Origin of the sequence: Micrococcoides hystricis, from assembly GCF_042434215.1 — a bacterium.
In the GTDB taxonomy this organism is placed as follows: domain Bacteria; phylum Actinomycetota; class Actinomycetes; order Actinomycetales; family Micrococcaceae; genus Micrococcoides; species Micrococcoides hystricis.
The window spans coordinates 1-57,671 of the sequence record NZ_JBHLUB010000028.1; the positions used below are offsets into that span (position 1 = coordinate 1).

Sequence of the window (57,671 nt, forward strand, 5' to 3'; positions counted from 1 at the left end):
ACCGCACACCAGCCGAAGTCGAGACCGACTACTGGCAGCAACACCAGCTGTCAGCAACAATAGAAATCAGGGTAAACGCCTAGGAAGAAAACCCGGACCATTTCAGTGCGAAGAACGCGCTATTGAGGTCTTCTTGCGTTGCCTGACCGATGCCGGCTTGTTTTTCCATATCAAGGTGCATTGCAGAACCGCCCATGATCGTAAACCAAGCGAAGAAAAAGAAGCTAGGGACGAGCATGACACCCGCAACGAATTGACGAACCGTTCTTCCGCGAGAGATTTTTGCGAGGAAGATCCCGACAAATGCTGACCAGCTAAGCCACCAAGCCATCATGAAATAGGTCCACCACTGCATCCACTCCATGTCGGCGCTCGTCAATGGGGTCATGAGGGAGATCATCAAGAAATCAGAGGAGTATTGTCCCACTGAACGAACAAATAGGTTGGAAATGAATCCTGTAGGACCAAGCAGGAAGATGAAGAGCCCAAACAGGGTGGCAAGTGTCAGAGTGATCTGAGAGATATATCGAATGCCACGGCTAACTCCAGTTAGCGCAGAACCTGTGAATAGCAAAGTCACTACCGCAATGACCATAATCTGAATCGCCAACGTAGGCTCAATGCCGATGACAGTGTTGAGACCCTGACTAATTTGAGCAGCGCCCAAACCAAGAGATGTGGTGGTGCCGAACAATGTAGCCAGAATTGTCAGAATGTCGACGAGTTTTCCAGGCCATCCATCGACCGCTTTGCCAAGAACCGGACGCAACATCACAGAAACCAGTGCAGGGCGTCCTTTTCTGTGCGTTGAATATCCAATTGCTAGACCAAAGATCCCGAAGACGGCCCAAGCATGCATGCCCCAGTCCAGGTACGCAAACTCCAACGCGCGAATAGCAGCATCCATGGTTTCTGGTTCGGCTAAACCATGAGGTGGAGCGAGAAAATGTGACATGGGTTCAGCTACGCCGTAGCTGACTAATCCGATACCCATAACGGCAGCCAGAATCATCGCCAACCAAGAAAAAGTGCTGTATTCCGGTCGACACTCTTGGCTGCCTAATCGCAATTTACCGAACCTACTGATAGCCAACCAAGCCATCAAGAAGACACAGAGAAGTGGGACAACCAAATAAGACCAGCCGATAGTGCCAGCCACTGCGTTCATTGCACCACCCATTGCCTCACCTATCGCGGCAGGTGATAGGGCGGTAACGACAACGAATACTATGACAAGGCCGACTGAAACAAGAAAGACAGTACTTAGCTTTCTGCTACCTGAGGATGAATCATTCTGATCGTTCCTATCAAGGAGTACTTCGGGGCCTGAACGTATTTGGGACATTGGATCGGTTCCTGTCAATAGGCGACCTTGAGGTTTGGTCGTGTCTTATTTCGAACCCCAAGCATCGTCTTCTGCTAGGGATTGGTTTGGTTGGAGTCGCGAATTTTCTAATGGCGAAGCAAACTAGTCAGCGAATTCCGGCAAGGGCTCCAACCGCCCGCCGTCGTAGAACTTTCCAGCCTTATAAACGATTGGAGTCTTATCTGTGGAATTCGCGTGGGTTACTTTTCCAATGAAGAGCGTGTGGGTTTTAACTTGGACTCGCTCGACTACTTCAACCTCAAGAGCAGCGGCCGCTTGTGAAAGCAGCGGGCTACCTTTCGGGCCATGCTCCCAGTCGACGCCTTCAAACTTATTTTTGGACTTCGATGCAAATGAGGCGAGGACATCCGACTGATCTGTTGCGAGAATATTGATTCCAATATGGTCGGACTTAAACATCGATGGGTATGTCGATGAGGATTTCTGGACACAGACGATAACCAAGGGTGGGTCGAAAGACACAGAGGCGTAGGAGTTCACAGCAAGACCACGCGGGACATCACCATCGAGCGTCGTAACGACCGTCACGCCGGTTACGAATTGTCGATTAAAGCTACGCACGTGGTCGTAGAAACGGCTATCGTCAGATTGAGTTCCGGTGTCTTGTTGATCGAGCTCGAACGCAGCGCGGAGAGAGTTGACTCCCAAATCTGCAAGCAGTTCACCGGCATCCCAAGTTACTTTTTCTTTGACGATCATTCCGTCTTGGATGGTCATGAGATTGGTCCCAGCCGTTTCAACCCTCCGGCCAGTCGGAGGTACGTCATTGAGCGGTTTCGAGAAGGTTCCGCTGGATTTCCAGAACACTGCAACGGAATCAGCGTCAACTAGGATCTTCTCGATAGAAGTCTTCAAATCTGGGAAGGCTTCCCGAATGATTCTGATTTCTTGTTTCAGATCCTCGTAGCTCATTTCTTGCTCTGAATTGGCGCCCTCGCGGGAGTAATCAGGTGCGACCAGCTTGTCAAAGTTGCTGAAATTGCCCTGATCCCAGGCGGCGGACCAGGCTTCTTGGATTTGGGTAACAATATTATGTTGCATGGTACAGAGCATAGATTTGTGACTGACATCTCGTCAAGGGGGCCACTCGTGAGCCGCTTTAGGTCATTTTTGTGAGTTGCTTGACACAACCTTGTATGGAACATAGCCTCATAGTCATGTCAGCGATTCCCCCAAGCCAAGACACTCGAGCCGAGTCGTTAGCAAACGCTCCGCTCATCGAGCGAGTCCGTCATTTCGTGCTTTACGGAGGCCACCCAGTGGAAGCTTCGTTATCTGAGTTGGCCCTCTCGCAGAGATTTAGTGTCAGCAGGACTCCGATCCGCGAGGTGCTCAAACAACTTGAGAATGAAGGATTGGTGGAGGTTCGTCCGAAAGTTGGAACTTTCATTAAGGTTCCAACACGGAGTGAGATAGTTGATCTATTCCAGTTGAAAGAATCGATGGAAGGTCTGGGCGCGTCACTCATGGCGCGTTCTCCGAGTAAATCCGCGCTAGACACGCTGAAGCGGAATGTCGATGCCTCACGACGCATTGTGTCCACGAATGAAGCATCCGTGTACGCGAATCTAGTTCATGAATTCCACTGGACGATCATTCTGGACTCAGGAAATTCAAAACTCGTTGACCATTATTCTCGCTTGATGAATCAACTGGCTTATCAGTCAATAGTCGTGGAAACCGTGAGTAACCCTGGGCGGCTTTCGACCTCGATTAATGAACATCAAAGCGTCTTGGAAGCAATCGAAGCCAAAGATTCGATCGAAGCTGAGCTTGCAATGAGGAATCATGTCCACGCATCGAGCAATGCTGCCCTGATGATGCCGGGGCTAGTGGAGCGAATGCGTAGAAACGGGTCTTAGCTCTCAGGCTGGAAGTTTATTCTGAAAGGATTTGTATGTCTGATGACCCCCTGCGCCCAAAAACGAATCTCTACGACAGCGATACACGCTACAACTACGAGAGAATCGCTCACCAAATTGGCGTAAGAAAAATAGTCACAATTGTCGATGAAACTTTTATCGAGGGAAAAACTGGTCTTCACACACCGGTGAAACAGGCGGCCGTCTCCATTGTGCTGAAGAACCCATGGGTAGGTGGAACTTCTGCTCAAGACCTTCAACCTGAGACGGAGAGAATCGCGCCCATAATCGCCAAGATCGCGGTGGATCGATTAATCGCACACCTAGGTTCGGTTCAGGAAATCGAAGCGTTCGGTAAAGCGGCAATTGTTGGGCTAGACGGGGAGATAGAGCATGCCGGCGCTCTCATCCATACTCCGTTTTTCGGCAACATCGTTCGAGAACTTCTAGAAGGTTCCTCAATCATGTGTTTTTCAGACCAGAGGTCCGCCCCGGGTACTCAAATTCGTATTCCGATGTGGCACAAGTCAGCAGCGGCAACTCGCAGCTACTACCAGTCCATGTCGGTTGAAATAGCCGATTCACCCCAAAGAGATGAACTCGTGATCATCGTGGCTAGCTCTAACGGGCCACGACCGAATCACAGAATTGGTGATCGAACTACCGATCAACCCGTAACAAAAGAGCTACTGAAAGGAATTGAACTGTGAATGTTCGCAAAATTGTGACCCACGTTGAAGATGTACTGATCGAAGGCGGACGCCAGGTTGACCCAGTGACAAGAGTTGCTTTCGTTGGAGCGGTAATCCCGAACCCGTGGGCGGGTCAAGGATTCGTAGAAGACTTGTCGCACGGGATTGACTCGGTTGCCTCAGATCTAGGTGCGTTGTTAGCCTCTCGTGTTATCGAAGCCCTCGAAACCGAATTGGAGGCTTACGGGAAGGCTGCCATCGTAGGGCTGAATGGAGAAATTGAGCATGGTTCCGCTCTTATTCACACGTTGAAATTTGGTGATCACTTCCGTCAGGCTGCCAAGGCCACAACCTTGCTTCCAGCCGTCGAGAAACGGTCCGCTGCCGGACGCCCATTCGATGTCCCACTGAAGCATTTCACAGATGCAACTATTCGTTCCCACCACCAGAGTATCGAACTGTGTTTCGCGGACATTCCGCATCCTGATGAAATCCTGATCGGATTAGCTGCAGCATCTCACGGACGCCCTCAACAACGGCTAGCGCCTTTGTCGACTGAGCAGTGACCTGAAGCCATGGTCTCAACGAATCCAGAGGTGGTGCCTCAAGCTAACGAGGGTAAACCTCTCGTTTTCTTGCACGGAGTTGGACTCGACCGATCTATGTGGCGGGAGGTGGAGCTCGGTATTAAGAATCCGACCCTGAGCTTGGACTTACCCGGTCATGGAAACCAACCTCCTTTGACGCTAAGTTCTTCACTCGAAGAGTTGGCTAAAGATGTCAAAGCGAGGATTCCCTACGACAACTATTATCTGGTTGGTTTTTCTCTGGGTGCATTAGTTGCTCAACAAATCGCAAGTAGTTCTGACAATGGGGTATGCGGACTGGTCTCTGTTAGTTCAGTCTGTAACCGAACAGAGTCGGAGAAGACTGCGGTGCGTGAGCGCTTGGCAACTGCAGAACGAGACTTCGAAAGCAGTATTGAGGCTTCGATTGACAGGTGGTATCCCCAAGGAAGTTCCGTAGCTCCGTCCATCGTCGAAGCAACACGAGAAACTCTGAGACGCAATAACGTTGAATCGTTTCTCCATGCTTACCGAGTTTTTGCAACTGGAGATGCTGAAGTATTCAATCAGCTTTCCCAGATCAAGGTTCCTGTCCTTGCCGTGACAGGGGAACAAGATCCAGGTTCCTCGCCTGCTATGACACATAGGCTTGTCGCTGCGTTGCCGAATGCAGAAGCGGTAATTGTGCCGAATGCAAGGCATATGTTCCCAGTAACGCACCCTAACGTTCTTATCGAATTAGTTGAATCCTTTATTTCTAAGGTGGAGAGCACACCATGACACTTCGTCTTGATCACTACATCAATGGCAAATACGAACGACCCGCTGCAGAGGAGTATTTCGAAAGCTACAACCCTGCAACTTTGGAATTGCTTTACGAGGCCGCACGCGGCGACAAAGATGACGTTGAGAAAGCAGTAGACGCAGCAAGCATGGCCTTCAAATCGGCGTCTTGGAAAAATCTTTCAGCAACTCAACGGGGACACTTGCTACGACGTCTCGGTGACTTGGTAGTTCAACATGCCGACGAACTGGCCATGTTGGAAAGTCAGGACAACGGCAAATTGCTCAGAGAAATGAAAGGGCAGCTACAGACGCTTCCAGAGTATCTTTACTATTACGCGGGACTAGCTGACAAAGTACAGGGAGCGGTAGTCCCCAGCTCGAACATCGCCATAGTGAACTTTACGGAACGGGAGCCACTAGGCGTAGTAGGGGCGATCACCCCCTGGAACTCACCTCTGACCTTGACTGTTTCCAAGCTTGCTCCCGCATTGGCTGCAGGCAACACATTGGTCATCAAACCAAGCGAATATACCTCGCGGACAGTGCTTCGCTTGGCGGAATTGGCAACAGAAGCGGGTTTCCCTCAGGGCGTCATTAACGTAGTCACGGGTTATGGAGCTGAGGCTGGTGCAGCCTTAGTGGAATCAAGAGAACTAGCAAAAATCTCCTTTACCGGTTCCACTCAGACAGGGTCACGTATTGCCTCTCAAACCGCCGCGCGCTTCGTAGGAAGCACCCTCGAACTCGGCGGGAAGAGCCCCAATATCGTATTTGAGGATGCAAATATTCATAACGCATCTATGGGAGTTGTCGCGGGCATATTCGCTGCAGCAGGACAAACTTGCATCGCTGGTAGCCGTGTCTTTGCTCACCGATCTGTGTATGAAGAACTGGTGGACAAGGTAAGCGAGCGCGCCCAGACAATTAAGATTGGGAATCCTCTCGAAGAGACAACTGAACTTGGACCACTTGCCTTCCAAGACCAGCTTGAAAAAGTTGAATCATATGTGAATATCGGCCGTGAGGAAGGTGCGACCGTGGTAACCGGTGGTACCAGACCGGATACTGAATTGCCTGGCTATTTCTTCAGCCCGACTGTGCTGACTGATGTCAACAACGACATGAAAGTTGTGCGTGAAGAGATCTTCGGGCCAGTTGCGGCAATCATGCCTTTTGATACAGAGGAAGAAGTACTCGCACTCGCTAATGACACAGAGTATGGCCTGGCGGCGGGAGTTTGGACGCAGAATCTTGCCAGAGCTCACCGGATGGCGAAGAAGCTGGAAGCAGGGACCATTTGGGTAAATACCTATAGAGCAATGTCGCCCATGTCTCCACGGCAGGGATTTAAGTCTTCCGGCGTTGGTATCGAACATGGCATCGAGTCTATGTATGAGTACACCCGGCTTAAGAGCATCTGGATTAATACCGATGAAGATGCGGTGGCCGATCCGTTTGTAATGCGTAGCTAAGAAAGAAATAACTCATGCCACTTTTTGATATCTCAATCGCCAAGGGCCGTACCCGAGAAGAGCTAAGAAACCTCATCAGCGCTGTCCACCGAGCAGCGGAAGAGACGGTAAATGCTACGCCGGAAAATACCACCGTCATCATTCGTGAAGTTGAGCCTGAAAACTGGTCTAAAGCCAATCAGACTATTGCAGAACGTAACCAGGCAAAGAGTTAAGGAGTAGTCATGGATTTCTCACTATTTATACACATGGAACGGTGGGATGATGAAATCACTCACCAACAAGCTTGGGAGAACTTAGTCGAACTCACCCTCATGGCTGAAGCTGGGGGATTTCGAACCGTTTGGATTGGTGAGCACCACTCAATGGAGTACACAATTTCTCCCAATCCGATGAGTCAGTTGGCCTATTTGGCGGGGAAAACTGAAAAAATTCGGCTTGGTGCTGGAACCATTATCGCTCCGTTCTGGAATCCTCTACGTGCAGCGGGAGAAGGTCCACTATTAGACGTCATTTCTGGTGGACGAGCGGAGATGGGAGTCGCACGAGGTGCCTACCAGTTTGAGTTTGACCGGATGGCGGATGGTCTGCCTGCCACAGATGGCGGACAGCATTTGAGGGAACTCGTGCCGGCCATGAAGAAGCTGTGGGAAGGCGACTATGCTCACGAGGGGAAGATCTGGAAATTCCCAGTTTCTACGAGTGTGCCGAAGCCAGTTCAAACACCTGGACCACCTGTATGGGTGGCTGCACGTGACATCAATTCTCATGAATTTGCTGTTGAGAATGGTTGCAATGTAATGGTGACACCGTTGATGAAAGATGACGACGAAGTCGTCGATCTATTGAGTAAGTTCAATTCGGCGGTTGACAAGTTTAAACCTGCTGACAAACCAAAAATCATGGTGCTGCGCCACACTTTCGTCCATGATGAAAATGCCCCTGACCATTGGAAGGTTGGAGCTGCTGGTGTCAACAAGTTCTATCGCACTTTTGACGCATGGTTCGGAAACAAGACCGATCCAGTCAACGGATTCCTAGAACCGAGCCCGGAATCAAAATTCGCTGACAGGCCGGAATTTTCGCTCGACTCGTTGCGCCGGAGTGCCATGATTGGAACTCCAAGCGAAGTCATCGAACGAGTGCGACAGTACAAGGAATGGGGAGTCGATGAATATAGCTTCTGGTGCGACAACAGCCTGTCTCATGAGGAAAAGAAGCAGTCACTAAAGCTGTTTATCGATGAGGTCGTCCCTGCCATCAACAAATAGAAATTCAAAGGCTAAGTGTGCCGCTCGAAGATATTTCTTCGGGTGGCACACTGTCTGTAACAGGGCGAAGAACCTGTTTCCATTGGAAATGCTATGGGTGGTTCTTATTTGGAACTAATCCCTCTGCGGTAAGAACCCACGATGTGGGTGTCTACCATCCCAATTGCTTCCATCATGGCGAAAATCAGGGTCGGTCCCACGAAGGTGAAACCGCGCTTCTTTAGCTCCTTGGCCAAAGCGATGGACTCCGCTGACTGGCTAGGCACTTCGGCGGCCGTGCGCGGTGCGAATTCCTGCTCGGGCCGGTAACTCCAGATCAACTCAGCCAGACCCGCATTGTCTCTAAGCTTGATGGTCGCAGCTGCGTTCTGCACCACCGCATTAATCTTGCGCCGGTTCCGAATCATGGTTGGATCCGCCAAGAGAGCTTCTATTTCATCTTCATCCATGCCGACGACCTTGTCCGGCACGAAGTTGTGAAACGCGGTCCGAAGTCTGTCCCGCCGACGCAAAACCGTCAGCCACGACAGGCCAGCTTGAAATCCTTCAAGACTGAGTCGTTCAAACAACCCTTGTTCGTCCCTGACGGGCACGCCCCATTCCTGATCGTAGTAATCCAGCAGGAGCGGGTCCGCAAGAGCCCAAGCCGAGCGGAGTTTCCCATCCGGTCCTGGCTGCAAGTCTGGGGGGTTCGAAGCTCGAGTTTCCATGTGTCGATCATAGAGACGTTCGGACACCTGCAAAATAGCCGAGGTAAGCGGCAGGCTGATCTGGGGTGCAACGGTTGCCTGTGGAGGAAGTGGCTCGGGCAGCTTCAGTGTCTTAGTGTGGAAGCCATGGGATCTAAGTCACAACGTGAACGCATGGAAGCTGGCGAGCTGTACAACGCCAACGATCCCGAGTTGCACCGCCTGACGGAGAATGCTCGGCTGATCTGTGGCGAATTCAACGAACACTACGCAGAGAACAGTATGGCCGCCCAAACCATTGTTGGCGAGCTCTTGGGTGGTTTTGGTGCCGACTCACATATCCGCGCCCCACTGTGTGTGGACTACGGTATCAACATCTTTGTGGGGGAGCGGACCTTCATCAACTTCAACTTGACCGCTTTGGATGTTGCCCGGATAGAGATTGGAAATGACTGCCAAATCGGGCCCAACGTCCAGTTGCTGACACCAACCCACCCGCTGGACCCGCAGCTGCGTTTGCAGAAGTTGGAGGCCGGCGAACCGATTGTGCTGGAAGACAATGTGTGGCTTGGCGGTGGGGTGATCGTCTGCCCAGGAGTGCGGATCGGTGAAAACTCGGTGATCGGCGCCGGTGCGGTGGTCCTGCATGACGTCCCACCAAACTCAGTGGCGGTCGGCAACCCGGCACGGGTGATCAAACGAACCGATGGGACCGTGCCGGAAGAGCTGGACTAGAACCGCTTACAGGTAGAGGCCGGTGACGATGTCAGCGGAGTCAGGTTCCGCGACGGCGTGGATGTCTCGTTCGCGCAGCAGAATGTAGCTTTGAGCGGAAATTTCGACTTCGTGACGGTCTTCGGGGTCGAAAAGAACCTTGTCGCCGTTGCTGACCTGTCGAACGTTCGGGCCGGTCGCGACCACATCTGCCCATGCAAGCCGCTTGCCCATCTGCGCGGTGGCGGGGATGACAATGCCGGAGGCGGAACGGCGTTCAGCGGCCTCATCATCGAGCTTGACCAAGATACGGTCATGCAGCATTTTCACCGGTAATGACTGTTCAATCTCATCCACGAGAACTAAGTGTAGCTGGCATGAAGACGGTAAGCTGGATATCAGGAACCTGAACCCGAAAGCGGAGAACATCTTCCTCATGGCAAAAAACCCAGTTTTTAACTCTAAAAACTTCAAATCACAACTCCAAACACAGCCACCTGCAGGCTACGGCACCACTCAACAGGGCTACGGCCAGCCGATGTCACCAGAGCAATTGCAGGACATGTACAACGCTCCGGCAGCCACTGCGGCCCAAACCGGTCGCGTTACCTACAGCGATGTCATTAACAAGACCCTGATCTCGCTGGCCCTCGTGCTGGCGGGTGCAGTGCTGGGTTGGAACGTTACCGGCCTGCTGCTGATCGGCATCGTCGCCGGCGTGGTCTTGGGTCTGGTCAACTCCTTTAAGAAGAAGCCATCCCCGCCACTGATCTTGGCCTACTCCTTCTCCCAAGGTGTGGTTCTGGGTGCCATCTCCGGCATCCTGGAGTACTACTACCCAGGTATCGCCATTCAGGCAGTGGTGGCCACGCTGTCCGTCTTCGCAGGTGTGTTGGCGCTGTTCAAGTCCGGCAAGATTCGGACCTCGCCAAAGCTGACGAAGATCTTCTACGCAGCCATGCTGGGTTACCTGCTCTTCTCCTTGGTGAACTTCGGTCTGGTGCTGTTCGGTGCCACCGATTCGATGTTCGGTTTGCGCTCTGGCTGGTTGGGTCTAGCGATCGGTCTGTTCGCTGTGGCGCTGGCTTCCTACTCGCTTGTGATGGACTTTGAAGACATCGCCCGCGCGGTGAACACGGGTGCTCCGAAGATCGTCGCATGGATCGGCGCTTTCGGCCTGACCGTTACCTTGGTCTGGTTGTACATCGAGATCATCCGGATCATCGCCATCCTGCGTGGCAGTGACTAACTAGATTCCCATGATGGATTCGTAAAGTGACCTAACGGTCGGAGAGGGCAGGGGAGACTCTGCCCTCTTCTTATTTTGTAGCGGAAAGTGATACAGAAACGTGCGAAATCTTTTCTCACCGGGAGCCCGTCAACCCAACCCGGACCGGCGTCCGCTGGCGCAGCGAACCGATGACCAAGCCTTCAAAGAGGTTCCTTACGGTCTACGCGTCGCCTCCGAATGGGGTCTTCGGTTCATCATCGTTGTGGTGGCTACAGGTGTGCTGCTGTGGCTCATGAGCTTCCTGACGCTGCTGATCATTCCGCTGATGGCAGCCGCGTTGCTGGCCACGCTGCTCTCCCCGCTACATCACCGGATGCGTTCGTGGGGCGTGCCCAATGGGTTGTCCGTCCTGATCACTATTTTGGCCTTCCTCGGGTTCCTAGCCGGCTCCATTGCCATGGTGGGCCAGCAGCTGGTGACTGGTTTCGCTGAGATGTGGGGGCAGGTCGTCGACGGCTGGAACAAGATCATGATCTGGTTGGCCGATGGCCCATTGCATGTCTCATCTGCCCAGATCGAAAACGCTATTAGCGACTTTTTCGAAGTCATCCAATCCAACTCCAACACCATCATTTCCGGTGCCATGAGCTTTGGCTCCACCGCCGGAAACTTTGCCGCCGGAAGCATCTTGGCGCTTTTCGCACTGGTGTTCTTCCTCCTGGACGGCAAGGGCATCTGGCGGTTCCTGCTGAACTTCACGCCCCGCCGCGACCGACAAGCCATTGAGGGCGCTGGCTACGCGGGATGGGATTCGCTGGGCTCATACGTGCGCGTGCAGGTCTTCGTGGCTGCCGTGGACGCCGTGGGTATCGGTTTGGGTGCGCTGTTGCTTGGCGTTCCGTTTGCCTTGCCGCTGGGCGTGTTGGTCTTCCTAGGTTCCTTCATTCCGATCGTCGGTGCAGTGCTGACCGGCGCGATCGCAGTACTGCTGGCACTGATCGCCAACGGATGGCTCAATGCCTTGATCATGCTGGGTGTCGTCTTGCTTGTGCAGCAGGTTGAATCCAACATTCTGCAGCCACTGGTCATGGGTAAAGCCGTCCAATTGCACCCACTGGCAGTTGTGCTGGCCGTGACCGGCGGAACCACGCTAGCCGGTATCGTCGGTGCGGTCTTCGCAGTGCCACTGCTGGCCTTGGTCAATCGGATGGTCCAGTACTTAGCCAAACGGGAATGGATCTCTGATCCCCGAATACAACCGGCGACACAGATCCCGTCCGTCAGACCCTAACTGGCGAGGCCTTTTTCAGGCGCATGGTCGCTGGTGCCGGAGTAACGGCGGCGCATCGAGAACGGAAGCGACGTAAACTAGATCAAGACCCCACGTAGAAGGCTGACCACATCGATGAGTACCGACCAAACCATGTCCACAACCGCCCTGACCTCTAAGGTGACCCTGGCTGATATTGAATCCGCGGCCAAACTCTTAGACGGCGTGATTGTGAAGACCCCGGTCGATCACTCGCGGGCACTCGGTCGCCTAACCGGTTCCTCGGTGTATCTGAAATGCGAGAACCTGCAGCGTGCCGGGTCCTTCAAGGTGCGCGGCGCTTACGTTCGGATGGCGCGCCTCTCGGATGAAGAGAAGGCCTGCGGTGTGGTCGCCGCATCTGCTGGCAACCACGCCCAAGGCGTTGCCCTTGCCGCCTCCAAACTCGGTATTAAGGCCCGCATCTACATGCCATTGGGCGTCGCGTTGCCGAAGCTGGCCGCCACCAAAGACCACGGTGCGGAAGTTGTGCTCCACGGCGAAAACGTGGATGAGGCGTTGGCCGAAGCGCAACGCTATGCAGAAGAATCTGGCGCGATCTTCATTCACCCCTTCGACAACCCCGATGTGATCGCCGGTCAAGGCACGATTGGGCTCGAAATTCTTGAGCAACTTCCTGAAGTCGACACCATCGTCATGGGTGTCGGGGGCGGCGGATTGCTGTCCGGTGTTGCCACCGCGGTCAAGGCCAGAGCCAAACAAATGGGCCGGGACATCAAGGTCATCGGTGTGCAGGCAGAAAACGCCGCAGCATACCCGCCCTCGCTCGCCGCAGATGCCGTGGTGCCGCTGGATCGAGTCTCCACCATCGCGGACGGCATTGCCGTGGGAAAACCAGGGGCATTGCCCTTCAAGATCATCCGAGAGCTGGTTGATGAAGTCGTCACGGTTTCTGAAGACGGCCTAGCCCAAGCCCTGATCTTCTTGCTCGAACGCTCCAAAATGGTCGTCGAGCCCGCCGGTGCCTCCGGCGTGGCCGCCTTGTTGGAGAACAAACTCAAAGAAATCGGTATCGAGTCCAAGAACACCGTCGTGGTGCTCTCCGGCGGTAACATCGACCCGATGCTGATGCTCAAAGTCATTCAGCGTGGTCTCTCCGCCGCCAGTAGGTTCCTCACCGTGAAGATCATGCTGCATGACCGCGCCGGTGAGCTGGCGACCATCTCCCGTATCATCGCCGAAGCCGACGCGAACGTCACCGGTGTGGATCACACCCGCATTGGCGGTTCGCTGTCCATGGGGGACGTGTCCATCACGATCGACATGGAGACTAAGGGCGAAGAGCATTCCGAAGAAGTACTCAACGCGCTGCGCTCCGCCGGTTATCAGCCGATTACGGTCAACTAGCCATGAAACTCAGTGCCTTCGCCGACGTTTGCCTCAGAGTCATGATGTTCACGGGCGCTGAGAACCGGGAGTCGGGCGCTCAGGCACTGACCACCACGCAAGAGCTGGCCGATGCTATCCAAGTCCCTTACAACCACGTGGCCAAAGCGGTGCTGCAGTTGCGCAAACTCGGGGTGCTGGAAGTAACTCGCGGACGCAGCGGGGGAACACGGATCTCCCCGGACGGGATGGACACCTCGGTGGGTGCGATCCTGAGACAACTGGACACTCGGGAGGACGTGGTCGACTGCGAGACCACGAATCACACCTGCCCGCTGGCTTCACGCTGCCGGTTACGCCGGGCCCTGCGGGACGCGCGGGAAGCGTTCTATGCGACGCTCGATCCGCTGACCGTGGCAGACCTTGTCGATGAGAGCCGCACATTCGTGCCGATGCCCACCATCCCCGAACAGAAATAGGGCCCAGTCTACACAGGGCTTTTCGCGCATAAAAAAGGTCTTCGTCGGTTTCTTCTGTGAAACCAACGAAGACCTTTTCTAGACGGGGAAGTCTTAGCCCTTGAAAGGCGTGACTTTGACGATCTCCACGGCGATATCTTTACCGTTTGGAGCCTCGTAGCTGAGCTTGTCACCCTCTTTGTGACCCTGAATCGCGGAACCGATTGGGGACTTCTCCGAATAAACGGTCAGATCCGAATCGCCGGCGATCTCGCGATTGCCAAACAGGAAGGTCATTTCCTTGTTCGCAACCTTGGCGGTCACAACCATGCCCGGCTCGACCACGCCATCATCCTTCGGGGCATGCCCGACAGTGGCGGTTTCGAGCAGCTGGGTGAGCTCGCGAATACGTGCTTCAATCTTGCCCTGCTCATCCTTGGCTGCATGGTAGCCACCATTTTCTTTGAGGTCGCCCTCTTCACGGGCAGCCTCGATACGAGCAACAACTTCTGTGCGGGCCGGTCCACTCAGGTGCTCCAGTTCCGCGCTGAGGCGGTCGTAGGCTTCCTGAGTGAGCCAAGCGCCAGTGTGTTCCGATGTGGGTGACACGTGTACTCCTACAAAATAAAGGCCCCGCCGGAAGGTGCGAAACGAAGAGGCTCGCTTCCCGTCGGGGCAATGCCTTATTCGAACAATGCTACGGGTTTGATGATTCGCTTCACAAGTAAGCAGGGCTTGCTGAGTCGAACATGACTCGAAAAAAGCTCCGGAAAGGCCGTCCTAGCTGGTCGGGACGACCCAGCAGGAGTCGACAACGCCGGTGACTCCTTCTGAATCAGTCCGAAGCTCCATGACGTAATACCGATCCGCCGAGGTGGAGCGGCCGACTTCTGTCGCCCCAGTCACCGTTGACTGCGGAGAATCAGCCGTGTCTTTGGCCGTATCGGGGCCAATTGTGACGGTCTTCTGACCGACCACCGCATAAACCTCGTTCAAGACCTGGACGGCGCATTGGACGGTATCTGCTGGCTTTTTGGAAACCTGGAACTCAACTTTGGCTTCGGTCGGCGAAACAATCTGATAGCCAACTTCTTTGTAGGTGTACGGCTTCAAAAAACCAGCGAACGTGAACCACACGGAGACGGCGACGAGAACACCCAGCACGCCAGCAATCAGCCAGTTGCGCTGCTTCTTGGAGAGCTTAGAGAGCTTACCTTCTAGCGTCTTTGCTTTGCCGTAGCGGTCCGTAGGCTGGGGATCAGATTGTGGAGACATCGGTTTCTATTCTAGCCGGGCACGGGAATTTCTGCTTACCGGCACAAAGTTGAGATAATAGCAGGGCGCGTGTGCACCGCCATTACTTTTCTAGGGAGGATGAGAGCTCTGAGTCAGCTCCGTGAGGACTACACCGGGTACCGGTTGTTAGCGATTCATGCCCACCCTGACGATGAGTCGTCTAAGGGTGCAGCCATGATGGCTGATTACGCCGACCGGGGTGCCGACGTCATGGTCCTGAGCTGCACCGGCGGCGAACGTGGAGATGTGCTCAACGCTGAAGCCGCCTCCAACCCGAGAACCGAATGGGACTTGACCGGGGTGCGCTGGCAAGAAATGGCCGAAGCCACCGAGATCCTGGGTATTCACCACCGTTGGCTGGGCTTCGTAGACTCCGGTCTACCGGAAGGAGATCCCCTGCCGGCGCTACCGGCAGGCTCGTTCGCCACACTGCCTCTAGAGCAGGTCGCGGCACCGATTGTGAAACTCGTCCGGGATTTCAAACCCCACGTCATCATTTCCTACGACGAAATCGGCGGCTACCCGCACCCCGACCACATCCAAAGCCACAAGGTCTCGGTAGAAGCATTCACCAAGGCGGGGGACCCGAACGCTTACCCGGATGCCGGCGAGCCGTGGGAGCCGCTGAAGCTCTACTACGATCGGGCCTTCAACCCGGACAAATTCCTCACCCTCCACGAATACCTGCTCGAAAGCACAGGAGAATCTCCGTACACTTCGCGTATAGCCCGGTATGAGGAAGGCATCCGCACCAAAGCCGACTGGATGACCCATCACAAGGTCACCACACAGGTGAATTCGGCGCATCTGCTGGACCGTCGCGACGCTGCGCTGCGAGCCCACCGGACCCAAGTAGAACCTTACGGTTTCTTCTTCATGGTCAATAACGACATTCTGACCGAAAAATGGCCGTGGGAAGACTACGTCCTGATCGACTCTAAGGTCGACACCGAACTCCCCGAGACCTGTTTATTCGCCGGAATCACCCCGGCAGCGACCCTCTAAAATCAAGAAAGATTCACTCCGTGATTTTCACTCAATTCACCACCGACCTGCTGGTAGCCCTGTTCTTGGGCACCCGAGAATCCGAAATCGGACCGGGCATTGCAGGTTTCGTAGCAACCTTCGTCATGGTCGCCGCGACCATCTTCTTAATCCGTGACATGGCCAAACGCATTCGCCGTGTCCGCCACCGCGCCATGCTGGAACACGGCATCGAAGAGAACGCCTTCCCAGAAATGACCGTCGAAGAACAGCGCGCTAAGGCCGTCCACCCGGAAGAGAAACCAGAGAGCTAAATGAATCGTCTGAAGGAATCCGCGTCCGCCTACCTAAAACAACACGCCCAGGACCCTGTCCACTGGCAACAATGGGGCGCTGAAGCCTTCGACCAAGCTCGAGCCGAAAACAAGCCGGTCTTCATCTCGATCGGCTACGCCGCGTGCCATTGGTGTCACGTGATGGCTCGCGAATCCTTCCGAGATCTGGATGTGGCCCAGATCCTGAACGAACACTTTGTGTCCATCAAAGTTGACAGGGAAGAACACCCGCAGGTGGACGAACGATACATGTCCGCCACCCAACTCATGACGGGCCAAGGCGGGTGGCCGATGACCGTCTTCGCGCTGCCTGACGGGCAAGTGTTTTACGCCGGGACGTACTTCCCGCCCGAACCACGCAACAACCAACCCTCCTTCTCCCAGCTGCTCGCATCCATCATTCACGTGTGGGACAACCGTCGAGAACAGCTGGAAGAATCAGCCGCGAAAATCACGGCGGCCCTCAAAGAAGAGAACCAACTCAACCAGAACATCCTGACCGCAGAGCTGCCAGGACCCAACGTTGAAGAGCTTTTCGGCGAGAACTTGGGCTGGCAACAGCTGGCCCAGATCGTCCCGACACTGGCCAAGGGTGAAGAAAAAGAACACGGCGGCTTCGGTTCCGCCAACGGACCCAAGTTCCCACCCCACCCGGCGTTGAACTTTCTCAACACCTACACTGCTGCAGAGTTCGGCATTGACGAAGACGGCGACCAGACCCTAGCGCAGGCCTTCAGCGACGCCCGCAGCATCGCTAGCGGACTACAGCAACGCCTGCTTGATGCAATGGGCTCTGGCGCACTCTTTGACCACGGCAACGGTGGGTTCTTCCGCTACACCGTCGACGGAGCATGGCAGCTACCGCACTTCGAAAAGATGCTCTTCGACAACGCCTACCTCCTGCAGGCCTATGCCGAAGCTGCGCTTCGGTCCGATAACCACTTTTGGACGTGGATTACCCGCACCACGGCCGCCTGGTTGATCAAAGACCTCCAGCTAGCCCACGGCGGTTTCGCCTCCTCACTGGAAGCAGACTCCGAGGTAGCCGGCTACAAAGTCGAAGGCGGCTACTACATTTACAGCGACGAACAGCTGGCAGAAGCTATCGCTGCGCTGAACCTACCGGCTGAGCTCTTTGAAGTCCGTGCCGGTGTGCCCGTGCCGGAAGCAGCCAATTTCGCCAGCGAGCTGACTGGTGCCAAAACCCTTGCGCTGAAGTCGATCCCCGACCAGAATCAACTGACCCAGTGGGCCCAGTTGATGAAGCATCTGGCGGCAGAACGCGAAGATGACCCCACCTTCTTGCTGCCTGACCGCGATGAGAAAATCGTCGCAGCTTGGAACGGGCAAGCCATCATTGCCCTGACCCAGGCGCACCTCTTGGCCCCTGAAGATAGTTTCCTCCAGGCCGCAGCGGCGGCCGGAGACTACCTCTGGAACTCCCATGTGCTCGAAGACCGGCTGGCACGCACCAGCTTCGACGGCAGCGCCTCCGACGTTGAAGGGATCCTGGCAGATTACACCCAAACCATCCGAGCCTTCGCCGCCTTGTACCGCAGCACGGGAGACAACCAGTGGTTCAGTCGCGCCAGCAAGGTCGAAGAGCTGCTGAATGCTCGTCTGGTTGATGACTCCGTCATTCGTGAAGTCGCCTCCGGGGATGTGCAGGTCAAGCACCTTGGCGCCCTGATCGAAGGTGAATACTGGGCGAGCCCTCTAGATGACACCGAGCCATCCGGTGCCTCCAGATACGTGCTGGCACGCCATGAAATGAACGTGTTGCGCGGTGACAGTAGCGCCGAGGATGAGCACACCACTCGACTAATTTCGTTCGGTCTGACGTCCGGCACCCAAGTTCCCACCCACCTTGGCGGGATGCTGGAAGCAGCCGTGCACAAACTCAGGGCTCCGAAGACCCTGCTGATCCGTGACGTGGACGCCGCTGAACAGATTGCTGCTCAGCGCTGGGCCTGCACACACGGGTACGTGCCCATTGTTGTGACGGAGGCCGACCAAGCGGCGCCAGTTGCTCAACAAGCCGCTGCGGTTGAAGCCGGACCGCTGCTACTGCGGTGTACCGGCATGATGTGTTTAGCTCCGGTCAGCTCAGTATCGGAGCTAAACTGAGTCGTCTTAAGGCCTTAGGCCAGCACGGCGAAGAACACGGCCACGAGGTGGCAAATAAATCCGACGACCGTCAGCGCGTGGAAAAGTTCGTGAAAGCCGAACCAGGTCGGTGAAATGTTTGGCCGTTTCAGCGCGTAGAACACCGCACCGGCAATATAGGCTGCGCCGCCGGCACAGATCAGAATGGCGGCCGGCAAGTTCGCGGCAAAGAAGGACGGCAGGAACAGTGTCGCGGCCAGTCCCAGCACCACGTAGATCGGGGTGTAAAGCATCCGTGGCGCGTTGAGCCAGAAGATCCTGAAGAACGTGGCCATGAAAGCGCCCGCCCAGACCAAGGACAGCAACAGGATCGCTTCCGGCTGGGGCAGCAGCAACCAAGAGATCGGGGTATAGGTACCCGCGATCAGGAACAGAATGTTGGTGTGGTCTATGCGGCGCAAAATGGCGCCTGTCCGAGGTGACCAACTGCCGAGGTGATACACGGCAGAAACCGTGAAAAGTTGCAGTGCCGAGGCCATAAAGACAAGCGTCGTCAGCCGCGCCGCCAACGACGGTGCCAAGACTAAGAGAACGATGGCCACAATCAGCACCAACGGGGCCGTCACGAGATGGATCCAGCCACGTAAACGAGGCTTGACCTGTTGGAGGAGATCTTGTGCGGCGACAGCAGTGTTCATTACTCAAGAGTAGGGCACGAAGCTGTGCGTTCGCCGGGTGCGGCCGAATATGACGGGCCTGAAGGTGTGGTGCGCATCGCACCGGAAGGATGCTGAACGCTCGGGTGGGTCAAGTAAACTATCTTCAAATCACCCACAGGAGGGCCACTTGATCGCTAAAGCACTTTACCCGCTGTATGAGCGGCGGTTGTTGCGTAGCTTGGATCAAGATCAATTTCCCGGACACATCGGTGTCGTTGTCGATGGCAACCGTCGCTGGGCGAAGGCAACGGGGGAGACCACAGCATTTGGGCATCAAGCTGGCGCGGCCAAAATCATTGAATTTTTGGGCTGGTGCCACGAACTCGGTATTCACACCGTGACCCTGTACATGCTCTCGACGGACAATCTGAAGCGCCCAGCGCAAGAGCTGCAGCAGTTGATCAACATCATCTCCGACACGGTCGCCAAGATCGGAGCGGGGCTTCCGGACGGCACCCAGGTGCAATTGCAATGTGTCGGACAACTCCAACTGCTACCGGCGCAGCTGCGGGAACGGCTGACCGAGATCAGCGATCAGACCGCCAGCAATGAGGGTATTCACGTCAACGTAGCCATTGGTTACGGCGGCCGCCAAGAAATCGTTGATGCCGTCCGCGACTTACTGCTGGCGGAAGAGGCTGCCGGGCGGGCCTGCAAGGACATTGCCGAAGATCTGAGCGCCGCTAAGATTTCTCAGTACCTCTATACCCGCGGGCAGCCAGATCCAGATCTTGTCATTCGTACTTCCGGGGAGCAGCGGCTCTCTGGTTTCCTCCTTTGGCAGGCTGCGTACTCCGAACTGTACTTCTGTGAGGCGCTCTGGCCTGATTTCCGCAAGACGGATTTTTTGCGGGCTTTGCGCGACTATACGAAACGTCAGCGTCGCTTCGGCATTTAGAACTACACATTTGTAATTTTCCTCACAGTTTTTAGCCTCCGTTAGCGTTTTGTTTACCGGCTACAGACCTTCGTGCTCCTAGGCTGAAAGTGAAGCCACCGGCTTTGGTGGCTCCACCCAAAACGAGGAGACCCCATGAGTACGTCCGCACCAGAATACGCACAGGCGGGTAGCAGCACGGACCGATTGGCTACTTCGGTCAAGAGTTACGTGTTGGACACTTCTGTCTTGTTGGCGGACCCGAAAGCCCTATTCCGCTTCGCAGAGCATCAAGTGATCATCCCGATCGTCGTGATTAGCGAGTTGGAGAAAAAGCGTCATGATCCCGAGCTCGGCTACTTTGCCCGACAAGCGCTGCGCTTGCTCGATGAGCTCCGCTCCGAACATGGCGACCTGTCCCGGCCCATCCCGTTAGAAAAGAGCTCAGCGGGACAGGGCACCTTGATGGTGGAACTGAACCACATCAGCCTTGATGTGTTGCCGCTAGGATTCCGCAGTCAAGATAACGACACCCGCATCTTGGCGGTGTCACATAATCTTGCCCAAGAAGGCAAGGACATTGTGCTGGTCACTAAGGACGTCCCGCTGCGTGTGAAAGCGGCAGCTCTGGGACTCGCCGCGGAGGCTTACCGACATGAACTAGTGCCAGATACCGGCTACACCGGGTGCACCAAGATCATGGTTTCTGACGAGGCCAAGGACGAGCTGTACCGGAACGGTGGCATGGACGCCACCGAGCTGCGTAGCGGTAACCGGCCACTGATCGTCAATGAAGGCGTTGTGGTGCACTCACCATCTGGTGGAAGCGCGCTGGCTCGTTGCGTGAACGGAGTTTCGGGGAAGGAACTCCGTTTGGTGCGCGAACAGGATGTCTTCGGTGTGCAGGGCCGGTCAGCGGAACAACGCCTCGCCATTGACTTGCTCTTGGACGACTCAGTCGGGATCGTCTCTCTCGGCGGCCGGGCCGGAACCGGTAAGTCTGCGCTCGCGCTCTGTGCCGGTCTGGAAGCCGTCATGGAGCGTCGCCTCCACCGTAAGATCACTGTGTTCCGTCCGCTCTACGCCGTGGGCGGCCAAGAGCTCGGGTACCTGCCAGGTACTGAAGAGGAGAAAATGAACCCGTGGGGTCAGGCTGTGTACGACACACTGGGAGCCCTAGTCAGCGAGAACGTGCTTGACGAGGTTACCGATCGTGGACTCCTAGAGGTCTTGCCGCTGACGCATATTCGCGGCCGCAGCCTGCACGACTCCTACGTGATCGTTGACGAGGCCCAGTCGCTGGAAAAGAACGTCCTGCTGACGGTGTTGTCCCGCATCGGACAGAACTCCAAGGTAGTCCTGACCCACGACGTGGCCCAACGCGACAACCTGCGTGTCGGTCGCCACGACGGCATCACCGCTGTGGTCGAGACCCTCAAGGGGCAGGGGCTGTTCGGGCATATGACGTTGCAGCGTTCCGAACGCAGCGCGATCGCCGCACTGGTCACTGAACTACTCGATGAGTTCTAGCCTGCCGCTGAGCTAGAACAACAAAGTGGGGCCCGGAAGAATTCTTCCGGGCCCCTCTCTTGCTGGGTGTCAACTAGTGTGCAGTGATTACTTCTGCAGGTCCTCGATGACCTTGTTGAAGGTCTCGGATGGGCGCATGACTGCTTCAGCCTTGTCGTTGTCTGGGGCGTAGTAGCCACCGATTTCGACGGCCTTGCCCTGAGCGTCCAACAGATCCTTCACGATCGTGTCTTCATTCTCGGCTAGGGCTGCGGCCACATCCTTGAAGGCTGCTGCCAGTTCAGAGTCCTGATCCTGCTTGGCGAGTTCCTCAGCCCAGTAACGAGCCAAGAAGTAGTGCGAGCCGCGGTTGTCCAGTTCACCGGTCTTACGGGATGGGGACTTGCCCTCATTCAGCAGGGTTTCGGTGGCTTGATCCAAGGCATCGGCCAAGACGGCGGCCTTAGCGTTGTCCTCGCTGCGGGACAGGTGGCGGAAGGACTCGGCCAGCGCCAAGAACTCACCGAGGGAGTCCCAACGCAGGTGGTTCTCGTTCACCAGCTGTTCCACGTGCTTCGGAGCGGAGCCACCGGCGCCGGTCTCGAACAGGCCACCACCGGCCATCAGTGGAACCACTGAGAGCATCTTGGCGGAGGTACCCAGTTCCAGAATTGGGAACAGGTCGGTCAGGTAGTCACGCAGAACGTTACCGGTGACGGAAATGGTGTCCTCACCCTTACGGATGCGGTCGATCGAGAACTGGGTAGCTTCCACCGGGGCCAAGACGCGGATGTCCAAGCCTTCGGTGTCGTGTTCAGGTAGGTACTTGTTGACCTTTTCGATCAGCGCGGCGTCGTGGGCGCGATTCTCATCCAACCAGAACACAGCCGGGGTGTCAGAGACACGGGCACGGGTGACAGCCAGTTTGACCCAGTCGCGGATTGGGGCGTCCTTGGTTTGGCAAGCACGCCAGATGTCGCCAGCCTCAACGTCGTGCTCGAGCAGAACATCGCCAGCGGAGTTCAGAACCTGGACCTTGCCGTCGGCAGGAACCTTGAAGGTTTTGTCGTGGGAGCCATACTCTTCAGCCTTCTGAGCCATCAGACCCACGTTCGGCACGGTACCCATGGTGGTTGGGTCGTAAGCACCGTTGGCGCGGCAGTCGTCAACCACGGTCTGGTAAACGCGGGCGTAGGAGGAGTCTGGCAGCACTGCCAGGGTGTCATCCTCTTCACCGTTGGCATCCCACATGTGACCGGAGGTGCGGATCATGGCTGGCATGGAAGCATCCACGATCACATCCGATGGCACGTGCAGGTTGGTGATGCCTTTATCCGAGTTCACCATGGCAAGGCGTGGGCCTTCCTCAATGGCCTTGTCGATGAGCTTCTTGGCGCCTTCGGCAACATCAGCTGGGAGCTTGTCCAGTCCGTTGAGGATGGCAGCCAGGCCGTTGTCTGGGTTCAGGCCGGCCTCGGCGAGCTCCTTGCCGTAAGTCTCGAACAGTTCGGAAAAGAATGCGCGAACGACGTGACCGAAAATGATGGGGTCAGAGACCTTCATCATGGTGGCCTTCAGGTGCACGGAGAACAGGACGTTCTCGTTCTTGGCCCGGGTGATCTGGTTCTGCAGGAACTCATCCAGTGCCTTGGCGGACATGAAGGTCGCGTCAACCACTTCGCCGGCCAGAACAGGGGTGGATTCCTTCAGCACAGTTACGGTGCCGTCGGCACCTACGTGCTGGATCTTCAGGTCATCGTCCTGTTCCAGAACAACGGTCTTCTCGTTGGAGAAGAAGTCGTTTTGGCCCATGGTGGCGACGTTGGTCTTGGAGTCTTTGGACCAGGCGCCCATGGAGTGTGGGTGCTTCTTGGCGAAGTTCTTCACGGCCTGCGGGGCGCGGCGATCGGAGTTGCCTTCACGCAGCACTGGGTTCACGGCGGAGCCTAGAACCTTGCCGTACAGGTCGCGGATTTTCTGTTCTTCATCATTGGCTGGCTCGTCCGGGAAGTCTGGGAGCTTGTAGCCTTCTTCCTGCAGCTCCGCGATAGCGGCTTTCAGCTGTGGGATGGAAGCCGAGATGTTCGGCAGCTTGATGATGTTGGCTTCTGGGGTTTTGGCCAGTTCGCCCAGCTCAGTCAGGGCGTCAACGGCCTGCTGCTCTGCTGGCAGGTATTCGGAGAATACGGCGATAATACGACCGGCCAGTGAAATGTCCCGGGTTTCTACGTCAACGTTGGCGTTAGAAGCGAAAGCTTTGACGATCGGCAGGAAAGAGTAGGTTGCCAATAGAGGGGCTTCATCGGTCCGGGTGTAAAAGATTTTGGCCATAAGATATGACATCTCCAAGACTGGTGGTAAATGGTCAGGGTCGAGCCCGGTGAGGCTGCACTTTCATTCTAGCGCCGCAGCCGGAAAGGGCAGACTTTACGACAGCCCTTGTCCACACTTAGCGGAAGTGAGCGCCAAAAGGTGAAGCATCTCACCTAATCTGGGGACATGTTCGTTGTTCTTGCATGGGTTCTGTTCGTCGGCGCCTCCGGCTGGCTGATCGTGCACGACATCGAAGAGCACAAGCTGCCCAACCGCATCATCTATCCGTGGTTTCTTGCAACGGTGGCCGTCCTTGTGCTCGCGGCCTTGAGCTCAGCCGGATGGGCGAACTTCGGTAACGCGCTCCTGGGAGCATTGGCACACCTGCTGATCTATCTGGTGCTGCGACTGATCAGCAAACGGGCAGTCGGGATGGGAGATGTGAAACTGGCAGCCGTGTTGGGCCTCTATTTGGGGTGGCACAGTCTCATCTTGGTGCCGGTTGCCGTGTTTGGCGCGTTCTTGCTCGGCACCCTCTTTTCGCTCGCTGGCATGGTGGCCGGCAAACTGACACTCAAGAGCCGCATACCCTTTGGGCCGATGATGATTGTGGCGACAGCCGCTGTGACGCTCGCGTGGCATTTAGGGGTGGCGTGACTTCTTCGTGTTGTGCATCGATAGCGATGGATTCGTCCTAAGATAACCTCTGGCGATTGTTTCCAGTGAAGAGGCTGGTATCGGCCAAAGAGGGATCTGCGCACATGAATAAGGTTTGGTCTAAGACCGGTGCTGCTGCACTAGGCGCCATCGCACTGGTGCTAGCAGTGGCAGTAGGCGCCGTTGGGTTTGTGGCCACGTACAAGAAACCCGCCACCGTTACCAAGATCATTGACGGTGACACGATTGACGTCAGCCTCGGCGGCAAGACTGAACGCATCAGATTACTCAACGTTGATACCCCTGAGATGGATCAACCAGAATGTCTGTCGCTGGAAGCGAAAGAGTTCTTGGAGAGCAAGATACCGGTCGGCACAGAGATCCGTCTGGGTTACGACGCCGAGCGCACGGACCGTTATGGTCGCACTCTTGCAGCCGTGTTTTTGGGTGACGAACTGATCAACAGTTCGCTCGCTCGTGCCGGATTAGGTAAAGCCGTAGTTTTCGGGAAGAACTCAAAGTACTTCGCGGATGTGCAGCAAGCCGAGGCGGAAGCCAAGGGCAAGCATGTGGGAATCCACGGGAAAGTGCCTGATTACTGTGCTCTAGCCAAAGAGCTTTCGTCCGCAATCCAAGGCCTAACAGAGGCACAAAGTGAGCCTGGTACCGGGATCAAAGCGATCGATTCGACGGTGGCGGAAATCGTTGCGGCAGTTGCTGTAGCCGATCAAGTGAGTTCCAAGATCGCAAAGCTGGGAGCGGCCGAACGAAAAGCTGTGAGTCATATGCTCCGCGGCACAGGCCACGTAATATCCGATCTCGCCTCTGCTCGGCGGAAGGCCACCAATACTCAGTCCGACCTGAACAAGAAACGTTCAGCTCTGGTGAAAGCCCAAAAAGAGGCTGAACGGAAGAAGAAAGAGGCCGAGCGCAAAAAAGCCGAAGCGGCCAAACGTGAGGCCGCTCGTAAGAAACAAGCTGCCGAACAGAAGCGTCTTGCTGAACTCCAACGACAACAGCGGGCCGTTTCGCCACCACAACAGTACCGGCCGAAACCGTCCCCTCCTCCGGCTCCCGCACCGGCACAGCAATACAAGCCCAAACCGCCTCCACCGCCGCAACAATACCGACCACAGCCAGCGCCGCCGCCAGCTAACCCCTACCCGGGGTACAACGGTCCACGCTGCTACGCGCCCGGCGGAAAGACTTGGAAACCCTGCCCGAAAAAGGGCTGAGGGCAGAAGCGGCGCCACAAGACGTCACGTTCCATCGAAAAATCCGCATCTGTTGCTATGGTCGAGTCATCTAGTTTGAGGGGCATGAACACTAGGAGACACCCTTGTCCCCAGAATGGGTAACGGCCCTCGCTACAGTCGCCATGCTCATCATCGCGATTGCTGCCGCTTGGTACGCCCGATCTCAATGGCAAGAATCCCAAAGCATGCGAAAACATGCCCAAGACGAGGCGGCGCGACTCCGTGCAGCAGGACTGAACGCATGGTGGTTGAGCATCGAAGAGACGCCAGGATCAAAGAAGTGGGGAGTTGTGGTCGACAACTCGTCCAATGCGGCCTTCTACGATCTCGAACTGCAATGCAGGTCTAAACAAGATAGCCGTCACCTCAGAATGCGCATTGCGCCTCCGGGAACCTATTTTATTGAGTCCACTTATCAGCAAAGTAACGACGGCTGGGGATACCCGGAATACTTACCTCAAAGCTCTGTGCGCCAGTCACCGATTCTCAATGCTCGGGACAGGAACTTCATGATCGAGAGTTTGATCTTCACCGATTCTGCCGCTGTCAGGTGGGAAGTCACCCCCGAAGAAGGACTGAAGAAGCTCTCCTAAGGAGAAGCAAGTTCATCGGTCTAGAGGAAACAATCTGTCTGCTCTTTCGCGCCTCTTGCTAGCGCGCTTTCTCTCCGACCCCTTAGGGTGAAACCTGTGGTGTGTCCTACACCACAGTTCTATCGAGGTGGCGACCACGTTGTCACCGAGGGAGGAAAATTCATATGCAGAATCCAGAGAACACTCGCATTCGTCGAGGAAAGCGAGTGGCAGCCTTGTCCCTGGCCCTAGGTCTAGGCCTTTCAGGTGTGGCAGCGGTTCCCGCCATAGGCGTCGGGAATGGGCCCAACGATAACGGTCATGAATCAGTCAATACTTCCATCTTGAGAACCTACGACCAGCTGGTCGCAGAACTAAAGAAGCTCGATGCCAAGCAGTCCGCAATGGAACTGGAAGTGATTGGCCAGACCGTCAAAGGTCGAGACATCCATCTGGTGAAGTACATCAGTAATCCAGACAATCCCACGATTCTGTATTTGACCCAGCAGCATGGCAATGAACAGTTGACCACCGAAGGCGCCATGGACTTCATCAAGGCCCTTGGCACCGGCAAGATGAAGGGCGTTCTCGATAACGTCAACATCATGCTCATTCCGATGTTCAACGCGGATGGGGCGATGGGGGACGTGAACTTCAGCCTAGATCACTATGTTGCGAAGGGAGACCGTCACCTCACGCGGTACAACGCCAACGAAGTCGACTTGAACCGCGACCATGTCGCGAAAGTTGAACCCGAAACGAAAGCGTTGCATAACAACGTTTTGGCCAAGTACGACATTGACTATCTCATTGACCTGCACCATCAAGGCCCCAATTCTGAGGTCGATGGGAAGCTCGTATCTGGTTCGATCTTGTACCCAACCTCTCCCAACGCAGATGCGGAGGTTGTCGAAGGGTCCAAACGACTTGGGTCTGTCGTGAATGACGCGATCTCAGCCAAAGGGTGGGGACATCTCGGCAAGTACAACGGTGGCACCGCCGAGACGATCGGGCGGAACGGAATCGCATCCCAATACGGGATCTCCACGCTTCTGTTCGAAATGCGTGGCATGAGCGATCACGCAAACCGTAATTATGTGCTCGGCCAGAAGTCGAACGGTTACCTCATCAAACAGACCTTCACGACCCTGGAATCCACTGCGCGGGCGATCGCCGATGGCTCTATAGAAACGGCAGACACGTCCTTCTGGGACACCTTGCCGTACCAGCAAACTCGTCGATAGACGCAGACACACATTAATCGGTGAGGGGAGTTCTTCATCCCTCACCGATTTTTGTTGCTGTAAAGAGCGGAATAAGTCGAATGGAGTTTCTGCAACGCGCGAGCTCCGTATCTGCAGCTATCAAAGGCTGCTATCTTTCCCAGAGCAAGTGCTGATAGTAATCTGAGGCAGACGTGACAGCGGATGGAAAGGTCATTGTGAGCGTACGATTTCCCGAGGTGAATACCCCGGCAACTCTGGTGGACCGACAACGATTACAACGGAATATCGATGCCATGGCCGAGTATGCTCGCGCCCATGAATTGCGCCTCCGTCCACACGCCAAAACGCACAAGATCGTGGAGATAACCAGAATCCAATTACAGGCAGGTGCGGTTGGTCTCTCGGTCGCGACCCTTGGTGAGGCGAAAGTCTTTGTCGAGTCAGGGGTAGAGGATATCTTTGTCGCCTACCCGGTGTGGGCGAGCCAAGAGCAGGCAGCTGAACTTCTCCGTTTAGCCAATAAGGCACGACTCAGCATTGGAGCCGACTCGGTCGAGGCGATTCACAACTTAGCGCAAAGAATCCCTGAGCAGCGAGAGCGGATCGGGATACTGATCGAAGTCAACAGTGGCCACAACCGCAGTGGCAGGATGCCACCAGATGTTGTTCCAGTGGCTCAGGCCGTAGTTGATGCAGGCTTCTCATTCCGTGGCGTCTTCACTTTCCCTGGCCATAGCTACGGTCCCGACCAGGCCAAGCCAGCGGTTTCCGATGAAGAACAAGCACTTGCTTCTGCAAAGGAAGCGTTGGTTGCAGCTGGCATCCCTACGGAAGTTCTTAGCGGCGGTTCCAGCCCGACGGCAACCTTGATGCACGGTGGTGTTGTGACAGAAATGCGCCCGGGCGTATACGTCTTTGGCGATGCTCAGCAACTGGAACTAGACAGGATTGGCTGGGACGACATTGCGCTGACCATCCTCACCACCGTTGTGAGCCGTGACGATGGATCGTCTGGTTCGACACGACGCATAGTGGTTGATGCCGGCAGCAAGGTCATGGGTGGTGATCGTCCTGCCTGGACTACGGGCTTTGGCCGCGTGATGGGTGAACCAGATGCCCGGATCACCGCTTTGTCTGAACACCACGGAACGATCATCTGGCCGGAGGAACAGGATCTACCGGAGATCGGGTCACGTCTGCAAGTGATTCCGAATCACGTGTGTGTAGCAGTCAACCTTGTGGACTACCTTTACGTGACTGACGGGAATGAGCCGTTGGAAAAATGGCAGGTCGCCGCTCGTGGCTTGAACTGCTAAAGGAAGCAAGCTCCCGCGAACTCGGGCCTATGGTAGCTGAATGGTGGGGAAGTCCGGTCCGGTGGCTGTCTCGCCGCGATGCTCCAATACTTCCCAGATAAGCGGGGTGTATTCGACATCGTCGTAACGTACTTGGACATCTTCAAACCGGGTGCCGTCTGCCAAGGTCAGATCAGCTCGAGCCCAAGAGCCATTCCAGTCGCGAAGCTCCACGTCTTGAGCCTCATAGTACTGCTCAATGTTGTGGGTGAGATTTTCCATCGACTTGTTGTAGAGGAACAAGGAGAGCAACGGTGTCAGGAGGCCAAGGATAAACAGGGATCCGGCGATTGAGAGTTCTAGTCGGATGTCTCGCTGTTCGGGCCAGGTTTGATGGACTTCCCGTTTGCGCCAATATTTGCGGCGGCGGTACAAACCGTGGGCTCCAAGGGCGAGCCCGATGACTGCAAGCGCGAGTGCCACCCAGAGCAAGAAGCCCGGGGTGACAAAATCAACGCGAAAAAGGTTCGTTGCTTCCAGGCACTCAATCTACCCCTAGTGCTCTAGCTGAGCTAGCTTCTCCACACGTTCGACTGACAGTGGGCCGGTGAAATTCTTCACCGGCCCACTGATGTAAATCGTCGTGGTGTCGAAGCTCGAGCAACTACTCGTTGTACTTCACACCGTCTTTGAGCATCTTCACGGCCTCTTCTCGCTCGTCAGACTCTACGAATTTGCGAACGTCTTTGAGTTGGTCACTGAGTTGGCCCTCGGGAGAAAGAGAAGCGTACTCGATCGCAATGCGAGCCTGCTGGTCATCGTCCGCCCGGAACAAGTGATTATCTTCAGCCTTGTCACCTTCCGGGACGGTCACAATTTCGAGGACATACTTGGTGTTTGAGGAGCTGGAATCGGCCGGGACAACAATATATTCGGAGATGTATCCCTTGCCCTGCTCGGAGTCGAAAGCAGGCAGTTCTTCCTGAGACAGAACCTCTTTGATCTCTTCCACGTCATCTGTGAGGGGTGGGTCAACATCTTTACCGATCATGATGTTTCCGACAAGGCCTGCTCCTGAAGCGTGAACCAAGCTCAAAGAGTTGATGTCGATTCCGTCTTCTTCAAAGCCGCTGTTCAGATCTTCATCCAATTCAGCAGACCAACCTCCGAGGGGAGAGACGGTAAACATCCCGTCTCCGAAATCCATGGTGCTGCCTGACTTCCATTTTTTGGTGAAGTCTGCGGAAGGATCCCCAGAGTTCTTGGTGGAGTCAGTCCCACCGACGGCCGTAGGGGAAGTTGAAACGGTGGGGCTGTGCTTTCCTGAAGGCGAAGCAGACTGAGCCGACTGTTTACTGGCCCCGTCAGAGTTGGCTTCATCGGAAGAACTGGTGCAGGCCACCAAGGAAGTGCCTGCGAGGAATAATGCAGCAACGGACGCTGCAGCGCGAGTGATTTTCATGTTCAGTTATTCCTTTCTCATCTGACGATGAGAATCTGCTCCAGCGGACAAAGAGAAGAACCGCTTTAGTGGGGAAGATTTCGGGTCGATTTACGGCCCTTCGAGACTTCGATAGGGGCAAGTCTATGGTCGGTACGGGCCGGAAAAAATAGGCAAAAACGAAAAACATGAATATGGCGGTATGCCGCAGGAGCACGCATAATTCACGCGGCGGGAGCGTACTTCAATCCAAGGGAGATTCCAGAATTACGGGAACAGGAGTATAAGGACAGAGGTCAATCCTCAACGGCTCTTTAGGACAAGGAACAGGACGGACCTGCCACCGGTGGTGCCGGCCCCCAACCATTCCCCAATGAACAAGTTTCTTGTAGCGTTGATGAAATCTACGAGCCTTGTGTATGGAGACGATCAGCATGCCAACCTCTACTACGGATAAAATTCGAAAGCTCGCTACAACGGTGTGCGTTACCGCGCTGCTTGCTGTCACCTCATGTGCTGCGCCGGATGAACCTGAGAATCAGGACTCGGCAAGTCGCTTGGCACAAATCAAAGAGCGTGGTGAATTAGTTGCCTGCACAACTGGTGACTATCCGCCTTTCACAGTGCAGGAAAATGAAGAGGACGATTTCGAAGGCATCGACATTGAAATGGTCAGGGACCTAGCAGAAACGATGGATGTTGAACTCCGCATCGAGAAATCATCTTGGGGATCTCTCATGGATGATTTTCTGCAAAAATGCGATATCGCCGTTGGTGGGATTTCTATGAACCCAGAACGGGCAGAACAGGTCTTCTTTACGGAACCGATTCTCGAAGACGGGAAGACCCCCATAACGCGGTGCGAGAACGTCGATAAGTACAAGACAATTGACGACATCAATCAGCCCTCAGTGACGTCAATCTTCCTCGAGGGAGGGACCAACGAGAAGTTCGCTAGAGCCAATTATCCTGAAGGTGAGCTGGTGACCCATGACAATCTGACTATCTTCGATCAGTTGGTGGACAAGAAGGCGGACGTCATGACCACCGATAGGGCTGAGGCCTTGTACATTGCCCATGAATACGACGAACTCTGTGTGGTTCATGAGAATGAAACTTTTGATTACTCAGTCATGGGCTACATGCTTCCGCAGAGTGACATGGTGTTCAAGGAGTACGTTGATCAGTGGCTCCAAATTGCGCTCAATGATGGTACCTACGATGAAATCTCAAAAGAATGGGTGGGTGACATCGATTTGAACGGCTGACATTCCGCTAAACCCTCCGTTAGACATCGGTGTAGCCAGCCTTTGATTTTCGGTAGTCTCGACGATCTTCTGCGATGGTTCTGCCATCTGGCATACGCCAGAATAACCAGGGCGTTTGGTGACGGCCCAGCACATATCGTACGGCGGGTGAAGGGGACCGAAATTTCTTTCCGTCAATTTCTAGCATTCCGTCGGGCAGAACTGTCGCCGTCGCGCCCTGAGCTTTTGGATGACGTGTTACTAACTCAGTCCCGGGCGCGATCAGTCCTGCATCAACGAGATCCTTGATCCAAACGAACCTTGCGGAAATTTCGTGATCTGCAATCTGCCCGGTATGTCCCTTCGGTACTGGCCATATTCTGAGAAGTCGATTGATCATGGAATCGGTACGTGAATCAATTGCATTTTCGTTCCATCCTGACTCGCCATATTCCTCGACGACTCTTCCAGTCATTTTGATGGTGTTGTGGTGCAATAACTCAATTCGTTTTTCGTCCCATGCTTTGTTCGACAGCGAAGAATTTAGGGAACTAGTGAGGAGCGTGAGATTGCCAAGACGATGGACTCTACTTTGTCTTTTTATTTGGCCTTGGACGTCTTCCACCGGCCAGTGCATTTGCCATCCCTGAGGAAGGATGTGTTCGATGGGTAGGTGACCTCGTTCGACCTGCGGTTGACTGGTTTCCGCGCGAATATCATTCTCTAACGCCTCGAGGATCGTCCTCAGGCGGGCACGCCTGTATCTGGTATAGGCAGGAACTCTTCGAAGCTCTTCTCTAACGGCTTCGTCACTGGGCCAATAGGTAGCCACGGAATCTAGTCCTGACAAATGATTTTGAATTCCTTGGACAAGTTCGTTGTGGTGTGACTGGTCAAATGCGGTGATAACGTCGGAAACGACACGAGGCATATTTGATGTACTTAGTCGCAAAATTAGTCTGCGATATAGCCAGCTTTCGAACACTGTGACGACTTGATCTTGGACTTGTTGAGGAACTGATCGATCTGGATCCGCCACCCAGATCAATATTGGTTTCAGGAACTCGAAGCGTCCAGCTTGGAGTCGGTAAAAGGCTTGTTCGATGGTCGTAAGATTTCCATCACGACGCATTGCATTTGTCATCCATTGCTCATATTGATCAGCTTGGACCCGAAGCTTTGGCAGCAGTTGGCTCATGGACATGTTGCTGTCTTGCTCCACAAAACGTTTGAAACGAGAAAAAGTTTGCCCCGTACTGATGTCTTCCCCCGTTTTAGCAACAAGCCATTGATGCAAGAATAGGGCGTTTCTGCTGACTTTCTGAGAGCCAACTCTCGTTTCTTGGGACCAAAATTCTTTCTCAAACGGCCACTGTTCTTTGTAAGCAACCTCGCGATCAGCATCTTCTTGTGCAAGCCGTTGAAAGACATAATTCCGAACTAGATCTGCAGCACCAAGGGGAGTACCCCGGGCATTTAAGGTCTCAAAAATTTCCTGTGAATCCTCGTAAGGCTCTAGTTCAATGACGACTAGAATCAGTCCATTGTGCAGGGCCGATGCCAGGTGTTCTGCTTTATCTTGTTGGGGTGCACCCTCGGTGGACTCGAGCCAGTCCGCGATCGTCTGACTGAAATACGAATGGGCTTGAGCAAAAGTAGAGTTCGGTGTTGAAAGTACTCCGTAGTGCTCGTCTGGCAGTAGGTCCATGACTTCGTGAAAGCTATCGCGATCCTTGTTCTCGTGAACGAGCTTCAGAGCAGACTCGTCAGGTTTGAGATAGGTCGGGGAGTTGTGGGTAAGCTCGCGAACCTGTTCTGCTTGCCGTTCGTAACCGGTCCGTGAGAGCACGCGGTGTGCGGCTGAGGCCAGCAGATGCACTGTAGTCAGTCGTTGCTGGCCATCAATGATTTCAGATGCAGGTTTGGAGCCGCCTTGAACCGAGCGTTTTTGTAGGACGATTGCACCGAAAAAGTGATCTGTATTTTGAAAAGGATTTTGTATCCGTTGCTCAATCACATGCCGAAGGTCTCTCCAAAGCGGAGCCCACTGATCGTCTTCGGACCACACATATCGTCTTTGAAAGAGTGGCACGATGATGTTTTGAGGCAAATGAAATAACTCGAGGGGAGTTCTTTTAAAGGTCTCCATGCTTTACATTCTAGGAAAACTGATCTTCCGAACAGACAAAAGCGGGTTGTCCCGAGCGATGGGGACAACCCGCTTAGAGCCGTAATAAGCTATCTTTACTTACGCGCCTTCCGGGCTGGTCATGGACATGACGTTCAATGCCTCATCCAGCTGAGCTTCGGTAACTTCACCGCGCTCGAGGTAGCCCAAGTCGATGACGGCCTCGCGGACGGTCATCTTGTTTTCGACAGAGTGCTTGGCGATCTTGGCGGCGGCCTCGTAACCGATGACCTTGTTCAGCGGGGTCACGATCGATGGGGAGGCTTCGGCGAAGAAGCGGCAGCGGTCTTCGTTGGCTTCTAGACCGTCGATCATCTTCTCGGCCATGACCCGGGAGGTGTTGGCCAGCAGGCGGATGGATTCGAGCAGGTTGGAGGCCATCACCGGGATGCCGACGTTCAGTTCGAAGGCGCCGTTGGTGGAGGACAGGGCCACGGTGGTGTCGTTACCGATGACCTGGGCGCAGACCATGATGGCTGCTTCACAGATCACTGGGTTGACCTTGCCCGGCATGATGGAGGAGCCTGGCTGCAGGTCAGGAATGTGGATCTCGCCCAGACCGGTGTTCGGGCCGGAGCCCATCCAGCGCAGATCGTTGTTGATCTTCATCAGGGAGTAGGCGATGTTGCGCAGCTGGCCGGAGGCTTCGATCAAGCCGTCACGGTTAGCCTGGGCTTCGAAGTGGTTGCGTGCCTCGGTGATCGGCAGCCCGGTCTCTTCGGCCAGTACCTCGATCACGCGGGCGGAGAAGCCCAGCGGGGTGTTGATGCCGGTACCCACGGCGGTTCCGCCCAAGGGGACTTCGGCAACGCGTGGCAGGGAAGCGTCAACGCGTTCAATGCCGTAGCGAACCTGTGCCGCGTAGCCGCCGAATTCCTGACCCAAGGTCACCGGGGTGGCGTCCATCAGGTGGGTGCGACCGGACTTCACGATGTTCTTGTATTCCTCGGCCTTGGCTTCCAGCGACTTAGCCAACTGATCCAACGCTGGCTTCAGGTCGTTGATCAGCGCGCCGGTGACGGCAACGTGGACGGAGGTTGGGAAGACGTCGTTGGAGGACTGGGAGGCGTTGACGTGGTCGTTCGGGTGCACCTCGGTCTCGGAGCCAGCTTCCTTGAGCGCCTTGTTTGCCAAGGTGGCCAGAACCTCGTTGGTGTTCATGTTGGAGGAGGTTCCGGAGCCGGTCTGGAAGACGTCGATCGGGAAGTGGTTGTTGTATTCGCCGGTGGCTACCTTGTCAGCGGCATCCTGGATGGCTTTGGCGCGCTCTTCGTTGAGAACACCGAGCTCCATGTTGGCCTGTGCGCAAGCTTTTTTCACCTGGGCGAGGGCTTGGATGTGTGCAGCTTCGAGGGTCTTGCCGGAAATCGGGAAGTTTTCTACGGCGCGCTGGGTCTGTGCGCGGTAGAGAGCGTCGATGGGTACGCGGACCTCACCCATCGTGTCATGTTCAATACGGAACTGCTGGTTATCAGAAACAGAGGACTCAGTCATACCTCTATTTTGTCCCGCTGGCCCGGCGGCCACCAAATTATTCGGCTGTTTTACAGGCTAATCTGTCTGCCAGCATAATCCGGTCCGATGTCCCCGTGAACCGAGACGACTTCGGCTTTACCGTCGTTGAGGTGGTAGGTCACACCGACTACGGCAGTGCGGCCTTCTTTGACGGCTTCGTAGATCACGCGGGAGGCTTCAATGAGGCGTCCACCGGTCTGCTTGGTGTGCTCGGCAACTGTGCCGTTGACGTCGTAGACGCCCTGCTGTTGGGCGGCCAATACGGAAGGGGAGATGCGTTCGACTAGGTCGCGCATGAAACCGTGCGGCATGGCACCGGTTTTGAATGCGTCGACGGTGGCTGTGACGGCGCCGCAGTTGTCGTGGCCCAGCACCACGATTAGCGGGATCTGGAGTTCGTCAATGGAAAAGTCCAGTGAGCCCAGCACGGCATTGTCTATCACCTGGCCGGCGGTCCGGACAACGAACATGTCACCGAGTCCAACGTCGAAAATGATCTCCGCGGCCAACCGGGAGTCGGAGCAACCGAAGATGACCGCGAACGGGTTTTGGGCCTCCAACAAAGAGGTGCGGCGAGCTGCATCTTGGTTGGGGTGATTAGAGGTGCCCTGATAGAAGCGCATATTGCCTTCTCGCAGGACGTTCCACGCTTGTTCTGGGGTGCGGGTAGTGGGCACGGGGAGGCCAATCAGTCGTTTTTCTTCAGCTCGGCCACGGTCGCTTCGGCCAGCTTGGTCAATTCTTCCGCGGAGCCGGAACTTGTCAAAATGACGGTCTGCGGTTCACCATCTTTGGTGCCAGCAAGATCGGTGCCCTTGGTGTCCAACAACCAGTAGGTGTTGTCTTCGGCTTTCCGCTCCTGCCAGGTGTAGCCGGCGGAGTTGACGGTGCCGGACTCTTCCGACTTCTGTGTTTTCTCGCTGACCCAGTATGGGTTCGCCCCGACAGCCTGGGTCAGGCCGGCGAATTCTTTAGCATCGGTGACGTATCCGACTTCCCAGTAGTCGACCTGGGCTTGCCCGTCCTGCTTCCACCGTGCGAAGGTCGCGTGCCATTCGTCCGGGACGGCCGGGGACGCCAACCGGATGGGGGTCGCGGTCGAGCCTTCGGCGGCCAGCTGGGTGACGTCGATTTGCGGATCGTACTCGTTCTTTTTGGACATTGGGTTGATCAGCATCAGTGGAAGAACGATTGCCAAGGTCACCACCATGGTCAGAAGCATGGCCATCGCCGGTTGAGTGATCCGATCGATTTGCTTCTTTGTTAACTGTGGTTTGGGCTGCTCTACATCTTCTACTGGTTCAGTCACGAGTCTTATTGTCCCAGAAAAGTGCCTAAATGCGACTATGATCGGTAGTGTTAGCCATCACCTCAGCACCCAAGCACTAAGGACCGGTGAGTGACCTCGTGTCAGAGCAGAACAACCAAGACTTTGCCGAACTAAGCCCGCGATTGAACGTCTCCGATTCGGAACCGGACCGTAACCTCGCGTTGGAACTGGTGCGCGTGACCGAAGCTGCCGCGATCGCCGGCGGTAACTGGGTCGGTTACGGTGACAAGAACCGGGCTGACGGTGCTGCCGTGGATGCGATGCGTGCGTTGCTGGACACCGTGCACTTCAACGGTGTTGTGGTCATTGGTGAAGGAGAGAAAGACGAAGCCCCCATGCTGTTCAACGGTGAACGAGTAGGAGATGGCTCCGGTCCGGTCGTAGATGTTGCGGTCGACCCGATTGACGGCACCCGCTTGACCGCCATGGGCTACAACAACGCGTTGTCCGTTTTGGCTGTCGCTGAAGGCGGCACCATGTTCGACCCTTCGGCCGTGTTCTACATGGACAAGCTGGTCACCGGTCCGGAAGCCGCAGACGTGGTAGATCTGCGCCTGCCGGTGAAGGACAACCTGCGTCGCATCGCCAAAGCACTGAACAAGGACATCCAGCAGGTCACTGTCTGTGTGCTGGACCGACCGCGGCACGAAACGTTGGTCAAGGAGATTCGTGAGACCGGCGCTCGCGTCCGCTTCATCATGGACGGTGACGTGGCCGGCGCGATCGCAGCCGCCCGCCCGGGGACCGGCGTGGACGTGCTGATGGGTATCGGTGGCACCCCGGAAGGCATTGTCACCGCTTGCGCTATCAAAGCCACCGGCGGTGTCATTCAGGGCCGACTGGCGCCAGTTGATGATGACGAGCGCCAAGCTGCCATCGATGCAGGTCTTGATCTGGATCAGGTGCTCACGACCGATGATCTGGTCACCAGCGACAACTGCTACTTCGCTGCCACCGGCATCACCGACGGTGACCTGCTACGCGGAGTCCGTTACTCCAAGGACCACATCTCCACCCAGTCGATCGTGATGCGTTCCAAGTCCGGCACCGTCCGCATCGTCGAAGCTGAGCACCAGGTCGACAAGTGGCGTCACTACACGGAGAAGACTCCGAAGAACTAGTCGTTCAGAACTCTTTCAGTAAAAGCCCGTCGCAGACTGCGGCGGGCTTTTCTGTGCCATCAGCGGAGCAGACCGAATCCGAGCACCATTGGACTGCTGTGAGCTAGGTCTCTGTGGCAGGATGGAAACAACCGATAACTGAGACCGTCTCGTCGAGTTCACAGGAGATAGACATGTCCGAGCAAGCACACCTTCTTGATGATGACCGATGGCAAGGAAACCTCTTCGACGGAACCTGGCGCAAGGCTAGCCAAACCCAAGACGTGAACGAGCCAGCCACCGGTCAGAGTCTGGGTACCGCCGGCGTCGCAACAGCAGACGAAGCGAAAGAAGCTGCGAAGAAAGCGGCGGCTGCACAACGAGATTGGGCAAAGACTTCGCCTCGTGAGCGTGCGGCGGTGCTACGCAGGGCGGGGCTCTTGTTCGAAGAGCACGCAGAACACATCAGCGAATGGATCATCCGGGAAGCTGGCTCAATACCACCCAAAGCCGGACTGGAAGCCCAAATTGCGGCGGACGAGTGTTTCGAAGCATCAGCCCTACCGACGCTGGCACAGGGGGAAGTGCTGGCCAGTAACGAAGACCGTTGGTCGTTCGCACGGCACAAACCGATTGGCGTCGTCTCGGTCATTGCACCCTTCAACTTCCCGCTGATTCTCTCCATTCGCGCGGTTGCGCCGGCCCTGGCTCTCGGCAATGCGGTGTTGCTGAAACCAGACCCCCGTACCGCCGTCAGCGGTGGCGTGGTGCTGGCTCGGATCTTCGAGGAGGCCGGCCTCCCAGCGGGGCTACTACACCTGCTACCCGGAGACCACACGGTTGGGGCAGCAGTGGTGGAAGCACCGGAGGTCGGCTGTGTGGCATTTACCGGCTCCACCGGGGCCGGGCGCAAAATCGGCGAGACCTGTGGACGCCTGCTCAAGCGGGCCCACCTTGAACTGGGCGGCAACAACGCGATGATCGTGCTGCCCGGTGCCGACCTAGCGAAAGCCGCCTCTGCGGCCGCGTTCGGTTCCTTCCTGCATCAGGGCCAGATCTGCATGACCACGGGACGGCATTTGGTCCACGAAGACATCTACGATCAGTACGTGGACGCGCTCGCGGAGAAAGCGAAGAACCTGCCGGTCGGTGACCCGTTCAAAGAACAAGTGGCCCTGGGGCCCATCATCGACGATCGGCAGCTGTCGAACATCTCTCAGTTGGTCGAGGACAGCATCTCGGCGGGCGCTACGGCAGCAGCCGGCGGCAAGGCCGACGGCCCGTTCTTTGCACCAACGGTGCTGACCGATCTGAAGCCGGACCATCCGGCATGGCAGCAAGAGATCTTCGGGCCGGTGGCCCCGGTGATGCGCTTTGCCTCCGTGGAGGAAGCGATCGAACTGGCCAACGCCAGCGAGTTCGGTCTGTCGATCTCCATCTTGGGAGATGTCGGCCAAGCGATGGCCATCGCGGATCAGCTCGATTCGGGCAAGATCCACATCAACGAGCAGACCGTCTCCGATGAGGCAAACGCTCCGTTCGGTGGGACCAAGGATTCCGGCAACGGTAGCCGGGTGGGCGGTGTCCGACACAATATCGAGTCGTTCACCGAGACCCAGTGGGTGACCATGCGCGGAGACATTGCCCCGTACCCGTTCTAAAGCGGACAGCACCTACAGGCCGGATTGCCCACTCGTCACTGATACGGCGAGTGGGCTTTCTTGGCTTTCGTTGTCTTCTGGGTGGAAGCTGATGTGCGGCTCGGTGTCCTCCGCCGGGATATATACGGCTTGGCCCGGTTCAAGGGTCAGCTCTTCGGTTCCGGCTCCGACCGTGATGGTTCCGGAAACGCACAGCACAATGTGAGGGCCGGGTTGGCTGAGAGGTTGGCGTTGGCCGCCCCGGAAAGTCTGGAGCTGGAATTCGCTCACATCGGGTGCGAAAGTGCTCACGTGCTCGTTGACTTTGGTGGGGGAGAGCAGCGGATCCGTGGAGGGCTCGAAACAGGAAACTGCCACGAGTTCGTCAACGTCAATGTGTTTGTCAGTTAGTCCGCCGCGCAACACGTTGTCGGAGCAGGCCATGACCTCAACACCGACGCCATGCAAATAGGCGTGAATGATCCCCGCGGAGAGGTAGATGGCTTGGCCAGGCACCAAATCAATGCGGTGCAGGAGCAAGGCCATGAGCACCCCGGGATCAGCTGGGAAGGCCCGACTGATCTGCAGAGCTGTCTCAAGCGCAAGATCATGAGAAACAAAATCAGGGTTGGCCGCGGCCGCCTGTTCCAAGGCAGATGTCAGCGCGGAGCTCGCGGCACGCTCACCCAAAATAGCGTGCACGGCAGCCGCGTAGTCTTGGGTTTCTAGTGCGTAGTTCACTTGGTGCAGGACGCGGGCGGCCCCGGCGGCATGCTCACCTTGCAGATAGCTGGAACTGAGCTCAATCAATCGTTGCCAGCTGCGTTGCGAATCTTCCCACGCGCGGAATCCACACAGGGCGGAGAAATCGGTCAACGCCAATAACAGTTCCGGTTTGTGATTGGGGTCCTTGTAGGACCGTTCCGGGTGATCCAGATCTAGACCTAGGGCGTTCTCCCGTTCGAAGCCCGCACGCGCTTGGGACGGGCAGGGGTGAGCCTGAATCGATAATGGCTTTTCAGCCGCGAGCACCTTGAGCAGATAAGGCAGCTCGACGAGCTCGTTCAAGCAACGTCCATCCGCTAGGTAGCTAGGATCTGCCGGGTGGGTGCCGAACCAGAGTTCGGCTTCTGGCTGTGTGGATGGTTCCGTATCGAACAGTTGCGAAAATGCGGTCCGTGAACCCCATGCGTAATGACGCACGGTGTGTTCCAAACGGTACATTTAACGCTCCTGGATCGGGGACAAGGTCAAAGTTTCAGTTATGACAGCGGCTTGCACTTGTGATTGTTTTCGGAAGCCTGCTCTAAGATACCGTACTGCCCAATACGTTCCATCTCGACTAAGTAGCTCTCATCGATGGGCGAGCCGTCGGGCTTGGTCAGTTCGAAATACATCAAGCCAGATGGCTTGCTGAAGCCAAGCACGGGACGGGGTGAAGCGAAAACTTCGGCTTCGCCGCGGGCCTGCTCTTCAGCCTCTTCGTTGCTGAATGTTTCTTGCACCCGCGTGTGAATCTGATCAAAGTCGGGGTAGGTGGAGAACTTGTCACCTGGTTCCCCGAAGTCCGGTGCACCGATGGTGAGCTTCTGTACTTTCTGGGCGCGCGCCTTTTCCGCTAGCGAGACGAAAGAGCCCAGTTGGCCCTGCGGCAGGTCTGTTTCCACGACCCGTTCACCGGCCGACATGATTTGGGTGAAGTTCGCCAGCACGTTCTGCGGGTTGAACTGTTGGATCATGGCCTGCTGAATGCACTGCTGACGCCGGACGCGACTGTAGTCGGTGGAGTACTTACGGGACCGGGCGAACGAGAGAGCGTCGGCGCCGTTGAAGTGGTGTTTTCCGGGACCCCACCAAGCATTGCCCCACGTGCCGTCAGGTTGCTTGCCGCGGTAGGTCACCCAGCCTTCGGTCTCAACCTTGACGCCGCCAAGAGCGTCGATCATCTCGGCGAAACCTTGCATGTCGATCATGGCGTAGCCCTGGACGGTGATACCGAGGATCCCGGAGGTCGCATCCATCATGGCCTGTGCGCCAGGGTCTTTCACGGAATCGTCGTAGACGTCCCGATGATTATTCATCACGTCCGTGTATAGGGAGTTGATGATGCAGGCGTCACCACAGCTATACCCGTCGGGGTAGACCTGTTTCAGCGGGGAGTCATCGGGGAAAGGTGCGTTTTGGAAGTCACGAGGAATGGAGAAGATCGCGGACTGGCCGGTCTTCGCGTTGACCGATACCACCGAGATTGAGTCCGGACGCAACCCCATCCGGCCCTCACCGGCGTCAGCGCCCAGCAACAGGAAGTTGTAACGTCCATCCACCAGATCAATGGCGGGTTTCGTTTCGAAGATGCTACCCAAGGCGCTGCGCCCGGCATTGACGACGTAGGCCCCATACAGCGGAATACCGGTAGCCAGGAGGGCGAGCACGCACATGGCGCCCACGATCCGTTTGTGGTTGGGCTCCAAAGAACTGAGTTTCAACACGCGGATGGTGTTCAGTTGTACGAGGAACCACCACAGGGCCAGACCAAGTAATGCGATGATAGCGGCCCACTGGGCGATCGGGTTGGCCAAGAGTCCAATGAGCAGTCCGCGGTTGAGGATTGCTAGGACAATGACAGCGGCCAGCCCCGCCCACAGCAAAACGGTGATGCGTAGGAACCGGCGCCCGGCGGCTTTGTCACCTGCGACGATCTGGGCTGTGCCGGGGGCGATCAAGCTAGCAAGCAGGAGCAGTACTGCGCGTTTGAAACGCGGCTGTTCATCCAAATGCTCTGGATGCCGAAACGGGTCGGTGAGCCGGCCCGGTGTGGCATTGAGATGCGAACGGGCGGCGGCTGGTTTCGTACTGCTGAATTGGGTCACAGAAAGCTTCCGGGTGGGAGAAGGATTAGTTTAGCGCGCTAGCGCCGGGAACATCCTGAATCTTGGCTTTCAAAGCCGCACCTTTGGCTGCGGCTGCGTCTTTGAGATCAGCTGCAAAGTCTACCAATTTGTTCCGCAGTTCGGCTCCAAACTCACTTTGATCGGTGGCCAACATGCGGACGGCCAGAAGACCGGCATTACGTGCCCCGTTGATGGACACGGTTGCCACTGGAACGCCAGCGGGCATTTGCACGATCGATAGCAGCGAGTCCATCCCGTCTAGTGTCTTCAGCTGCACGGGGACACCGATCACGGGCAGGGGGGTCACGGAGGCGAGCATGCCCGGCAGGTGGGCGGCGCCGCCGGCACCAGCAATGATGACGCGGATGCCGCGTTCATGGGCGCTCTTGCCGTACTCGATCATGTCGGTTGGCATCCGGTGGGCGGACACCACGCCGGCCTCATACGGGATGCCGAACTCGGATAGAGCCTGGCCGGCTGCTTCCATGGTGGGCCAATCGGAGTCCGAGCCCATGACCAAGCCGACGAGGGGCTGTTCGGAGGAAACGGTGCTCATGGTTAGTCCTTTTCTAGTGCGCCGTCACGGATGATTGCGGCTGCTTCATGTGCGGCGGCGCGAGCGGCAGCTAAGTCAGCTTCGGTGTGCGCGATCGTGTTGACGTGTCCGATCTTCCGGCCCGGACGCACAGATTTACCGTAGGCGTGGATTTTCGCAGCGGGGGCGTGAGCCATGGCGGCCGGATAAGCCGCGTAGAGGTCTTCATTCTTCCCGCCCAAGTAGTTCTTCATGATCACGTAGGCGCCCAGCGGGGTGGTCTCACCCAGTGGTAGATCCAAGATGGCCCGCAGATGCTGTTCGAACTGGCTGGTGATGGACCCGTCGATGCTCCAGTGCCCGGAGTTGTGTGGGCGCATCGCCAGTTCGTTGATGAGGAACCCTTCACCGACGCCCGGGGTCTCGAACAATTCGACGGCCAACATGCCGGTGACATCGAGCGCCTCTGCGACGTCCATGGCGCACTTTTGCGCGGCTTCGGCTACCTTGGGATCGATGTTTGGCGCTGGCGCGATGACTTCGTCACAGATGCCGTCAACTTGGGTGGATTCGACCACCGGGTAGCACTTCATCGTGCCCGAAGGGGTGCGGGCAACTTGGGCGGACAGCTCCCGAGAGAAGGGGACCATGGCTTCTGCCAGAAGGTGAGGGAAGTCTTTGCCGAACCAATCGGCGGCGTCGTGCGCGGCCTGCTGGTCGGCGATGACCCGCACGCCTTTACCGTCGTAGCCGCCGCGAGGTGTCTTCAAAATGACTGGCCAGCCGATGCGGTCACCGAACTCAACCAGTTCTTCGGGGGTGGCGACGGCAGCCCATTCGGGGACCGGAAGGCCGCGGGAACCCAGGCCCTCACGCATGACCAGTTTGTCTTGGGCGTAACGCAGGGCTTCTGGGCCTGGTTGCACATTGACGCCAAGTTCTTGGAGCGCGACCAAATGCTCGTACGGGACGTGTTCGTGATCGAAGGTAAGAACATCAACGTTTTGGGCGAACGCGCTCAGCGCGGCGTAGTCACGATAGTCGCCGACAGGAGCGGTGGGAATAGCTGTGCGGGCACAGCCATCCTCACTTTCGGCTAGAACAGTGATCTGGCAGCCAAGAGCTACAGCTGCCGGGGCCATCATGCGGGCCAACTGCCCGCCACCTACAACACCAATAACAGGGAAACTCACATGAACAGACTACTTGTTTTGCCGCAACTGTCGTGAATTTGAGCTGGGAAGACACTGAAAGCGATTACGCAACGCAATGTTGCGCACTTTGACGGCTCAATGTGTCATAGATCGCAAGTCTTTGACCTGAAATGCAACTGCGGTGCTACTCTTAGGCGATAGGGGATAAGTTAATTAGGGGGAATTCCAATGGAAGCCATGGTTGTTTCCGTCGGTCGATCTGACGTGCACGAAGTTGAAGACGTAGCTCGCGTTTTCAAAGCATTGGGGGATCCGAATAGGGTCCGGATGGTTCAGATGGTGACGGCTGCAGGAGAAGTCTGTGTGCGGGACTTCCGCGCTAAACCTGAGTCAGTCCACGATTTCGCACCACTTGAAGCTACTGGTTGATGCCGGTCTTTTGCTGCGCGAACAGCGTGGAACGTGGGGCTTCTACCGACTCTCTGAGGCAGTGGCCGAGAAAACCGATCACTACCTGCGGGCAGTATTTAACATGCAAGAAGCCTGAACGCCGCTAACTAGGTAAGCAGACTCCACCCGGGTAATATTGTGGTGTTTTACCGTGCCCTGAGTTGGAGTTAATTTCATCGTGCGTTACCGCTTCGTTTCCTTCGCGTCCCGTATTCGGGCGCTGGTCAAGCTGCTCTGGCGCGAAGTGGCCAAGTTCGGCACGGTAGGTGGACTCGCGTTCATCATCGACTCGGGGATCTACGTGTGGCTGCTATCCGGGCCCATGTCCGACTCTGCCGCAAAGGCAAAAGTCGTGGCTGGAATCATCGCCACTATCTTCTCGTGGGTCGCAAACCGCTACTGGACTTTCCGTGACCGCCGCCAAGCCAACCCCGTTAAAGAAGCGGTGTTGTTCGGCATCATGAACGTGATCGGCATTGGCATCCAAGTCGGTTGCGTTTTGGTCGCGAAATACCTGCTGGACATCAACTCGGTGACGGGTCTGTTCATCGCAGGTAACGTGGTTGGCCTCATACTGGGCACAATCTTCCGCTTCTTCGCCTACCGCTTCTGGGTGTTTTCCGGAGACGCGGCCGGCGGTGCCAAGGCCGCACGGCAAGCTCCCCACGAAGATCCGGCAGCTCTAGCGGCCGCTATCGAAGAGGCCGCCGAAGACCGGCACGCCCGTCAGCGCGCTGAAAAAGGCGCCCAGGACCCTACTGAACCAACGCGGTAAGCGCTGGCGCCTCTTGGCGTTGGGCCTGCTCGAGGTTCTGCGCATCACTGATCACCACCGAGCCGCCGCCGGCCCAGGTTGCCAACGCCAGCTCCGCCAGATCCTCATGTCCTAACGTTTGCTGCCCGTCTAGTTCGTAACTGAGCAACACATTGCCCTTCCGTGCAGTCGGCAGGGTCACTTCAGAGACCTGGACCATGAGCTGGTCGGGTTGAGCGGGAGCCTCGGTTGCAAAGTCCAAGGCGAACGGATCCAGCTCGCCGGCGAATTCGGTCGCAAGAGTTGCCAGCTCCACCTGCACCAGCTCGGCCGGGTCAGCGGTCACCGCATCCAGCTCACCTGCATCCGCGGAGGTGAACACCAGTGAATCGGCGAAGTCCGTTTCCGGGGCATCCGCAATGCTGGCTGCCGGCCACTGCAGCTGTTGACCGTGGATGAGGGTCCCCAGCGCGATGGCTAAGAACTTCCAGTGGGCAGGACCGACCACCACGACGGAGGAAGGCAGCACGGGATAGTGCTCATCAATCAGGTTGGCGACCTTGGTCGCCCAGTTCACCAGCACGCGTCCGGAGATCTCAATGCGTTCATCTCCCACGTATTGGCAGAGGGCAGGTTGGCCGCGACGGCCCAAGAAGTCAATGAGCTCGGCAACGGTGGTGACAGGCTTGGAGGAAGCGGAAGAAACCAAAGAGATCATGAAAAAAGATTCTACGGCGTGTTGCGCGCAATACATGCTAAACCTGTCGGTCGCATTGCTTATCATTTCCCGCCAAAACTTGACGTAGTGCAACTTACACACGTGTAATTATGTATGTCTGTCACACCATCAGCACCAGTTCCGGGAGGACTTTCTTGACGAACGCAGAGCGCCAGCAAGAGTACCGTGGCACCGAAGCAGCCGCGGCACAGCCGCAACCCCGGAACATTCCCGCCGACTGGTTCCTTGACCCAGCAGACCCGCAGGCCGCAGCCAAGTACCAGGACGGTCTGACCGCAGCACCGCTGACGCTTGAAGAGCAAGCCACCGCGTTGCTGGCTGCAGCCGAAGCTGCGGAACGGGCCGCCGAAGACGTAGACCAACCAAGTGCACTCCACGTGGCCCCAGTGGTGCCCCTGCAAACCGAAGACGCGCAGATGGATGACGCCTCTTCGCTGCTGGACAGCATCTGGTCCCCAACCGATGTGGAAGGCGAGCTGGCCTGGCAGGTCGACGCCCTGTGCGCGCAGACAGACCCGGAAGCGTTCTTCCCGGAAAAAGGCGGCTCGACCCGCGACGCCAAAAAAGTCTGCGCCGCCTGCACCGTGCGCGAGGAGTGCTTGGAATACGCATTGGAAAAAGACGAGCGTTTCGGCATCTGGGGTGGACTCTCCGAACGTGAACGCCGTCGCTTGCGGAAGAAGGCGAACTAATTCAGCATCAGGTCGATGTCACAGCAATCCTTGTCTGTCACCGCGGAAGCGAGCACCTGCCTGAAGTCCTCTCCGCACTGCAAGCGCAGACTCGCCCGGTAGATCATCTGATTGTTGTCGATTCAGCAGCCGACGAAGACACCCGCCGGTTGTTAGAACAACACGTACCTGAACCCGCCCACCTCGTCTCGCTGCGCGAAAACCAAGGATTCACCGCAGCCGTCGCCCACGCCGCCGACATGGCCGCGGACCTCGGACACCGGACTGCTCCAGAACACCGTTGGCTCTGGCTGATCCACGACGACTCCGCCCCGGCTGAAGACGCACTCGCGGAACTGTTGGGCTCGGTAGAAAAATCACCTTCGGTCACCATTGCCGGCTGTAAACAAGTCCGCTGGCATGACGACCGCAAACTCATTGACGTTGGCATCGGCATGTCACCGCGAGCCGAACGGTTGACCATGATCAACCGTGAAGAGATTGACCAAGACCAGTACGAAGACCGCTCAGACGTGTTCGCCGTCAACTCGGCAGGCATGCTGGTACGCGCCGACAGCTGGGCCGAACTCGGCGGCTTCGACCCCGCCCTGCAGATGGTCGGAGACGAACTCGACTTGTGCTGGCGCAACCGTCTGGCCGGCAACCGTGTCATCGTGGTGCCCAGCGCCATCATGCGCCACGACGAACCCGTGCCAGATTCCACTGACCGGCGCACCCGTCCTGTCTCTGGGTCTTGGTTCCGGCCCTCCGGTAAGGACCATTCCGAGCGCTGGGACGAACTCTCCGGGCGCATCTCTCCGTCCGGTATCCGGGCCCAACGGCGCTCGCAAAACTTTCTACGGCTCAAATATGCTCGCGGCTGGCAGCTGCCCTTCCTCTGGCTATGGCTTCTGATTGCCGCCACGGTTGACCTGATCTTAGGTATCGCGAACAAGCAGTTCGCGCACGCCTTCAAAGCGTTTGTCGGCACCATTGACGGGTTGCTCAAACCGGCCCAATTGCGCAGATCCCGGCGGCAACTGAAACAAAGCCGCCGGGTGGCCTTTGACGTGGTCGAACCGTTGATGACCTCCCGGGCCGAAGTCCGACACTACGAGCGGGCCAACAGGGCCGCTACCGAACGAACCGCTGTGATCGGTGATGGTACCGGTGCCGCCAACACCATGTCGGAGCCGACCGGCGGCCACGACGAATTCACCGCGATGGCCGCTCCCGAACGGACGTGGGCCGGTACCGGGGCTCTGGTGGCCTTTGCGGTTCTTACGATCGCCTCGGTCATCGGGCTGCGACACCTCTTGGGTGCCAGCGCCCTCATGGGCGGCAGCATGCTCCCGGTCAGTGGCTCGCTGGGGGCGGTGTTTGCGCACGCCTCAAGTTGGTGGACCGATCTTTCTGTCGGCTCCAACCACCACATTGATCCGTTCTCCTACGTGCTGGGCCTGCTGGGGATCCTCGGAATCGGGAATGCCTCCGTCGCCACCGTCTGGGCGTTCTTCTTGGCTATGCCGCTTGCCGGACTGGCCGCATGGTTTTTGGCGGCCGGACTGACAGACTCACGCGGTATCCGATTGCTGGCAGCCCTCATCTGGGGTGTGGCACCGGTGCTGCAGGTCGATCTTGCTCAGGGCCGACTCGGGGCCATGATCTTCCACATCGTGCTGCCGCTGTTCGCGCTGGCCGTGATTCGAGCGACCGGTTCGGCACTGGATCCGAAACTGTACTTGGATCCGATCGCGATGCGCCGGACCGAAGTAGAGATGATCCTCAAACCGGGTATCAACTCGGTGCCCTCATGGACCGCTGCAGGCGTCGCCTCACTGCTGATGGCCGTACTAGCCGCAAGCGCTCCGGCAGCCACATTGCCATTGGCACTGGCTGTCATCGTGATGTTCGTCGTGATCGGGCGCAGAGCCAAAACACTCTGGTTCGTGCCCCTGCCGGCGATTGCCCTGTTCTTGCCCACCTGGATCCAAGACTGGAACAACCCACGGGCGCTCCTCGCTGATCCGGGTGCGCCGCTGGCCTTCGAAGCAGCCCCGATCTGGCAACAACTCTTGGGTTTCCCCATCCGGTTCGAACCGCTGGCCGGAACCACCGTGTTCCACTGGGACTGGCTCCACTGGGGTGCGCCCTTTGCCATCATCACGGCATTGTTGATCGCGGCCCCCGCCGGAGTCGGGCTACTGATCGCACTGTTTACGCCAAAGCTGCGCGGCACCATCGTTCGCTTCGCCTTCCTAACCGCATTGCTGAGCCTGGCGGTCGCCTATCTCACCAGCGGGATCGTCACCGCAGCCGACGGCAGCCAACCGGTCACCATCTTCCCGGGTCCAGCCATCTCCGTGTGGTACCTCGTGCTCATGATGGGCGCCATCGTCACCTTGGATGTCTTCGGTAGCCTACGCAACCGCTCCACTGCGGGCCGGCGTGCAGGCTTCACCACCGCCACCGGTGTCCTCTTGGGCACGATGGTCCTCTCCGTGTTGCTAGCCGGTGCGCAGTTCCTAACCGCCAGCTTTGTCGACCCGGTCCAAGACGAAGACCCGTTACACGCCATCGACGATCTGGGCAGCGACTCTCAAGTGGCGGCTTCACCCACCCGGCTAGTGCCGGCCACGGCCGCTGATCAAGCGCTGGGCCAGTACCGAACCCGCACCCTGCGGATCACCGCCACGAACACCGGTTTTGATGGGGCACTCATTAACGGTGCGGCCACAACCTTGGACGCGATGTCTGCCGGGCACCACGCCCGCCAGTTCTCCGGTCCGCTCAACGAAGCATCGTGGGCCAGCGATGACCCTGCCGATGAACAAATCAAGCAGGCCGTCGCCCAGATCGTGGCCGGGGACAATCTGGATCCGCGCCAGCAGCTCGATGAACTAGCGGTTGCGTTTGTCTTCCTTGCAGACCCAGCCAACGACCAAGAACTGCTGGCAGCAAAGATCGACTCGGTCCCCGGACTGGCTACCGTCGGCCGTGCCCAAGGTGGCTGGTTGTGGCGCGCCGTTCCGGAAAAGCAGCTGCCCAAACCTGCCACCGCAACAGACTTCACTTCCCGGATGCGCATCACCGACGCGAACGGCCGGACCGTCCAACAAATCAGCTCCACGCTGACCGAAGCGAACGTTGACCTTCAAGAGAGCTCAGCTGAACGTCGTCTCTGGATCTCCAACCGGGCAGACCCAGACTGGCTCGTCACGTTCAATGGACGAGAAATCAATCCCGAACCAGTCAACTCAGCCCAAGGCCAGTGGGCCGCAGAATTCGTGCTGCCGCAAGAGGCCGGAACACTGAACGTAGAGTTCCAGCACGATCACCAGCGCCTCGCGGTCTTCGGTCAGGGACTCGTCTTTGTCTTGGCCTTGCTGTTGGCAGTGCCCGTCAGCAGGCGGGCACGATTTGTTCCTTATGTTGGACCAGACACCGATGCCACTGAGGTGGAAGAAACCTCCACCTCAGGTGAAGACCAACTACCGGACCTAGCAGCCGAAGAGCCCACGGAGGAACCGGCCAACGCCGAGCCGGATGATGCTGACCCTGCGCCCGCAGAAACCACGCAGAACGATGCCCCAGCAGAACCCACATCCACGGAGGTGACCGATGGCAGCGGAGAAACCCGTCAAAAAGAACGAGAATAAACGGCGCACCATCGCCGCCATAGCCTCCGGGACCGTCTTGGTGCTGTTGGCCGGAGCCGGAGTGTTCGCCGCGGTTCAGAACCCGCAAGAACCTGCGCTGGCCGAAGCTAACCCGGGGCTCACCAACATCCCAACAGCGCAGCAGCGGCTCGTGTGTCCCACCCAGCCACAACTCGTCTCCGGGGTCGGCGAAAACACCGACGCTGCTTTTGCCCCCGGATCTGACGGAGAAAAAACGGAGCTGGCTGCGCTTGCCATCTCTGATCTTGGCGGCACCCTGCCTTGGCTGCAACTGCGCACAGATCTCAGTGCTGAGAGTGACCCGACCGACCTGACCCCCAAGGTCAGTGACGAGAAACAACAGGGCCAGCCCGCCACGGTTGGCGAGGATGGCCAGTCACAGCGTAAAGCAAAGCTATCCGTCAACGGTTCCGCCGCAACCCAGCCAAGTCTGTTGACCAGCTATCCGCTCGGTGGTCGGCCGGGTCTGATCAACGCTGCGCGCAGCTACACCGCACCTGACGGTGACCTAGCCGGGCTGGCCAGCAGTGACTGCATCGCGCCGCGGCATGAACAATGGATCACCGGCCTGACCACCGAAGTCGGGGCAACCGGTGTCATCGGTTTCAGCAACCCGACCGACACCACGGCCGTGGTCAACCTTGACTTCTACGGCAGCCAAGGCAAAGTCCAAGCCCCGGGAGCACAAGGCATCGTCTTGGGCCCAGGGGAGTCACGTTCATTCTTGGCCGCCGGTTTCGCCCCAGACGAGCCCGCCCTCACGGTGCGGATCCGCTCCACCGGTGGTGCCGTCGGCGCGTGGGCGACCCAGACGTTCCTCTACGGCCTCGATGCCGGCGGAGTGGACTACATTCCGGCCACTGGCACACTGGCCCGCAATCAGCTCATTACCGGTTTCATCGCGCAGAATCCGGACAGCAACGCAAAATACCTGCAGGACGAGGACCGCAAGAACTCCGCACCGGCGCTGATCCTCTCCTCACCAGCTGCCACTGAAACAACCGCGACCATCAAGGCGTACTCAACCCGCGGTGAGGTCGACTTGCCCAATAACGGCGAGATCAGCATTCCGGCGCAAGGCACCGCCGTGTTCGAACTGGACCGCTTGGCCGCCGGTGAATACACCTTTGCCATCCAAGGCGACAATCTGGTCACCGCTACCGGCCGCACTGTCCGCGGTGACGCCGACGTTGATATCGCGTACTTGGCATCGGCGGGACGATTGGGGAACTCGAATGTTGTGGCCCTGCCCCAAAACGGGGACGCCACCCTGGTCTTTGGCCAAGCAGACGGCGAGTCCACTGTCTCTATCACCCCGGTGCTCGCCTCCGGCGCCATGGGCCGCCAAACCTCGCTCACCTTGAACGGGGGTGCCACCGTGCGCAAGAGCGTGAAAGATCTGGGTGGCGACAACAAGGTTGCGGGCGTGTTGATCAGCGTCAGCGGTGACCGTGTCTACGGAAACGTGCACATCACCGGTAGCGGAAACCAACTCACCGCTATCCCGATCCGCTCCACTGGCCAAGCAAACACCGCGGTGGCGGTATCCTTATCGGAATAAGTGTGCTCCGGTAATCAGGAAGGTCCACAGATCACGATGAGCTCATCCCACGGCACTGTGCGTAGCTGTTCACGCAACGGCTGCGTCAACCCAGCAGTGTCCACGCTGACCTACGATTACGCCGGCGCCACCGCCGTGCTGGGGCCACTGTCGATTTACGCTGAACCCCACTGCTACGATCTGTGCGCCGCACACGCCGAACGCTTCTCCGCACCCATCGGCTGGGAAGTCATCACCATGACCGACCCGGCCGCGATGGCCGCGGTCCGGCCGAAAGTCGAACCCGATGACCTGCTGGAGGTGGCCCACGCGGTCCAGCAGGGCAGTGACGCAGCTGCCGGGGGCGAGCGTGAAGACTTTGCCGCCGCTGCACAACGCAAGAAACCGCGCCTGAACGCCGGGGCCTCCGCGAAGCCGGCCAAACCTGCCGCCAAGGGATGGCTGCGGCTCATCACTGACGGCGACTAAAACTTCTCACCCACGACTGAACACGTAACCACCGTTTCAAAGGACACAATCTGTTGGCATCTTCTTCCAACCTTTCCCCTGCACTGGACACCACCGGCCTCGACACCAGCACCCTGGACGTCTCTACCGAACAAAGCCCGGTGCAGTACGCCGTCCGCGACCTGAGCTTGGCTGAGGCTGGCCGACACCAGATCCGCTTGGCCGAGCACGAAATGCCCGGCCTGATGGCCTTGCGCGAAGAATACGGTGAATCCCAACCACTGGCCGGTGCACGGATCGCCGGGTCATTGCACATGACCGTCCAAACCGCGGTGCTGATCGAAACCCTCGTGGCGCTCGGTGCAGAAGTTCGCTGGGCCTCCTGCAACATCTTCTCCACCCAAGACGAAGCCGCCGCAGCCGTGGTGGTCGGGGACGGCACAGTTGAAAACCCAACCGGCGTCCCGGTCTTCGCATGGAAGAACGAAACCCTGCCCGAATACTGGTGGGCCACCAACCAAATCCTGTCCTGGCCGGGAGCCGAAGAGAACCCGGAGCTGGGCCCGAACATGATCCTCGATGACGGTGGGGATGCGACCCTGCTGGTGCACAAGGGCGTTGAGTTTGAAGCTGCCGGTGCCGTGCCTGCAGCTGACGAGAACGACCCGGAAGAATACCGCGTCATCCTGTCTGTGCTGAGCGAGTCGCTGAAAGCCTCACCGCAGAAGTGGACCAAGGTTGCTGCCGGGCTGAAAGGCGTCACCGAAGAGACAACCACCGGCGTGCTGCGCCTCTACCAGCTGGCCCAGGAAGGCCAATTGCTCTTCCCGGCCATCAACGTCAACGATTCGGTCACCAAGAGCAAGTTCGACAACAAATACGGCATCCGGCACTCCCTGCCAGACGGAATCATGCGCGCGACCGATGTGCTGATCGGCGGCAAGGTTGCCGTCATCTGCGGTTACGGTGACGTCGGTAAAGGCTCAGCGGAGGCCATGCGCGGCCAGGGCGCCCGGGTGATCGTCACCGAAATCGACCCGATCTGTGCCTTGCAGGCCGCCATGGACGGCTACCAAGTGGCCCGGCTAGAAGACGTGGTTGGTGAAGGCGACATTTTCATCACGACCACTGGCGGTAAAGACATCATCACCGCCGAACACATGCTGGCCATGAAAGACAAGGCCATTGTCGGCAACGTCGGACACTTCGACAACGAGATCGACATGGCCGGGCTGGGCAAGCTGCCGGGCATCGAAAAGATCGAGATCAAACCCCAGGTCCACGAGTGGGTGCTGCCCGCCGACGAGCACGGTCCGCAGCGTTCACTCATCGTGCTGTCCGAAGGCCGGCTGCTGAACTTGGGTAACGCCACCGGGCACCCATCCTTCGTCATGTCCAACTCCTTCACCAACCAGGTCATGGCCCAGATCGAGCTGTTCACCAAACAGGACACCGGCGAATACGCCAACCAGGTTTATGTGCTGCCGAAGATCTTGGATGAGAAGGTCGCCCGCCTCCACTTGGCTTCACTGGGCGTGGAACTGACCGAACTGACGAAAGAACAGGCCGAATACCTCGGCGTCGACGTTGCCGGTCCCTACAAGGCCGATCATTACCGGTACTAAAAAAACTTAGCCACCAGCGGCAGATAGGAAGCCCGCCCCGCGCGTAAATCAGCGCTTTTGGGGCGGGCTTCCCTTAAACTTTGGGTAATTACCCTGTCCAGCCCGAGGAGGCCCCGTGGCGCAGAAAGATGATCCGCTGCACCAGGAAAAAGAGTTCGAAAGCGGTATCGACTACTCCGCCTTCCAAGACACGGAGGGTCCAGACAACGCCCAGCCAGCTGATCCGGCTCCGGCCGAAACCGCGGCACACGAGCATCCTCACGGGCAGCAACCGGAGCCGAGCGCTGAGACCACCGCAACTGATGCAGACCTCACCGTCGCTGCGGCACCAGCTGCCGGGTCTTCGAGCAGTACCCACAAGACCGAGGCGTTCACCTCCCCGATCTACCGGCAGCTGAAACAAGAACGCCCAGAGCACACCAAGACGGACACTCCAACGCAGCACACCGCCGTGTTAGACCGTTCCCGCATCAACGCCCTAGACGACTCTGAAGACCGGCCACAATCGCAGTGGCCGGCCGCAGCCACACCTGCCGGGGACAAAGACAGCCACCAGCGTGCCGCATGGCGCGATGAGGTCAAGACCTCCGCCGGCGGTTTCGCCAAGACACTGCAGGTATTGCTGGCCATCTTCTACCCGTTGGTGCTGTTAGTCGGGACCCTGAAGCTCGTCGCCTCACCGCTGCTACTGCTCATCAGCTACAACCGGCCAGGCTTCCCAGCCGATGAGTACGGTTTCAGCACCGCAGACCGGCTGACCTACGGCTCCTACCCGCTGGACTACCTGTTCAACACGGCAGACACCCGATACCTCTCAGAGCTCAACTTGGACGGCCAACCGCTCTTCAGGCCAGAAGAAGTCCAGCACATGGCAGACGTGAAGCTGATCATGGTCATCACCATGCTCTCCGGACTGTTGCTGCTGATCCTGTCCTTGCTGATGGTCTGGTACTTGCGCCGCAACTACCCCGGAGCGATCCGCCGCGCCACCTTCGCCGGTGGAATCGGATTGTTGGCGCTCGTGATCGCGCTGGCTGTCGCCGTGGTCGTCGGGTTCACAGGCTTCTTCAACTGGTTCCACGAGGTCTTCTTCCCGCAGGGTAACTGGCAGTTCTACCTCGATGACACGCTCATTCGCCTCTACCCGGAACAGTTCTGGCTGGATGCGATCATCCTGTGGGGTGCACTGCTGCTGATCGCACTGCTCGTCACCTTCCTTGCTTCCTGGCCGACCCGCGCACGCCGCGAACGTAGCGCGGCCGAAGCCGAGCGGCTGTGGAGCCTGCAGGCAGATGACGATGTCGCCGCCACGGACACGGACAGGCCAGCCCGCCCACGAGCCAGCTCAGAACCGCAGCTGAGCAAGCGCGAGCAGCGCCGGGCCCTGAAACAGGAAGAGAAAGAACGCAAGGCAGCGCAGAAGGCTGAAGCGAAAAAGAACGTCGACGCCTAAGCCACAGCTCAACCACGTTTAAAAACCGCTGGCGACCACCACATCCGGGAAACATCCGGAACAGGTGGTCGCCAGCGGCGTTAACGCTTCAGCGAATGGTTAGTTCTTCCCGTAGATCTCGTCGATGACCTCGGTGTAGTCACGCATGACCGCGGTCCGCTGCAGTTTCATCGACGGGGTCAAATGTCCACTGGTGTCCGTCAGCGCGGCCGGCAGGATCCGGAACTCACGCACAGACTCGGCCCGGGAGACCTTCTGGTTGGCGTCGTTGATCAGGTTCTCAACGTAGTCCCGTATCTGCGGGTGTTCGGCTGCCTGCTGAACTGACAGCTCGCCAAGACCATGCTGGGCGCACCAGCGTGGCAGCGCCTCCGGTTCCAGTGCGATCAGCGCTGAGACGAAGGGGCGGTTCTCACCGACAAGCACGACGTGGGCCACCAGATCGTCTTTGCGCAGATCTTCTTCCATCGGGCCCGGGTAGACGTTCTTGCCGCCGGCGGTGACAATGACGTCCTTCTTCCGGCCCAAGATTTTCAGGAAGCCGCTCTCATCGATCTCACCCAGATCTCCGGTGCGTAAGAAACCATCAGCGGTGAACGTCTCCTCAGTGGAGAACCGGTCCCCGTGGTACCCGTCGAAGACGACCACGCCGCGGATCAGGATCTCTTGATCATCGGCAATCTTGATGTCGACCCCTGGGATTGGCAGCCCCACCGAGCCCAAGGTGGTCTGGCCCGGAATGTTCAGGGTTGCCGGAGCGGTCGTCTCTGTCAGACCGTAGCCTTCCTGCATCCCAATCCCGACGCCCCGGAAGAAGGCACCCAACTCTGGGTCCAGCGTGGAGGCACCGGAGACGGCAAACTTGGCCCGGCTACCGAGCAACGCTCGCAGTTTCGCGTAGACGAGCTTGTCGAACAGCTTGTGCTTGAGCTTCAGGGCGAGCCCCGGTCCGGAGCCCTCCCCGAGGTCGGCGCGTTCGCAGGCCTGGGCGTAGTCGATCGCAGTCTGCTTGGCGGCAGCAAAAATCTTGCCCTTGCCGCCATCCTCGGCCTTCTGCGTGGCTCCGGCCAACACCTTTTCGAAGACCCGTGGAACGGCAAGGACGAAAGAAGGGTTGAAGGTATTCAGTGCTGGCAGCAACAGCTTTAGGTCGCCCACGTGGCCAATCTTGATGCCACCGACCAGGCAGATGTATTGCACGGCTCGAGCCAAGATGTGGGCCAGTGGCAAGAACATGAGGGAAGAGGACTGCTCGGCCCCTTCACCTTCCGGGTACACAATGTCCGCAGCAAACGGCAGGATGTTCAGGCTCGTCAAGCACAGATTCGCGTGGGTGATGCGGGCACCCTTGGGTCGACCGGTCGTGCCGGAGGTGTAAACCAAGGTCGCAACATCAGCTAGAGTTGCGGTGCGGCGGGCCTTGTCCAGATCAGCATCGCTGACCTCGTGGCCGGTTTCGGCAAATGCCATCAGGTCAGCGAGTTCCCCGATCACGTGAATCGGCAGATCCGCGCCCAGATTCGCAAGTGCTTGGGCGGCAACGCCCCGATGCTGCTCGGTTTCGACAAAGAGCAGGCTGGCCCCGGAATCACCAACAATGTGTTCAACTTGATACGCCGAAGACGTCTCGTAAATCGGCACGGAAATGCCACCGGCGAACCAAATGGCCTGATCCAACAACGCCCACTTATAGCTGGTCGAGCACATGACCGCCACCATGTCCCCGGGTTTCACCCCGGAAGCGATGAGTGCTTTGGCGAGCTTCTGCACGTCGGTGACGAACTCGCGCAAGGTCACATCACGCCAAGTGATCTGTTCTCCGGCGATCGTCGGAATGGCGTAGGCCGGCAAATCGGCGGCAGCCTCAAGACGTTCCAACACCAGATCGGTGACGTTGGTGGAGGCTGGTAGCTGAGCCACTTGGGTGTTGGTGACTTCCTGCATCAGTGTTTCCTTCAGATGGGGTACGTGTGCGTCTAGTTTAGATCCACGAAGAGAACCACATGCGGGCCCGCCACGCGTCATAGTTAATTTGTTCTCCGGTCCAGACCGGCAAGAAGAAGGCACTCACGGCCACCACCGCCACAACGAACCCGATGGCTCCCAGTGTCGCGGCCCGGCTGTAGCGGCCGGTCAGCGCCAGCTGCCGCCGACTCATCAGACGCATCAGCCACGCCAGTGCCAACAGCACCGCCAAGATGAGGAAGGGCTGGTAGGCGATGGTGTAAAAGAAGAACATGGTGCGGTCGGGGAAAGCCAACCACACGAAGAAACCGGCAATGTAGGCGGCGATGATCGCCCAGGCCCGCCAATCATTGCGG

The 57,671-nt window shown here is 57.3% G+C and carries 54 protein-coding genes (1 of these 54 running past the window's edge); 33 read left to right on the plus strand and 21 right to left on the minus strand.

What is annotated here, in order from left to right; translation table 11 throughout:
• Positions 1-79 precede the first annotated feature (79 nt).
• Positions 80-1,345, minus strand: coding sequence for a BCCT family transporter (locus tag ACFFFR_RS06285; RefSeq protein WP_377459021.1), 1,266 nt, complete (start codon positions 1,343-1,345; stop codon positions 80-82).
• Positions 1,346-1,468: 123 nt separating this feature from the next.
• Complete coding sequence (locus ACFFFR_RS06290; RefSeq protein WP_377458822.1) at positions 1,469-2,428, minus strand: flavin reductase; 960 nt, start codon at positions 2,426-2,428, stop codon at positions 1,469-1,471.
• 116 nt (positions 2,429-2,544) lie between these two features.
• On the opposite strand from ACFFFR_RS06290, the gene ACFFFR_RS06295 reads away from it, so the two are divergent.
• Genes ACFFFR_RS06295 through ACFFFR_RS06325 form a run of 7 tightly spaced genes read left to right on the plus strand, consistent with a single transcriptional unit; the run spans position 2,545 to position 8,036 of the window.
• A complete protein-coding gene (locus ACFFFR_RS06295; RefSeq protein WP_377458823.1) occupies positions 2,545-3,249 on the plus strand; it encodes a GntR family transcriptional regulator in 705 nt (234 codons plus the stop codon).
• A 35-nt stretch (positions 3,250-3,284) separates the two neighbouring features.
• Entirely contained in the window at positions 3,285-3,959 is a 675-nt protein-coding gene (locus tag ACFFFR_RS06300) for an amino acid synthesis family protein (protein WP_377458825.1), read from the plus strand.
• Positions 3,956-4,507 carry an amino acid synthesis family protein gene (locus ACFFFR_RS06305; RefSeq protein WP_377458827.1) on the plus strand — a complete coding sequence of 184 codons (552 nt, stop codon included), beginning with the start codon at positions 3,956-3,958 and terminating at the stop codon, positions 4,505-4,507. The genes ACFFFR_RS06300 and ACFFFR_RS06305 overlap by 4 nt, the downstream gene beginning before the upstream one ends.
• Positions 4,508-4,516: 9 nt before the next feature.
• On the plus strand, positions 4,517-5,287 hold the full coding sequence (locus ACFFFR_RS06310; RefSeq protein ID WP_377458829.1) for an alpha/beta fold hydrolase: 771 nt from the start codon (positions 4,517-4,519) through the stop codon (positions 5,285-5,287).
• A complete protein-coding gene (locus ACFFFR_RS06315; RefSeq protein ID WP_377458831.1) occupies positions 5,284-6,765 on the plus strand; it encodes an aldehyde dehydrogenase in 1,482 nt (493 codons plus the stop codon). Before ACFFFR_RS06310 ends, ACFFFR_RS06315 begins: the two co-directional genes overlap by 4 nt.
• Before the next feature lie 14 nt (positions 6,766-6,779).
• Complete coding sequence (locus ACFFFR_RS06320) at positions 6,780-6,980, plus strand: tautomerase family protein (protein ID WP_377458833.1); 201 nt, start codon at positions 6,780-6,782, stop codon at positions 6,978-6,980.
• A gap of 9 nt (positions 6,981-6,989) precedes the next feature.
• Positions 6,990-8,036 (plus strand): LLM class flavin-dependent oxidoreductase, encoded by a 1,047-nt coding sequence (locus tag ACFFFR_RS06325; RefSeq protein ID WP_377458834.1) that lies wholly within the window; start codon positions 6,990-6,992, stop codon positions 8,034-8,036.
• Between the two features lie 104 nt (positions 8,037-8,140).
• On the opposite strand, the gene ACFFFR_RS06330 is transcribed toward ACFFFR_RS06325, so the two are convergent.
• On the minus strand, positions 8,141-8,746 hold the full coding sequence (locus ACFFFR_RS06330; RefSeq protein WP_377458836.1) for a DNA-3-methyladenine glycosylase I: 606 nt from the start codon (positions 8,744-8,746) through the stop codon (positions 8,141-8,143).
• Positions 8,747-8,872: 126 nt separating this feature from the next.
• Here ACFFFR_RS06330 and ACFFFR_RS06335 point away from each other — a divergent pair, with 126 nt between their 5' ends.
• A complete protein-coding gene (locus ACFFFR_RS06335) occupies positions 8,873-9,460 on the plus strand; it encodes a sugar O-acetyltransferase (RefSeq protein ID WP_377458838.1) in 588 nt (195 codons plus the stop codon).
• Positions 9,461-9,466: 6 nt separating this feature from the next.
• On the opposite strand, the gene ACFFFR_RS06340 is transcribed toward ACFFFR_RS06335, so the two are convergent.
• Positions 9,467-9,763 carry a GroES family chaperonin gene (locus tag ACFFFR_RS06340; RefSeq protein WP_377459023.1) on the minus strand — a complete coding sequence of 99 codons (297 nt, stop codon included), beginning with the start codon at positions 9,761-9,763 and terminating at the stop codon, positions 9,467-9,469.
• Positions 9,764-9,875: 112 nt separating this feature from the next.
• On the opposite strand from ACFFFR_RS06340, the gene ACFFFR_RS06345 reads away from it, so the two are divergent.
• From ACFFFR_RS06345 to ACFFFR_RS06360, 4 genes are all read left to right on the plus strand, one after another.
• On the plus strand, positions 9,876-10,688 hold the full coding sequence (locus ACFFFR_RS06345) for a Bax inhibitor-1/YccA family protein (RefSeq protein ID WP_377458840.1): 813 nt from the start codon (positions 9,876-9,878) through the stop codon (positions 10,686-10,688).
• Between the two features lie 100 nt (positions 10,689-10,788).
• A complete protein-coding gene (locus ACFFFR_RS06350; protein WP_377458842.1) occupies positions 10,789-11,961 on the plus strand; it encodes an AI-2E family transporter in 1,173 nt (390 codons plus the stop codon).
• A gap of 114 nt (positions 11,962-12,075) precedes the next feature.
• Positions 12,076-13,347, plus strand: a complete 1,272-nt coding sequence (gene ilvA, locus ACFFFR_RS06355) for a threonine ammonia-lyase (protein WP_377458844.1) — start codon at positions 12,076-12,078, stop codon at positions 13,345-13,347.
• Positions 13,348-13,349: 2 nt separating this feature from the next.
• Entirely contained in the window at positions 13,350-13,805 is a 456-nt protein-coding gene (locus ACFFFR_RS06360) for an RrF2 family transcriptional regulator (RefSeq protein WP_377458846.1), read from the plus strand.
• A gap of 93 nt (positions 13,806-13,898) precedes the next feature.
• Here the strand turns inward: ACFFFR_RS06360 and greA are convergent, their stop codons facing one another.
• On the minus strand, positions 13,899-14,393 hold the full coding sequence (gene greA / locus ACFFFR_RS06365) for a transcription elongation factor GreA (RefSeq protein WP_377458848.1): 495 nt from the start codon (positions 14,391-14,393) through the stop codon (positions 13,899-13,901).
• Positions 14,394-14,564: 171 nt separating this feature from the next.
• A complete protein-coding gene (locus tag ACFFFR_RS06370; RefSeq protein WP_377458850.1) occupies positions 14,565-15,059 on the minus strand; it encodes a DUF4307 domain-containing protein in 495 nt (164 codons plus the stop codon).
• Between the two features lie 99 nt (positions 15,060-15,158).
• Between ACFFFR_RS06370 and mca the strand changes: the two genes are divergently transcribed.
• The 3 genes from mca to ACFFFR_RS06385 are packed head-to-tail and all read left to right on the plus strand — an operon-like array spanning position 15,159 to position 18,526.
• Entirely contained in the window at positions 15,159-16,085 is a 927-nt protein-coding gene (mca, locus tag ACFFFR_RS06375; RefSeq protein ID WP_377458852.1) for a mycothiol conjugate amidase Mca, read from the plus strand.
• A gap of 20 nt (positions 16,086-16,105) precedes the next feature.
• Complete coding sequence (locus ACFFFR_RS06380; RefSeq protein ID WP_377458854.1) at positions 16,106-16,378, plus strand: hypothetical protein; 273 nt, start codon at positions 16,106-16,108, stop codon at positions 16,376-16,378.
• Positions 16,379-18,526, plus strand: coding sequence for a thioredoxin domain-containing protein (locus ACFFFR_RS06385; protein ID WP_377458855.1), 2,148 nt, complete (start codon positions 16,379-16,381; stop codon positions 18,524-18,526).
• A 14-nt stretch (positions 18,527-18,540) separates the two neighbouring features.
• On the opposite strand, the gene trhA is transcribed toward ACFFFR_RS06385, so the two are convergent.
• On the minus strand, positions 18,541-19,203 hold the full coding sequence (gene trhA / locus ACFFFR_RS06390; protein WP_377458857.1) for a PAQR family membrane homeostasis protein TrhA: 663 nt from the start codon (positions 19,201-19,203) through the stop codon (positions 18,541-18,543).
• Positions 19,204-19,351: 148 nt separating this feature from the next.
• On the opposite strand from trhA, the gene ACFFFR_RS06395 reads away from it, so the two are divergent.
• On the plus strand, positions 19,352-20,122 hold the full coding sequence (locus ACFFFR_RS06395; protein ID WP_377458858.1) for an isoprenyl transferase: 771 nt from the start codon (positions 19,352-19,354) through the stop codon (positions 20,120-20,122).
• Between the two features lie 135 nt (positions 20,123-20,257).
• Positions 20,258-21,631, plus strand: a complete 1,374-nt coding sequence (phoH2, locus tag ACFFFR_RS06400) for an RNA 5'-3' helicase PhoH2 (RefSeq protein ID WP_377458860.1) — start codon at positions 20,258-20,260, stop codon at positions 21,629-21,631.
• Positions 21,632-21,718: 87 nt separating this feature from the next.
• Here phoH2 and ACFFFR_RS06405 read toward each other — a convergent pair whose 3' ends face one another.
• The gene (locus ACFFFR_RS06405) at positions 21,719-23,941 is read right to left on the minus strand and encodes an NADP-dependent isocitrate dehydrogenase (RefSeq protein WP_377458861.1); all 2,223 of its coding nucleotides are present in this window, start codon (positions 23,939-23,941) and stop codon (positions 21,719-21,721) included.
• A 168-nt stretch (positions 23,942-24,109) separates the two neighbouring features.
• On the opposite strand from ACFFFR_RS06405, the gene ACFFFR_RS06410 reads away from it, so the two are divergent.
• From ACFFFR_RS06410 to ACFFFR_RS06430, 5 genes are all read left to right on the plus strand, one after another.
• The gene (locus tag ACFFFR_RS06410) at positions 24,110-24,580 is read left to right on the plus strand and encodes a prepilin peptidase (RefSeq protein ID WP_377458863.1); all 471 of its coding nucleotides are present in this window, start codon (positions 24,110-24,112) and stop codon (positions 24,578-24,580) included.
• A 104-nt stretch (positions 24,581-24,684) separates the two neighbouring features.
• A complete protein-coding gene (locus ACFFFR_RS06415; protein WP_377458865.1) occupies positions 24,685-25,815 on the plus strand; it encodes a thermonuclease family protein in 1,131 nt (376 codons plus the stop codon).
• Between the two features lie 104 nt (positions 25,816-25,919).
• Complete coding sequence (locus ACFFFR_RS06420; RefSeq protein ID WP_377458867.1) at positions 25,920-26,429, plus strand: hypothetical protein; 510 nt, start codon at positions 25,920-25,922, stop codon at positions 26,427-26,429.
• A 164-nt stretch (positions 26,430-26,593) separates the two neighbouring features.
• A complete protein-coding gene (locus ACFFFR_RS06425; RefSeq protein ID WP_377458869.1) occupies positions 26,594-27,652 on the plus strand; it encodes a M14 family zinc carboxypeptidase in 1,059 nt (352 codons plus the stop codon).
• Positions 27,653-27,849: 197 nt separating this feature from the next.
• Positions 27,850-28,950, plus strand: a complete 1,101-nt coding sequence (locus tag ACFFFR_RS06430) for an alanine racemase (RefSeq protein ID WP_377458870.1) — start codon at positions 27,850-27,852, stop codon at positions 28,948-28,950.
• Positions 28,951-28,977: 27 nt separating this feature from the next.
• Here ACFFFR_RS06430 and ACFFFR_RS06435 read toward each other — a convergent pair whose 3' ends face one another.
• Together ACFFFR_RS06435 and ACFFFR_RS06440 are read right to left on the minus strand one after the other, a co-directional pair.
• Positions 28,978-29,412 (minus strand): hypothetical protein, encoded by a 435-nt coding sequence (locus ACFFFR_RS06435; RefSeq protein WP_377458871.1) that lies wholly within the window; start codon positions 29,410-29,412, stop codon positions 28,978-28,980.
• A 181-nt stretch (positions 29,413-29,593) separates the two neighbouring features.
• Positions 29,594-30,391: a hypothetical protein gene (locus tag ACFFFR_RS06440; protein WP_377458873.1), complete on the minus strand. Its 798-nt coding sequence runs from the start codon at positions 30,389-30,391 to the stop codon at positions 29,594-29,596.
• 413 nt (positions 30,392-30,804) lie between these two features.
• Here ACFFFR_RS06440 and ACFFFR_RS06445 point away from each other — a divergent pair, with 413 nt between their 5' ends.
• Complete coding sequence (locus ACFFFR_RS06445) at positions 30,805-31,638, plus strand: transporter substrate-binding domain-containing protein (RefSeq protein ID WP_377458875.1); 834 nt, start codon at positions 30,805-30,807, stop codon at positions 31,636-31,638.
• Between the two features lie 19 nt (positions 31,639-31,657).
• Here the strand turns inward: ACFFFR_RS06445 and ACFFFR_RS06450 are convergent, their stop codons facing one another.
• The 4 genes from ACFFFR_RS06450 to ACFFFR_RS06465 form a co-directional block, all read right to left on the minus strand.
• Positions 31,658-33,766 (minus strand): GmrSD restriction endonuclease domain-containing protein, encoded by a 2,109-nt coding sequence (locus ACFFFR_RS06450; protein WP_377458877.1) that lies wholly within the window; start codon positions 33,764-33,766, stop codon positions 31,658-31,660.
• 99 nt (positions 33,767-33,865) lie between these two features.
• Positions 33,866-35,299, minus strand: coding sequence for a class II fumarate hydratase (locus ACFFFR_RS06455; RefSeq protein WP_377458879.1), 1,434 nt, complete (start codon positions 35,297-35,299; stop codon positions 33,866-33,868).
• Between the two features lie 50 nt (positions 35,300-35,349).
• Positions 35,350-35,997 carry a carbonic anhydrase gene (locus ACFFFR_RS06460; protein ID WP_377458880.1) on the minus strand — a complete coding sequence of 216 codons (648 nt, stop codon included), beginning with the start codon at positions 35,995-35,997 and terminating at the stop codon, positions 35,350-35,352.
• Positions 35,998-36,008: 11 nt separating this feature from the next.
• Positions 36,009-36,629 carry a DUF4245 domain-containing protein gene (locus ACFFFR_RS06465; protein WP_377458882.1) on the minus strand — a complete coding sequence of 207 codons (621 nt, stop codon included), beginning with the start codon at positions 36,627-36,629 and terminating at the stop codon, positions 36,009-36,011.
• A gap of 98 nt (positions 36,630-36,727) precedes the next feature.
• Here ACFFFR_RS06465 and glpX point away from each other — a divergent pair, with 98 nt between their 5' ends.
• Positions 36,728-37,771, plus strand: a complete 1,044-nt coding sequence (gene glpX, locus ACFFFR_RS06470) for a class II fructose-bisphosphatase (RefSeq protein WP_377459025.1) — start codon at positions 36,728-36,730, stop codon at positions 37,769-37,771.
• A 173-nt stretch (positions 37,772-37,944) separates the two neighbouring features.
• Positions 37,945-39,411 (plus strand): benzaldehyde dehydrogenase, encoded by a 1,467-nt coding sequence (locus ACFFFR_RS06475; RefSeq protein ID WP_377458884.1) that lies wholly within the window; start codon positions 37,945-37,947, stop codon positions 39,409-39,411.
• 12 nt (positions 39,412-39,423) lie between these two features.
• On the opposite strand, the gene manA is transcribed toward ACFFFR_RS06475, so the two are convergent.
• Genes manA through ACFFFR_RS06495 form a run of 4 tightly spaced genes read right to left on the minus strand, consistent with a single transcriptional unit; the run spans position 39,424 to position 44,009 of the window.
• Positions 39,424-40,614: a mannose-6-phosphate isomerase, class I gene (gene manA / locus ACFFFR_RS06480; RefSeq protein WP_377458886.1), complete on the minus strand. Its 1,191-nt coding sequence runs from the start codon at positions 40,612-40,614 to the stop codon at positions 39,424-39,426.
• Positions 40,615-40,652: 38 nt separating this feature from the next.
• A complete protein-coding gene (locus ACFFFR_RS06485) occupies positions 40,653-42,260 on the minus strand; it encodes an LCP family glycopolymer transferase (protein WP_377458887.1) in 1,608 nt (535 codons plus the stop codon).
• A gap of 25 nt (positions 42,261-42,285) precedes the next feature.
• Complete coding sequence (gene purE, locus ACFFFR_RS06490) at positions 42,286-42,837, minus strand: 5-(carboxyamino)imidazole ribonucleotide mutase (protein WP_377458889.1); 552 nt, start codon at positions 42,835-42,837, stop codon at positions 42,286-42,288.
• Between the two features lie 2 nt (positions 42,838-42,839).
• Positions 42,840-44,009, minus strand: coding sequence for a 5-(carboxyamino)imidazole ribonucleotide synthase (locus tag ACFFFR_RS06495; protein ID WP_377458891.1), 1,170 nt, complete (start codon positions 44,007-44,009; stop codon positions 42,840-42,842).
• Positions 44,010-44,331: 322 nt separating this feature from the next.
• Here ACFFFR_RS06495 and ACFFFR_RS06500 point away from each other — a divergent pair, with 322 nt between their 5' ends.
• Entirely contained in the window at positions 44,332-44,517 is a 186-nt protein-coding gene (locus ACFFFR_RS06500; protein WP_377458893.1) for an ArsR/SmtB family transcription factor, read from the plus strand.
• Positions 44,518-44,598: 81 nt separating this feature from the next.
• Complete coding sequence (locus tag ACFFFR_RS06505; protein WP_377458895.1) at positions 44,599-45,195, plus strand: GtrA family protein; 597 nt, start codon at positions 44,599-44,601, stop codon at positions 45,193-45,195.
• On the opposite strand, the gene ACFFFR_RS06510 is transcribed toward ACFFFR_RS06505, so the two are convergent.
• Positions 45,176-45,892, minus strand: a complete 717-nt coding sequence (locus tag ACFFFR_RS06510) for a TIGR03089 family protein (protein WP_377458897.1) — start codon at positions 45,890-45,892, stop codon at positions 45,176-45,178. The two genes, ACFFFR_RS06505 and ACFFFR_RS06510, sit on opposite strands and share 20 nt — an antisense overlap.
• A 155-nt stretch (positions 45,893-46,047) precedes the next feature.
• Here ACFFFR_RS06510 and ACFFFR_RS06515 point away from each other — a divergent pair, with 155 nt between their 5' ends.
• The 6 genes from ACFFFR_RS06515 (at position 46,048) to ACFFFR_RS06540 (ending at position 55,350) form a co-directional block, all read left to right on the plus strand.
• Entirely contained in the window at positions 46,048-46,605 is a 558-nt protein-coding gene (locus tag ACFFFR_RS06515; protein WP_377458898.1) for a WhiB family transcriptional regulator, read from the plus strand.
• A gap of 26 nt (positions 46,606-46,631) precedes the next feature.
• Positions 46,632-50,243, plus strand: coding sequence for a glycosyltransferase (locus tag ACFFFR_RS06520; protein ID WP_377459026.1), 3,612 nt, complete (start codon positions 46,632-46,634; stop codon positions 50,241-50,243).
• The gene (locus ACFFFR_RS06525; RefSeq protein WP_377458900.1) at positions 50,206-51,825 is read left to right on the plus strand and encodes a DUF5719 family protein; all 1,620 of its coding nucleotides are present in this window, start codon (positions 50,206-50,208) and stop codon (positions 51,823-51,825) included. Before ACFFFR_RS06520 ends, ACFFFR_RS06525 begins: the two co-directional genes overlap by 38 nt.
• A gap of 36 nt (positions 51,826-51,861) precedes the next feature.
• Positions 51,862-52,293, plus strand: a complete 432-nt coding sequence (locus ACFFFR_RS06530) for a DUF3499 domain-containing protein (RefSeq protein ID WP_377458902.1) — start codon at positions 51,862-51,864, stop codon at positions 52,291-52,293.
• A gap of 140 nt (positions 52,294-52,433) precedes the next feature.
• Positions 52,434-53,897: an adenosylhomocysteinase gene (gene ahcY / locus ACFFFR_RS06535; RefSeq protein ID WP_377459027.1), complete on the plus strand. Its 1,464-nt coding sequence runs from the start codon at positions 52,434-52,436 to the stop codon at positions 53,895-53,897.
• 115 nt (positions 53,898-54,012) lie between these two features.
• On the plus strand, positions 54,013-55,350 hold the full coding sequence (locus tag ACFFFR_RS06540; RefSeq protein ID WP_377458903.1) for a TIGR01906 family membrane protein: 1,338 nt from the start codon (positions 54,013-54,015) through the stop codon (positions 55,348-55,350).
• Between the two features lie 99 nt (positions 55,351-55,449).
• Here the strand turns inward: ACFFFR_RS06540 and ACFFFR_RS06545 are convergent, their stop codons facing one another.
• Positions 55,450-57,294, minus strand: a complete 1,845-nt coding sequence (locus ACFFFR_RS06545) for an AMP-dependent synthetase/ligase (RefSeq protein WP_377458905.1) — start codon at positions 57,292-57,294, stop codon at positions 55,450-55,452.
• Positions 57,295-57,331: 37 nt separating this feature from the next.
• A protein-coding gene (locus ACFFFR_RS06550; protein ID WP_377458906.1) for a dolichyl-phosphate-mannose--protein mannosyltransferase crosses the window boundary here: on the minus strand, positions 57,332-57,671 show its end. 1,265 nt of this gene lie beyond the right edge of the window; only the last 340 of its 1,605 coding nucleotides appear in the window; the start codon falls outside the window, past its right edge; its stop codon occupies positions 57,332-57,334.

What these genes read in the sequence shown, in the direction of transcription:
- ACFFFR_RS06285 (WP_377459021.1), bottom strand. Translation starts at nt 1,345, where the DNA reads ATGTCCCAAATACGTTCAGGCCCCGAAGTACTCCTTGATAGGAACGAT.
- ACFFFR_RS06290 (WP_377458822.1), bottom strand. Translation starts at nt 2,428, where the DNA reads ATGCAACATAATATTGTTACCCAAATCCAAGAAGCCTGGTCCGCCGCC.
- ACFFFR_RS06295 (WP_377458823.1), top strand. Translation starts at nt 2,545, where the DNA reads ATGTCAGCGATTCCCCCAAGCCAAGACACTCGAGCCGAGTCGTTAGCA.
- ACFFFR_RS06300 (WP_377458825.1), top strand. Translation starts at nt 3,285, where the DNA reads ATGTCTGATGACCCCCTGCGCCCAAAAACGAATCTCTACGACAGCGAT.
- ACFFFR_RS06310 (WP_377458829.1), top strand. Translation starts at nt 4,517, where the DNA reads ATGGTCTCAACGAATCCAGAGGTGGTGCCTCAAGCTAACGAGGGTAAA.
- ACFFFR_RS06315 (WP_377458831.1), top strand. Translation starts at nt 5,284, where the DNA reads ATGACACTTCGTCTTGATCACTACATCAATGGCAAATACGAACGACCC.
- ACFFFR_RS06320 (WP_377458833.1), top strand. Translation starts at nt 6,780, where the DNA reads ATGCCACTTTTTGATATCTCAATCGCCAAGGGCCGTACCCGAGAAGAG.
- ACFFFR_RS06325 (WP_377458834.1), top strand. Translation starts at nt 6,990, where the DNA reads ATGGATTTCTCACTATTTATACACATGGAACGGTGGGATGATGAAATC.
- ACFFFR_RS06330 (WP_377458836.1), bottom strand. Translation starts at nt 8,746, where the DNA reads ATGGAAACTCGAGCTTCGAACCCCCCAGACTTGCAGCCAGGACCGGAT.
- ACFFFR_RS06335 (WP_377458838.1), top strand. Translation starts at nt 8,873, where the DNA reads ATGGGATCTAAGTCACAACGTGAACGCATGGAAGCTGGCGAGCTGTAC.
- ACFFFR_RS06340 (WP_377459023.1), bottom strand. Translation starts at nt 9,763, where the DNA reads ATGCTGCATGACCGTATCTTGGTCAAGCTCGATGATGAGGCCGCTGAA.
- ACFFFR_RS06345 (WP_377458840.1), top strand. Translation starts at nt 9,876, where the DNA reads ATGGCAAAAAACCCAGTTTTTAACTCTAAAAACTTCAAATCACAACTC.
- ilvA (WP_377458844.1), top strand. Translation starts at nt 12,076, where the DNA reads ATGAGTACCGACCAAACCATGTCCACAACCGCCCTGACCTCTAAGGTG.
- ACFFFR_RS06360 (WP_377458846.1), top strand. Translation starts at nt 13,350, where the DNA reads ATGAAACTCAGTGCCTTCGCCGACGTTTGCCTCAGAGTCATGATGTTC.
- ACFFFR_RS06370 (WP_377458850.1), bottom strand. Translation starts at nt 15,059, where the DNA reads ATGTCTCCACAATCTGATCCCCAGCCTACGGACCGCTACGGCAAAGCA.
- mca (WP_377458852.1), top strand. Translation starts at nt 15,159, where the DNA reads ATGAGAGCTCTGAGTCAGCTCCGTGAGGACTACACCGGGTACCGGTTG.
- ACFFFR_RS06385 (WP_377458855.1), top strand. Translation starts at nt 16,379, where the DNA reads ATGAATCGTCTGAAGGAATCCGCGTCCGCCTACCTAAAACAACACGCC.
- trhA (WP_377458857.1), bottom strand. Translation starts at nt 19,203, where the DNA reads ATGAACACTGCTGTCGCCGCACAAGATCTCCTCCAACAGGTCAAGCCT.
- phoH2 (WP_377458860.1), top strand. Translation starts at nt 20,258, where the DNA reads ATGAGTACGTCCGCACCAGAATACGCACAGGCGGGTAGCAGCACGGAC.
- ACFFFR_RS06405 (WP_377458861.1), bottom strand. Translation starts at nt 23,941, where the DNA reads ATGGCCAAAATCTTTTACACCCGGACCGATGAAGCCCCTCTATTGGCA.
- ACFFFR_RS06410 (WP_377458863.1), top strand. Translation starts at nt 24,110, where the DNA reads ATGTTCGTTGTTCTTGCATGGGTTCTGTTCGTCGGCGCCTCCGGCTGG.
- ACFFFR_RS06415 (WP_377458865.1), top strand. Translation starts at nt 24,685, where the DNA reads ATGAATAAGGTTTGGTCTAAGACCGGTGCTGCTGCACTAGGCGCCATC.
- ACFFFR_RS06425 (WP_377458869.1), top strand. Translation starts at nt 26,594, where the DNA reads ATGCAGAATCCAGAGAACACTCGCATTCGTCGAGGAAAGCGAGTGGCA.
- ACFFFR_RS06440 (WP_377458873.1), bottom strand. Translation starts at nt 30,391, where the DNA reads ATGAAAATCACTCGCGCTGCAGCGTCCGTTGCTGCATTATTCCTCGCA.
- ACFFFR_RS06445 (WP_377458875.1), top strand. Translation starts at nt 30,805, where the DNA reads ATGCCAACCTCTACTACGGATAAAATTCGAAAGCTCGCTACAACGGTG.
- ACFFFR_RS06450 (WP_377458877.1), bottom strand. Translation starts at nt 33,766, where the DNA reads ATGGAGACCTTTAAAAGAACTCCCCTCGAGTTATTTCATTTGCCTCAA.
- ACFFFR_RS06455 (WP_377458879.1), bottom strand. Translation starts at nt 35,299, where the DNA reads ATGACTGAGTCCTCTGTTTCTGATAACCAGCAGTTCCGTATTGAACAT.
- ACFFFR_RS06475 (WP_377458884.1), top strand. Translation starts at nt 37,945, where the DNA reads ATGTCCGAGCAAGCACACCTTCTTGATGATGACCGATGGCAAGGAAAC.
- manA (WP_377458886.1), bottom strand. Translation starts at nt 40,614, where the DNA reads ATGTACCGTTTGGAACACACCGTGCGTCATTACGCATGGGGTTCACGG.
- purE (WP_377458889.1), bottom strand. Translation starts at nt 42,837, where the DNA reads ATGAGCACCGTTTCCTCCGAACAGCCCCTCGTCGGCTTGGTCATGGGC.
- ACFFFR_RS06510 (WP_377458897.1), bottom strand. Translation starts at nt 45,892, where the DNA reads ATGATCTCTTTGGTTTCTTCCGCTTCCTCCAAGCCTGTCACCACCGTT.
- ACFFFR_RS06525 (WP_377458900.1), top strand. Translation starts at nt 50,206, where the DNA reads ATGGCAGCGGAGAAACCCGTCAAAAAGAACGAGAATAAACGGCGCACC.
- ACFFFR_RS06530 (WP_377458902.1), top strand. Translation starts at nt 51,862, where the DNA reads ATGAGCTCATCCCACGGCACTGTGCGTAGCTGTTCACGCAACGGCTGC.
- ACFFFR_RS06545 (WP_377458905.1), bottom strand. Translation starts at nt 57,294, where the DNA reads ATGCAGGAAGTCACCAACACCCAAGTGGCTCAGCTACCAGCCTCCACC.